A 55566-nucleotide genomic window follows, 5' to 3' on the forward strand; every position below is an offset into this window, starting at 1 on the left:
GCCCGCGGCAATGTCCAGGACGCCCACGAGAGCGCACGCCCTGCCGACCAGTGCTGGGACGGCCTCGGGGCGCGGGCCGCGGACTATGCGCCGCATCGCGCTTGATCGGCTCGGAACCCCGCCCGACATTTCCCCATCTATCCTGACAGACATCGCATCCCGTAGTTCTGCGAGAGACCTTGAATCCGGTGCCGATCGGGGCATCCGGCGACATTGCGCCCTCTAGGACGGTGTCTTGGGGAGAGAGGTTCACTCCCCACCGGAAAGCCCGTCAAAAGGCAAAGGAAAGCCCGGGGCAAGCCCTCGCTACGAACGAGTGGGTGAGCCGCCGGCGGAAAGCGCAGGCAGGTTCAGCCCATGGGTCTCACTAGCAACAAAGTGCTGCTGCTGACGGTCGTGCTCGCCGTGCTTCTGTTCATCGGCACGGTGTGGCTGTGGCCACGGCTGGCGCGGCAGAACTGGCGGTCCGTCACCGGGCGGGTCGGCCTGCTGCTGGCGGTCCAGCTGGCGCTCTTCTCGTCCCTGGGGATCGCCGCCAACCAGGCCTTCGGCTTCTACGCGAGCTGGGCGGACCTGTTCGGCAGGGAGACGGCCCAGGGCGTCGTGGTCAACCACACGGCCAGTGGCGCGCCCGGCGGCCCGCTCCAGGTGCTGAGCACGCAGCAGTTGCAGGGGGTGAGCGGATCGGGGCCGCGGCAGACCGGGCAGATCCAGAAGGTCGACATCGTGGGACGTACGACTCATATCGCCACGCCTGCGTACGTCTATCTGCCGCCGGAGTACTTCCAGCCCCGGTACCGCACGCGCACGTTCCCCGCCGCCGTCATACTCACCGGCTACCCCGGTACGGCGCAGGCGCTGGTGGACAAGCTGCACTACCCGCGTACGGCACAGGAACTGGCCAAGAACGGGCGGATGCAGCCGATGATCCTGGTGATGCTGCGGCCGACGGTGGCGCCGCCGCGGGACACGGAATGCGTGGACATCCCGGGCGGCCCGCAGACGGAGACGTTCTTCGCCAAGGATCTGCCCGAGGCCGTGACGGACCACTACAGGGTGGGCAGGAAACCCGGCAGCTGGGGGATCGTCGGGGACTCCACCGGCGGATACTGCGCGCTGAAGCTCGCCATGCACCACCCGGCGTCGTACGCGGCGGCCGCGGGTCTGTCGCCCTACTACAAGGCGCCGATCGACCCCACGACCGGTGATCTCTTCCGCGGTGACCGGAATCTGCGCAATCGTGCTGATCTGTGGTGGTGCCTCAAGCACCTGCCCGCCCCGGCCACTTCGCTGCTCGTCACCAGCAGCAGGATCGGTGAGCACAACTACAAGGACACGCTCAGGTTCATCGACCAGGTGCAGGCCACGAATCTGACCGGGATCTCGTCGATCATCCTTCCGAGCGGTGGGCACAACTTCAACACCTGGCGGCGCGAGATTCCGGCGACGTTGCAGTGGCTGAGCGGGCGGCTGAGCGACCGCTGAAAGCGATCTTGCCGAAATCGGCGGCCCGCTGATCAGTCGTGTCGTTCCTGGTGTCGGGTGAAGGCATCGTTATGGCTGTGTTTTTACGGGGCGGGGCACCATGATTCGCCTACGCGCGGTAAGTTTCTGGCCATGCCACGTGGACGTCACCGCCATTCCCCGCCTTTGCACCGGCTGTTGCCGCCGTCGGCGATCGCAGGCGTCTCTCTCGTCTGCGCGTTTGGTCCCTGGTTGTTCTCCGATACGGGCGTGCTGCGCGTCGTCGCCGCCATCGCCGCGGCGACGGCGGTCGTCGGTGCGGCCGTGATGCGCCGCTGGGACGGCCTCGCGGGCAAGCAGGTGGCCGACCTCACGCGCGCGCGGGCGAGTGACGAGTGGCGCTTCGAGGAACGGGTCGCCGAGCTGGAGACCGACCTGGAGGAGTCGCGCGAGCTGCGCACCAAGCTGGAGCAGCGGCTGCGCGCGAAGCGGACCGAGCTGGCCGGGCTGCGCAACGAGCACGCCGCGCTGCTGCGGCGGTACGCCACGGCGGAGACCGAGCGGGCGAGTGCCCTGGAGGGGCGTCGGCTGCTGGAGATAGAGACGGCCGTGCCCTCGCGCGCGCTGCTGCCCGCGCCTTCGCCGGCGCCGGAGGCCGAGCGGGAGACCGACGCCGAGCGGGAGACCGGGGCCGAGCAGGCCGCCGAGGGTGCCGGGACGGCCGAGGACGAGAAGCCGGCGGTTCCCGGGGTGTTCTCGCCCGAGGGTTCCCGGCTGTTCCTGCGGGCCCAGGCGGCGCTGTCCCGCTTCGAGGAGGGCGAGGAGCCTTCCGAGGCGGTATCAGCCGCCAAAGGGGACGGCGTCGCGGACGAGGTGAAGCAGCCCGCCGCCGAAACGCCGTCGGCCGAAGCGGCGGCCGGTGACGGTGCCGGGGCGGAATCCGTCCGGGAGACGGTCCGGGAGGCCGCCCAGGAGGACGAGGCGCAGGGGCAGCCCGAGGCGGCCGACGGGCACGAGCACGCGGCCGCCTCCACCACGACGCTGCCCGCCGAGACCGGCAGGAACGTGCAGCAGCCCGCGGGACACTTCACGGTGCCGACCGCGGTGGCCGTACTGCCGGCCGCGCCCATGCCGCGTCCGCTGGTCACGGGCGGGTTCGACTTCTTCGGTACGCAGAAGGAGTCCACGGAGCTGGCTGCCGTGCAGAACGAGGACCTCGCCGACGTGGTGGGCCAGGAGGCGCTCGCCCTCCACAAGGCCGAGTCCGAGGCCGCGTTCAAGCCGGCCCACGAGGGCTCGCGCGTCGTCGGCCAGGTCATCGACCTGACGGCCCACGACGAGACGGAACAGATCGACATGCAGAACCTGCGCACCGCGGCTTCCTGACCCAACCGCACACGGCCGACATCCGGGGAACCGACGTCGGCCGTTCGCTGTGCCGGCGCCTTGCCGCCGGCTCAGGTCATCCATCTGTCCGGGCGGGCGTCGCGGCGGCCCGTTCGGGATCTTTCCGCCTGGCTCTGGAGCAGTGCTGCGGCTTGCTGGGCGTCTCTCAGGCGGGCTGTCACCGTCTTGTCAGCTCCCGTGTCCACATGGACGTCGGCAAGCCGCCAGAGGCGCTCCCAGGGGCCCTGGGTGAGCCGTACGCTCTGGACCTTGGCGTGCGGGACCAGGGACAGGCGCCGGCGGAGCAGGCCCTGCCGCGCGGCGAAGACGGTGTCCGTGACCGCGATGCCGTAACCGCGCCACCACAGCGGCACGCACCGTCCGGCCCGTCGCGGGGGCCGGGCGAGGGACCGCAGCGGTGGCACCGTCACTCCGGGCAGCACGCGCGCGACGACCGACTCGGCCACCGCGCGCGGGGCGACCGGCACCAGGACGGAGTTCGAGGACCCGGCCACGTCCAGTTCCACCCGCACCCAGCCGCGCCGCCTCCAGAGCAGCGGCTCCACGATCCGTACGGTCTGCACCCGCCCCGGCGGCACCGTCTCGTGCGTGCGGTCGAGCAGCCCGTGGTCGATGCGCAGCCCGTCCGGGGACTCGCCCACCGTCCAGTCGTACTCGGCGACGAACCGTCCCACGCTGCTCGCGCCCGCCGCGCCGAGCAGCGGCAGACCGGTGGCGAGGACCGTCACCACACTGTGCGTGGCCAGCCACAGCACCGGCGGTACGACGAGCGCCGCGACCAGGGACCCCCAGGTCGCGCCCGTCAGCACCAGGGAGATCGCGAGCTCGCGCGCGGGCAGCCGCATCAGCTCGCGCGCCGGCGCCTCACCGACCTCGCGTGCCGTCTCGGGCGCGAAACCGGCCGCGCGCGCGAGCAGTTCCGCGCGCAGCGCGCGGGCCTCGCCCTCGCCCAGAAAGGCCAGTTCGTCCTTCTTGTCCGCCCCGACGACGTCGATCCTGAGCTTCGCGACACCCGCCACGCGCGCGAGGAGCGGCTGTGTCACGTCGACGGCCTGGATCCGCTCCAGCCGGATGTGCGCGGTGCGCCGGAACAACAGGCCGGTACGGATGCGCAGTTCCCTGTCGGTCACCGAGAAGTGGGTGAACCACCAGGACAGGAAGCCGTAGAGGGCGGCCACCGGGACCAGCGCGGCGAGCCCGGCCAGCAGCATGGTCGTGGTCAGCCTCGTCAGCTGCTCCTGGGCCTGGTTCGGGTCGTGCACCGCCCACCCGGCTATCACGGCGACCGGCGCCCACGCGCGCCGGAACGGCGTCACGGGGTGCAGCCGCCGCTCGGCCACGGCCGGCCCCTGTCGTACGTCGTCGAGGCCCGGAGTCGTCACAGGCCCGCCGACCGGGCCTCGCCCAGCTCGGTGAGCCGGTCGCGCAGCCGCTCCGCCTCGGCCGGGTCGAGTCCGGGGATCGTCGCGTCGGTGGCCGCGGCCGCGGTGTGCAGCTGTACGGAGGCCAGCCCGAAGTGCCGCTCGACGGGACCGGATCTCACCTCCACGAGCTGCATCCGCCCGTACGGCACGACGGTCTCCTCGCGCCACAGCACCCCGCGGCTGATCAGCAGGTCGTCGGCGCGCTCGGCGTACCGCCACGAGCGCCAGTTGCGGCCGAGGAGCACCCAGCCCCACGCCAGCAGGGCCAGCGGCAGCAGCGCGAAGGCGGCCCACCCCGGCCCGGCGAGCAGACCGAGCAGCAGCCCGACGACCAGGGCCGACGTCCCCAGCCACAGCGCCAGCAGCAGCCGCCGCATGCGCAGCAGGCCGGGCGGCAGCCCGGTCCACACCGGCTCCGCCCCCGTCGCCTCGGCATTTTCCGGGCTCCCCGTCTCCATGCGGCAAGCCTACGTAGGGGAGACTGTGTCCATGACTCCTACGACGGAGACCACGGTCGGGATCGGCGGCGCCGCGGAGAGCACCGACATGGTGCTGAACATCGGCCCCCAGCACCCCTCCACGCACGGAGTGCTGCGGCTGCGGCTCGTGCTGGACGGCGAGCGCATCGTGCACGCGGAGCCGGTCATCGGCTATATGCACCGGGGCGCGGAGAAGCTCTTCGAGGCCCGCGACTACCGGCAGATCGTGATGCTCGCCAACCGCCACGACTGGCTGTCGGCGTTCTCGAACGAGCTGGGCGTGGTGCTCGCCGTGGAGCGGATGCTCGGCATGGAGGTGCCCGAGCGCGCGGTCTGGACGCGCACGCTGCTGGCCGAGCTGAACCGGGTGCTGAACCACCTGATGTTCCTCGGGTCCTATCCGCTGGAGCTGGGCGGCATCACCCCGGTCTTCTACGCGTTCCGGGAGCGCGAGGTCCTCCAGAACGTCATGGAGGAGGTCTCCGGCGGGCGCATGCACTACATGTTCAACCGCGTCGGCGGTCTGAAGGAGGACCTGCCGGCCGGATGGGCTTCACGCGCGCGTGCGGCCGTCGCCGCCGTGCGCTCGCGCATGGACGTCTTCGACGACCTGGTGCTCGGCAACGAGATCTTCCGGGGGCGTACCCGCGGCGTGGGCGGGCTCACGCCGGAGACCGTGCACGCGTACGGCGTGAGCGGCCCCATCGCGCGCGCCTCGGGCGTCGACTTCGACCTGCGGCGCGACGAGCCCTACCTCGCGTACGGGGAACTCCAGGACACCCTGAAGGTGGTGAGCCGGAGCGAGGGCGACTGCCTGGCCCGCTTCGAGTGCCTCCTGGAGCAGACCCACAACGCGCTGGACCTGGCCGACGCCTGCCTCGACCGGCTCGCCGAGCTGCCGCCCGGCCCGATCAACCAGCGGCTCCCGAAGGTCCTGAAGGCGCCCGAGGGCCACACCTACGCATGGACCGAGAACCCGCTCGGCATCAACGGCTACTACCTGGTCAGCAAGGGTGAGAAGACCCCGTACCGGCTGAAGCTGCGCTCGGCCTCGTACAACAACATCCAGGCCCTGACCGAGCTGCTGCCGGGAACGCTGGTCGCCGACATGGTGGCGATCCTGGGGTCGATGTTCTTCGTGGTCGGGGACATCGACAAGTAGGCCGCTCTAGAGAGGCGCGTCCGGAATTCCAACCGGCTGGAGCAGCCAGCCGAAGTCGCCGAGTCCGCCCGGCGCGGTGAGCTCGGCGGCCTCGCCGGCGCTCGCGAGGGCGCGGACGTATGCCGCGGGGTCGGTGGAGGCGAGAGCGAGCGGAGGGCGTGCGCCCGCGATGCCCAGGGCGCGCAATGCCTCGCGTTGCGTGAGCAGGCGCGCGCCCGGCAGCGTGCGCGCCGTGTGGAGCGTGGCGCAGGCGTCCAGCGCCACGTGCGCCGTGATGTCGCACGAACCGTCCGGCACGGGCGCCGTCTCCCGCCCTTCCCGGAAGCCGGTGAGCGTCCCGAACGGGGGGCGTGCGTCCGCCGTGTGCGCGTAGTCCACCGCCACCGCGAGCCCCCGCGCGACGCGTGAGACGGCCGACGTCCAGGCGGTGTCCCGGGGCAGCCCGATCTCCGCGCGCAGCCCCTCCTCGGCCGGCAGCGGCCACCATCGCGCGAGCCATCGCGCCTCCGCCCCCGCCAGGGGCTCCCCGAGCCGCTCGGCCCCGTCCTGCCGTACGAGCACCAGCCGCGGGACGCCCGCCGGGTCCACCTCCGCGACCTCGACGGGTACGTTGTCCAGCCACTCGTTGGCGAAGAGCAGCCCGGTGATCCCCTCCGGGGGTTCGCTCAGCCAGATGATCCGTCCATCGAGGTCTTCGGGGCGGTCGGCGACCTCGACGGCGTACCCGCGCGCGCGGGCGGCCACGTCGGCGGGCAGCGCGGCGAGCACGCCGGAGACCAGCTCGCCCCGCCCGGCACCCATGTCGACGAAGTCCAGCGTTCCGGGCCGCCCCAGCGCCTCGTCGACCCGGCACAGCAGCCCCGCCACGGCCCCGGCGAACAGCGGCGAGGCGTGCACCGACGTACGGAAGTGCCCGGCCGGGCCCTCGGGGCGCCGGTAGAAGCCGCCGGGCCCGTACAGCGCCGCCTCGGCCGCGGCCCGCCAGCCACGCCAGTCGCCCGCTGCCCCGCCTGCCGCTTTGTCCGCCGTATCGGCCGCTGTTTCGTCCGTCACCGCAACAGACTAGGCGCACAGATGATCACGGCCTCCACCTTGCGGAGTACGCGCGTCGGGCCCGGATCGATCCTCCGGTTGACCCCTGCACGCATCTCGCTTCCATACTCTGGGTTACGTGCAGCGCCTCTATGACTTCCTCCGCAGGCACCCGACGTGGGTCGACTCCTTCTGGGCCGTCGTCCTCTTCGGGATCTCCGGCGTGAGCGTGACCAGCGTCAACGGGGCCCCTGACCACCACGGATCGGTAGCCGCGGGACTCGCGGTGTCCGCCGTGCTGTGCGTCGTCGTCGCGCTGCGCCGCCGCTTCCCGGAACCGATGCTGCTCCTGGCCGCCGCGACCGGACTGGTGCAGCTGGTCCTGGACATCGAGACGACCGTCGCCGACTTCGCCATGCTGGTGATCACTTACACGGTGGCCACCCTCGGAACGCGCTGGGCCTCCCGCTTCGCCCTGACCATCAGCCTGTGCGCGGCCACCCTGGCGCAGATCCGCTGGCCCGCCGCGGAGGCGAGCCTCCCGGGCAAGGTCGCGATAGCGGTCTTCCAGACGGTGCCCTTCGCCCTGGCCTGGGTGCTGGGCGACTCGATGCGCACCCGCCGCGCCTACTTCGAACAGCTGGAGGAGCGCGCCGCCCGGCTGGAGAAGGAGCGCGAGGCGCAGGCCAAGGTCGCGGTCGCCGCCGAGCGCGCCCGGATCGCGCGCGAGCTGCACGACGTGGTCGCGCACAACGTGTCGGTGATGGTGGTGCAGGCCGACGGCGCCGCCTACGTCCTCGAGGCCGCGCCCGACCAGGCGAAGAAGGCCCTGGAGACGATCTCCTCCACCGGCCGCCAGGCCCTCGCCGAGATGCGCCGCCTGCTGGGCGTCCTGCGCACCGGGGAGCACCAGGAGGTCGGTGAGTACGTCCCGCAGCCCGACGTCGAGCAGATCGACGACCTCGTCGAGCAGTGCCGCAGCTCCGGCCTGCCCGTCGACTTCAAGGTCGAGGGCACCGCGCGCCCACTGCCCAGCGGTGTCGAGCTCACGGCGTACCGCATCGTGCAGGAGGCGCTGACCAACACCCGCAAGCACGGCGGGCCGAACGCGGGCGCCAGCGTGCGCCTGGTCTACTTCGACGACGGGCTGGGCCTGCTCGTCGAGGACGACGGCAAGGGCGCCCCGCACGAGCTGTACGAGGAGGGCGGTGCCGACGGCCAGGGCCACGGCCTGATCGGCATGCGCGAGCGGGTCGGCATGGTGGGCGGCACCCTCGACGCGGGCCCGCGTCCCGGGGGAGGCTTCCGTATCAGCGTCCTGCTCCCGCTCAAACCGGCGCACTGACGCGGCAGCGCACCCCCTGCCGACACCTGTCACGCCCCCCAGCGGACGCACCGGCAGACCGCACGACCAGACCCACAGACATACCGGCAAGCAGTCGGAAAAGACGGAAACGGAAGAGGCCCCGATGACGATCCGCGTGATGCTCGTCGACGACCAGGTGCTGCTGCGCACCGGTTTCCGGATGGTGCTCGCCGCCCAGCCGGACATGGAGGTCGTCGCGGAGGCGGGCGACGGCGTCGAGGCCCTGCAGGTGCTGCGCTCCACCCCCGTCGACGTGGTGCTGATGGACGTCCGCATGCCGAAGCTGGACGGCGTGGAGACCACCCGCCGCGTCTGCTCGGAGCCCGACCCGCCGAAGGTGCTGATCCTGACCACCTTCGACCTCGACGAGTACGCCTTCTCCGGGCTGAAGGCGGGTGCCTCCGGCTTCATGCTCAAGGACGTGCCGCCCGGTGAACTCCTGACCGCGATCCGCGCCGTGCACAGCGGCGACGCCGTCGTCGCCCCCTCCACCACCCGCCGCCTGCTCGACCGCTTCGCGCCGATGCTGCCCGCCACAGGCCGCGAACCCCAGCACAAGGAGCTGGAGCGGCTGACCGACCGTGAGCGCGAGGTCATGGTGCTGGTGGCGCAGGGCCTGTCGAACGGCGAGATCGCGGCCCGGCTGGTGCTGTCCGAGGCGACGGTGAAGACCCACGTCGGCCGCATCCTGACCAAGCTGGGACTGCGGGACCGGGTGCAGGTGGTGGTCCTGGCGTACGAGACGGGGCTGGTACGGGCCGGCGGGCTCGGCTGAGTCCGCGCAACCGCGTCTCGGGGACGGCTCCCGGAAACGTGACTCCCGCGTGACCGGCGGGCACTAGGGTCTGCGCATGCTCCTGTGGATCAACGGCCCCTTCGGGGGCGGCAAGACACAGACCGCACACGAGATCCAGCGTCGGCTTCCGGGCAGCGTGATCTGCGACCCGGAGTACGCCGGCTTCGGCCTGCACCGCACGCTCCCGCCCGAACTGCGCGGAGACTTCCGGGACTTGACCTCCTGGCGACAGGGCGTAGTCGAGGTGCTCGACCTCGCCCTCACCAAGCGCGACGGCGCGGTGATCGCCCCCATGACCGTCACCGATCCCGTCTGCTTCGAGGAGACGGTCGGGCGGCTGCGCGAACTGGGCCACGACGTACGCCACTTCACGCTCCTCGCCCAGCGCGAGACCGTCCTCCGGCGGCTGCGCGAGCGCGGCTTCGGGCACCTCCTGCGCCACGTCGCCGGGAAGAACGCCGGTCTGCGCAGGGAGAGCTGGGCCGTGCGGCAGCTCGACCACTGCCTGGAGCGGCTGAGCGAGCCGGAGTTCGCCGAGCACCTGTGGACCGACCACTCGACCGTGCCGAAGACCGCCGACCGGATCGCCGTCCTGGCCGGGCTGACCCTCAGGCCGAACACCGAGGGAGCGTTGCGGACGCGGCTCAGACAGGTCGGGGTCGGTGTGAAGCACATCCGCTTCGACTGACGGGCGGCCCGGCCGCCCGGCTGTCTCCTGCGGCCCGGCTATCTGAGGATCCCCTCCAGGAAGTCGCTGCCGAGCCGCGCCACCACCGACACGTCCAGCTGGTGCAGGACGTACCGCCCGCGGCGCCGGGTCGTGATCAGGCCCGCCTTCTTGAGGACGCTCAGGTGCCGGGATATCTCGGGGGCGGTCATGCCGTGGACCTGGGCCAGCTCGCTCGTGGTGTATGCGCTGCGGGCGAGATTGCGGCAGATGCGCATGCGGACGGGATGGGACAGGGCGGTCATCCGCAGGGTGAGCTGCTCGACGGAGGGCGGGGCGGCGAGTTCGGGGGAGCCGACCGGATAGTGCAGGACCGGCTGCCAGTCGTACCGGTGCAGCACCATCAGGTGGGGCCAGCCCAGGCTCGTCGGTACGAGCAGGAGGCCGCCGTCCGCCGTGGCCGTACGCCCCTCGCCCAGCTTGTCGACCGTGATCCGGCCGGCCGGCTCGTCCAGGGTCACGACCGGGGACACGGACGCGAGCGCCTCCGCCAGGCCCTTGCGGCGCAGCAGCTCCGTCTTGTGCCGGGCGTCCGCCGCGAGCTGGTGGCGCAGCCGGGACCAGGTCTCCGCGAAGAACGCCTCGTCGCAGTCCTCCAGGAATTGCCGCAGCCAGCCACGGATCCGGGGCGGGTCGGCCAGCAGCCGCTCGGCGAAGCGCATCTGCTGCGGCCCCCGCGCCGCGGCCAGCTCCAAGGCGCGTCGGCGCAGCTCGGCGTCGGCGAGCGGGCCGGGGCCCGGCAGTCCGTAGGGAAGCGCGCAGGTGAACTCAAGTGCTGCGTCCACGAACTGCTCGTCCGTCAGCTTGTCCAGCAGGTCGAGGTCCTCGGCGAGCGTGGCGCCCGGGAGCCCGGACCCGCCCGGGATGCCCGCGAACGGCAGGAACAGATCGGAGAACGTCGTCCGCCACAGGAAGTCGGCCTCGCACATCCGGTCGGCCAGATGCGAGTCGAGCCGGGCACTCACGCCGGTGACCCAGCCCTGCAGCCCCGGGTGGTGCCCCGGCTCGGACAGCGCGTGCAGCGCCATGCCGAGCTCGGCCAGGGGCGAGGGCACGACGGCGACCCTCTCCGGCCGCAGCCCCGCGATGTCGATGCGCACGCTCATGCCCCCATGGTGCACGCCGCCACTGACAAGCCCGTCCCCGATTGACGGCGGCCGTCAATCGGGGACTTCCCGCCTCGGCCGGCGCGGCCCGGCCGGTGCCGTCACCCGCGGATCTTGTGGTTAGGCCTTCTCCGGCAACCTGGTCGCGAAGTCCGCGACGGCCGCCCGTACGTCGGCCGCCGTCCACTCCAGGCCCGCGGAGCGCACCGTGACCTCGGTGAGGGCAAGGCCGGGGCCGCCCGGCTGCCAGCCGTTGCCGAACAGGAGCGTCCCGGTCTCCTCGGCCTGGCGCACCGCCGCCTCCGCCACCACCTCGGGGTCGTACGGCAGCCACACCTGGAACTCGTGGGTGTGCGGCTCCTCGGGGTTCACCCGCGCCCAGGGCACCCCGGCCGCCGCGAACCCCTCGCGCAGCGCGGCGGCCACCACGCGCGCGTGGCGCACGTAGTCCGGCAGCCGGGGCAGCTCCCGCTCCAGCCCGGCGAACGCCGACAGCGCGGTGGGGAACTGCTGGAAGACCATGCCGCCGTACCGGTGCCGCCAGGTCTTGGCCTCCTCCACCAGGGTCTTCGGACCGGCGAGCGCGGCTCCGCCGAAGCCGTCGAGGGACTTGTAGAACGAGACGTAGACGCTGTCCGCGAGGCCGGCGATCTCGTCCAGGGTGCGGTCGAAGTGGACGGTGGACTCCCACAGGCGCGCCCCGTCGAAGTGCACCACCGCGTCGCGCTCCCGGGCGGCCGCGACGAGCTCGGTGAGCTCCTCCCACGAAGGCAGTACGAAACCGGCGTCCCTGAGGGGCAGTTCCAGCATCAGCGTCCCGAAGGGCTCCGGGAAGTCGCGTATCTCCTCCGCGGTGGGGAGCCGGGGCGCATCGGTCACCCGGACCGGGCGCAACCCGCTGACCTGGCTGAACGCGTTCCGCTCATGCACCTCGGGGTGGGCCAGCGCATGCAGGGCGACCGTGGGGTCGCCGGTGCGGCCCGCCCAGCAGCGCAGCGCCACCTGCTGGGCCATCGTGCCGGTCGGGAAGAACGCGGCCGCCTCCGTGCCCAGCAGCGCGGCGACCCGTTCCTCCAGGGACGCGACGATCCGGTCGCCGTACATGTCCGTCGGTTCGTCCAGGTCGTACACCTGGGGCGGAGTCTCCCGCAGCAGCGCGAGCCGTTCGCGGATCGTGCCCCGCCAGCCCGCGCGCGACAGGACGCGCTGTGCGTTCCGGTGGGCCGCCGACCGCCGCTCCCGCAACCGCTCCCGTGCCGAGCGCTCTTCGCCCTGTTCACCCGTATCAGTCATGCGCCGGATCATGCCCTGTCGGCCTCCGCGCGAGCAGCCGGATTTTCGCCGGGAGAGCCGCCGCCGGGCCCGCCGGGACCGCCGTGCGGACGTGTGGAAACCCACAGCCTGTGGACAACGCGATCGGTCCTCAAGCCGATAGCGTTAACATGACGAGAAATCGTCCGGTACCCAGAGCGGACTGGAACGGGAAGGCCACCGTGGCGTGAGTACAGACCAGCAGCCAGACCTCAAGGACCGCCCCGCGCGGCTCACCGTCGGCGTCGTCGGCGCCGGCCGCGTGGGCCCCGCGCTGGCCGCGTCCCTCCAGCTCGCCGGGCACCGCCCGGTGGCCGTCTCCGCGGTCTCCGAGGCCTCCCGGCGACGTGCCGCGCTGATGCTGCCCGACGTTCCGGTCGCCCCGCCCGCCGACGTCCTCCAGCGCTCCGACCTGGTGCTGCTCACGGTCCCCGACGACACCCTGCCCGGCCTGGTGGCGGGCCTCGCCGAGACCGGCGCGGTACGCCCGGGCCAGCTGCTCGTGCACACCTCCGGGCGGTACGGCGCGAAGGTCCTTGACCCCGCCCTGCGCGCGGGCGCGCTGCCGCTGGCCCTGCACCCCGCGATGACCTTCACCGGCACCCCGGTGGACGTCCAGCGGCTCGCCGGATGCTCCTTCGGCGTCACCGCCCCAGAGGAACTGCGGCTGGCCGCCGAGGCCCTCGTCATCGAGATGGGCGGCGAGCCCGAGTGGATCGCCGAGGAGAACCGCCCGCTCTACCACGCGGCCCTCGCCCTCGGCTCCAACCACCTGGTGACCCTGGTCGCCCAGTCCATGGAGCTGCTGCGCACCGCCGGCGTCGAGGCCCCCGACCGGATGCTCGGCCCGCTGCTCGGCGCCGCCCTGGACAACGCCCTGCGCTCCGGCGACGCGGCGCTGACCGGGCCGGTCGCGCGCGGCGACGCGGGCACGGTCGCCGCGCACGTCGCCGAACTGCGCAGGCACTCCCCGCAGACCGTCGCGGGCTATCTGGCGATGGCCCGCGCGACCGCCGACCGCGCGCTGGCGCACGGGCTGCTGAAGCCGGAACTCGCGGAGGACCTCCTCGGGGTGCTCGCCGGCCGGACCGAGGGGGACACCCGATGAGCCGGTCCGGGCCCACGACCGCGCAGGAGAGCCGTCCGACCACACGTGTGCCCCGGAACGGAGACTTCCGATGACCACCGCCCTGCTGAGCACCGCCGACGAGCTGCACGCGCGTGTGCGTCACGGTCGCCGTGCCGTGGTGATGACCATGGGCGCCCTGCACGAGGGCCACGCCACGCTCGTCCGCAGCGCGCGCGAGATCGCCGGGCCGGACGGCGAGGTCGTCGTCACCGTCTTCGTCAACCCGCTGCAGTTCGGCGCGGGCGAGGACCTCGACCGCTACCCGCGCACCCTGGAAGCCGACCTGAAGATCGCCGAACAGTCCGGCGCGGACGCCGTGTTCGCCCCCTCCGTGGACGAGGTCTACCCCGGCGGCGAACCCCAGGTGCGCATCACCGCGGGCCCCATGGGCGAGCGCCTGGAGGGCTCCTCGCGGCCCGGGCACTTCGACGGCATGCTCACCGTGGTCGCCAAGCTGCTCCACCTCACCCGCCCCGACGTGGCCCTCTTCGGCCAGAAGGACGCCCAGCAGCTGGCCCTGATCCGCCGCATGGTGCGGGACCTGAACTTCGGCGTCGACATCGTCGCCGTACCGACCGTGCGCGAGGAGGACGGCCTCGCCCTGTCTAGCCGCAACCGGTATCTCTCGCCCCAGGAGCGGCACACGGCCCTCGCCCTGTCCCAGTCCCTGTTCGCCGGCCGCGACCGGCACGCCGCGCAGGAGGCGCTGCGCGCGCGGGCCCTCGAAGTGCCCTCCACGCGCGCGCGTGCCGAGGCGCTCAGCGCCATAGGGGAGTCCCGCGCGGCCGCCGACGCGCACGCCGTCGCCAAGGCCGTGCCCGGGGCCGCCGCGGCCGTCCGCGCCGCCGCCCGCCTGGTCCTGGACGAGGCCGCCCGCCTCGACCCGCCGCTCGAACTGGACTACCTCGCCCTGGTCGACCCGTCCGACTTCACCGACATCGGTGACGACTTCACCGGCGAAGCCGTCCTCGCCGTCGCCGCCCGGGTCGGGACGACCCGGCTGATCGACAACCTCCCTCTCACCTTCGGAACCTTCGGAGCCGCCTCGTGACCAGCACAGGCATACGACTGCACGCGCCCGCCCCCGGGTGGTCCATCTCCGCGGACGTGGTGGTCGTCGGCTCCGGGGTCGCCGGCCTCACCGCGGCCCTGCGCTGCGAGGCCGCGGGCCTGAAGACCGTCGTGGTCACCAAGGCCCGGCTCGACGACGGCTCCACGCGCTGGGCGCAGGGCGGCATCGCCGCGGCCCTCGGCGAGGGCGACACCCCCGAACAGCACCTGGACGACACCCTGGTCGCGGGCGCGGGCCTGTGCGACGAGGAGGCCGTACGGATCCTCGTCACGGAGGGGCCCGACGCGGTACGGCGGCTCATCGACACCGGCGCGCACTTCGACGAGTCCTCCGAAGGGCGACTGGAGCTCACCCGCGAGGGCGGCCACCACCGCCGCCGCATCGCGCACGCCGGCGGCGACGCCACCGGCGCGGAGATCTCCCGGGCGCTCGTCGAGGCCGTACGTGCGCGTGGCCTGCGCACGATCGAGAACGCGCTGGTCCTGGACCTGCTGACGGACGCGGACGGCCGTACCGCGGGTGTCAGCCTGCACGTCATGGGCGAGGGCCAGCACGACGGCGTGGGCGCCGTGCACGCCCCCGCGGTGGTTCTCGCGACCGGCGGCATGGGGCAGGTCTTCTCGGCGACCACCAACCCGTCCGTGTCCACGGGCGACGGCGTGGCCCTCGCGCTGCGCGCCGGCGCGGAGGTATCCGACCTGGAGTTCGTGCAGTTCCACCCGACCGTGCTGTTCCTCGGCACCGACGCGGAGGGCCAGCAGCCGCTGGTCTCCGAGGCGGTGCGCGGCGAGGGCGCCCACCTGGTCGACGCCGACGGGGTGCGCTTCATGATCGGGCAGCACGAACTGGCCGAGCTCGCGCCCCGGGACATCGTCGCCAAGGGCATCATGCGGCGCATGCAGGAGCAGGACGCCGGGCACATGTTCCTCGACGCCCGGCACTTCGGCGCCGACATGTGGGAGCACCGCTTCCCGACGATCCTGGCCGCCTGCCGCGCCAACGGCATCGACCCGGTCACCGAGCCCATCCCGATCGCCCCGGCCGCCCACTACGCCTCCGGCGGCGTGCGCACCGACGCCCGGGGCCGCACGACCGTCCCGGGCCTGTACGCGTGCGGCGAGGTCGCCTGCACCGGCGTGCACGGCGCGAACCGGCTCGCCTCCAACTCCCTCCTGGAAGGGCTCGTCTACGCCGAGCGGATCGCCGCCGACATCGCGGCGAGCCACGCGGGCAACGGCCTGCACGCGCGCGTGCCCGAGCCGGTCGAGCACCCCGAGACGCCCGCCCACCCGCTCCTCGCCCCCGAGGCCCGGTTCGCGATCCAGCGGATCATGGCCGAGGGCGCGGGCGTCCTGCGCTCGGACGACTCCCTCGCCAAGGCCGCCGACCAGCTCCAGCAGCTGCACACCGAGGCCCGCGACGCCCTCGACGAGAACGGCAAGACCGCCGAGCCGGGCGTCGACACCTGGGAGGCCACCAACCTCATGTGCGTGGCCCGCGTCCTGGTCGCCGCCGCGCGGCTGCGCGAGGAGACCCGCGGCTGCCACTGGCGCGAGGACCGCGCCGACCGCGACGACGCCGGCTGGCGGCGCCACATCGTCGTACGGCTGAATCCGGACCGCACGTTGGCCGTACGCACCACCGACACCGCAGACTTCCCCCCTACCCAGCACCACCCGCGTCCCCAGGAGCAGTGACAGAAGTGAGCACCGACGACCTTCCCCTCGCCCCCACCGGCGGCTGCGCCGACGGCTGCGCCTGCGGCGCCGAGGGTGCCGAAGGAGACGACGCGTACCTGGAGTGCGGGCTCGACCCCGCGCTCGCGCAGCTCCTGGCCGACGCCGGACTCGACCCGGTGGAGGTCGAGGACATCGCCAACGTGGCCATCCAGGAGGACCTCGCCCACGGCGTGGACGTGACGAGTGTCGCGACCATCCCCGAGGACGCCGTGGCCACCGGCGACTTCACCGCACGCGAGGCGGGCGTGGTGGCCGGCCTCCGGGTCGCCGAGGCCGTGCTCTCCGTGGTCTGCACGGACGAGTTCGAGGTCGAGCGGCACGTCGAGGACGGCGACCGGGTAGAGGCCGGGCAGAAGCTCCTGTCGGTCACCACGCACACCCGAGACCTGCTGACCGGCGAGCGCAGCGCGCTCAACCTGCTGTGCCGTCTGTCGGGCATCGCGACCGCCACGCGCGCGTGGGAGGACGTCCTGGAGGGCACGAAGGCCCGGGTCCGGGACACCCGCAAGACGACGCCGGGCCTCAGGTCGCTGGAGAAGTTCGCGGTGCGCTGCGGTGGCGGTGTCAACCACCGCATGTCGCTGTCGGACGCGGCGCTGGTGAAGGACAACCACGTGGTCGCCGCGGGCGGCGTCGCCCAGGCCTTCGAGGCCGTGCGGGCGGCCTTCCCCGACGTGCCGATCGAGGTCGAGGTCGACACCCTGCACCAGCTGCGCGAGGTCGTGGACGCGGGCGCCGACCTGATCCTGCTGGACAACTTCACGCCCCTGGAGTGCGAGGAGGCGGTGGCGATCGTCGACGGACGGGCGATGCTGGAGGCCTCCGGCCGGCTCACGCTGGAGAACGCCAAGGCCTACGCGGACACCGGCGTGGACTACCTGGCCGTCGGGGCCCTGACCCACTCCTCGCCGATCCTGGACATCGGCCTGGACCTGCGCGAGGCGGAGTAACGGCCATGCTCCTCACGATCGACGTGGGCAACACCCAGACCGTTCTCGGCCTGTTCGACGGCGATGACATCGTCGAGCACTGGCGGATCTCCACGGACCCGCGCCGCACGGCGGACGAGCTGGCGGTGCTGCTGCAGGGCCTGATGGGCATGCACCCGCTCCTCGGCGACGACCTCGGGGACGGCATCGACGGCATCGCGATCTGCGCGACCGTCCCGTCGGTGCTGCACGAGCTGCGCGAGGTGACCCGGCGCTACTACGGCGACGTGCCCGCCGTGCTGGTGGAGCCCGGCGTGAAGACCGGCGTGCCGATCCTCACCGACAACCCCAAGGAGGTCGGCGCGGACCGCATCATCAACGCGGTGGCGGCCGTCGAGCTGTACGGGGGCCCCGCGATCGTCGTGGACTTCGGTACGGCGACGACGTTCGACGCGGTGTCCGCGCGCGGGGAGTACGTCGGCGGTGTCATCGCGCCCGGCATCGAGATCTCCGTCGAGGCGCTCGGCGTCCGGGGCGCGCAGCTGCGCAAGATCGAGGTCGCCCGTCCCCGGAGCGTGATCGGCAAGAACACGGTCGAGGCCATGCAGTCGGGCATCGTGTACGGGTTCGCCGGGCAGGTCGACGGCGTGGTGAGCCGGATGGCCCGGGAACTCGCCGACGACCCCGAGGACGTGACGGTGATCGCGACGGGCGGCCTGGCCCCGATGGTCCTCGGCGAGTCGTCGGTCATCGACGAACACGAGCCGTGGCTGACCCTGATCGGACTACGCCTGGTGTACGAACGCAACGTCTCGCGCATGTGACCACGGCACCGACCCACGAGGACGCCGGTGCCCGATCCACCAACCGGCCGGGCACCCTTCCACGTGCCACGCTCCGCGTCCGGGTGGATGGATGGCCAGGCCGGAGACGGCGGTGGGCAGCCCGGAGCCCGGTAGGGCGGGGCAGCGGCCAGGTGGGTGGCTTGTGGGCGCCACGCCCCGCTGCTGTGTCGGGTTTGTCTGATTAGTGCGTATCTTCGGTGCATGCCCACGCCATACGGATCCCGCGGCGGCATGGTGTTCGGTGTGGCGGAGCTGCGTGTGCTCCGCCGCGCTCTCGCCCTCGCCCTTCACCCCGGTCCCACCTCGGCAGAGGACGTCCAGGACTGTCTGAGCCTCGCCGATGCGCTCGACGAGGCGATGCGCGAGGGCGCCCGGCTGCGCGCCTTCCTGGTGGCCGACCTCGCCCGGTACCGCGCCGCCCTGCCCGGGACGGCCACCGGGTACTTCACCCTCCTGGACGAGGCGCTGGAGGCCGGTTACCGGCCCGTCGGGGACGACCTCGCCGCGCTGCGTGCGCTGAGCGGAAGTCCGGTCGCCGCGGCCCTCCTGGAGCGCTGTGAGGGGCCCGTGCGCGGCGCGGGCCGAGGCGCCGGGCTCCCGAGCGTGCCCGCCTGCCGTACGCCCGTACAGGCCCGTACACGGCTGATGGCCCTTCCCGGGGGCGTGAGGGGTGCAAGGGGCGCGAGCGAGGAGCAGGGGAAGAAGCCCACGGAGAAGCCCGCCGAGCGTCCCGCGGAGCGTCCGGGACCCGAGCCCGCCGAGCCCGCCGCCCCCAAGCCCTCCCGGCCCATTCCGACCCCGGGCGAGGTCTTCCCGCGCCGGAAGCCGTCCTCGCCGCCCGCCGATCCGCCGCAGCACCGGCTCGCGGCGGGCTGACGGACACGGCCGACGGGCGACGTGCCGAAACAGGGATGGGTCCACCCCAACCCGGCTGTTCGTCCCCCCGTGGCTACCCTGGTCGCATGGACTACGTCTCCGCGCTCGTGCCCCCGGTCGTCATGGCCGTGTTCTTCATCGGTCTGGTCCGCGTGATCGTGAAGACCCAGGGCGGTGCCGCCAAGGCCAAGGAGGACGCCGTCGTCGACGCCATCGCGCGCGCGGAGGGCGCACGGAAGGCCTCCGCCGGCACCGACGCCTGAACGTACGCCGACCGGCGTTCGACGACGCCCGCACCCCTTTTGTCCGCGTTTGGCGCTGAAAGTGCACGTCCGGCACGCCATTGCCGGGATCTCCCACTATTGTTCTGAGTTGTGCCTCGCCCATTGGGAGAACTCGAAGACGCGGTCATGACGCGGGTGTGGAAGTGGAACCGCCCGGTGACCGTTCGAGAAGTCCTTGAAGACCTTCAGCAGGAACGGTCCATCGCGTACACCACGGTGATGACCGTTTTGGACAATCTCCATCAGAAGGGCTGGGTGCGCCGCGAGGCGGAAGGCCGGGCCTATCGATATGAGGCCGTCTCCACGCGCGCCGCGTACGCCGCCGCCCTGATGAACGACGCCTGGTCGCAGAGCGACAACCCGGCCGCCGCTCTCGTCGCCTTCTTCGGGATGATGAGCGACGAACAGCGACAGGCCCTCAGGGACGCGGTACGGATCGTCCAGGGTCCGGAAACCATGGATACCCCCTCCGATACCGGCGCCGAGAACCCCGGCTCCGCACAGGGCGGCGGCGGGCGATAGCGTCCGCTCATGTCAGCAGAGCGTCCCGAAGTCACCGCTAAAGCCATCACGGTCCGACGGGCCCGGACCAGCGATGTGCCGGCTGTGCGCCGCCTCCTCGACGTGTACGTCCGAGACCGCATCCTGCTCGACAAAGCGACCGTCACGCTTTACGAGGACATCCAGGAGTTCTGGGTCGCGGAACGGGACGACAACGCCGAGGTGGTCGGCTGCGGCGCACTGCACGTGATGTGGGAAGACCTCGCGGAAGTCCGAACTCTCGCGGTGAAGCCCGGACTGAAGGGCGCGGGCGTCGGCCATCAGTTGCTGAAGAAGTTGCTGCACACCGCGCGCTGGCTCGGCGTTCGCCGTGTTTTCTGTCTGACCTTCGAAGTCGACTTCTTCGAGAAGCACGGCTTCGTGGAGATCGGCGAGACACCCGTCGACACCGATGTCTACGCGGAGCTGTTGCGTTCCTATGACGAGGGTGTCGCGGAGTTCCTCGGTCTCGAACGAGTGAAACCGAACACCTTGGGCAACAGCCGGATGCTTCTGCATCTGTGATCGCCGCGCTTGGTCCGGTATTCCGGCCCTGCGGCCATGCCCAGGTTCCCTATGTCCGAAACGCGCATGTTTCCAGGGCGGGGGCGGCCCCTGAGTCTCTCCCAGGGGTTTGTGTTTTTCCAGCAAAAGCGGTTTGCTTTCCGACGTACTGCAGTACTGCATATAACAGGGGGCGGCGAAACGGCGGACGCCGCAGACCCCCGACCCTTGAAGTTATCGATGAAAGGAAATCCGGTGGCACAGAAGGTTCAGGTCCTTCTTGTCGACGACCTCGACGGCGGCGAGGCGGACGAGACCGTGACGTTCGCGCTGGACGGCAAGACGTACGAGATCGACCTCACGACCGCCAATGCGGACAAGCTGCGTGGCCTTCTTGAGCCCTATGTGAAGGGCGGTCGGCGTACCGGTGGCCGTGCTTCGGGCGGGCGCGGAAAGGCCCGTGCCGCTTCCGGTGGCAGCCAGGACACCGCGCAGATCCGTGCCTGGGCCAAGGAGAACGGTTACGAGGTCAACGACCGTGGCCGTGTTCCGGCGTCCATCCGCGAGGCCTACGAGAAGGCCAACGGCTGAGAAACCGGCGGCCCGGCGCATACGCGTCGCAGCCGGATCCGGTGGCACTGCGTCGCCACCGTGTCCACGAGTCGTACGAGATCGGGGGCGCCCTCCACGCCCCCCATGGCCGACAGCGTCGACAGCGTCGGCAGCGAAGCCTCGGCCCCGCACCCCGGCTCGGGGGGCCGCAGCCACACGGCGGCCCCCTCCACGGAGCCGGCGGCGCGCAGGGCGGAACCGGCACCGGAGCGGCCCCGGGGCAGCGGCCGGGGCCCGGTGGAGGCCCGCTCGGGAGGCAGTGGCGCGTCCATGCGCCCGCCCGCGCCCAGCGCGACGAGATCGAGGGCCAGCGTGCCCCACTCCAGCCAGTCCAGCAGCCCCGGAAGCTCCTCCGCGCTGCCCGCGGCCACCAGCAGCCGCATCCGGTCCCCCTGAAGGGCCACGGGAGAGCCCGGCCCCAGGTGCCGCAGCGCCACGGCGCCCGCCTCGGCCGGCACGTCCAGCACATCGAAGCGCAGCCCCGTGATGAGCCGTACCGGCTCACCGGGCACTGTCGGCCACCCCAGTTCGTTCTCGTACCAGTGCCGGATCCGGGCCGCGGGGTCGCCCGGGCCGGCCGGACCGTAGGGGTCGTACGGACCGGAGGGATCATGCGTATCGAGTGGACGACGGGGGAGCGGAAGCTTGGGGACTGCGCCAGCCATGCCAAGTGCAACCGCCGAAGACCCTCGCGAGTTACGCTGAGTGTTCAATCGACAGCGGAGAGTGTCCGAAGAGGGGGCTTGAGGGGGCCCGGGCAGACGCAAGGTTGTTCGCCCATAGCGGAGGGAACCGGTGCGCACGGCATGGAGTGTCAGTCCGTACGGGTAAGACATCCCTAGTGGGAGGGGGCGACACGCAGGGCGGGCCGTCTCACGTTCGCCATCGGCGTACTGGAGACAGGGGTAACTGCCTGGCCTGCGGGAACATCGTCTCGCACCATCGGGTTGGAGCATATGTCGGCGTTCGGGGTCAGGAGGCCATCGACGGTGTCGGCAGTTGGAATGAGCGGTCCCCGCTTGCGGGACTAAGCTGCGGAAGGACAGGGAGGGGAAGTTCCCCCCACTGCCTGACCGCTCTGAGGAGCGATTAACGATGTTCGAGAGGTTCACCGACCGCGCGCGGCGGGTTGTCGTCCTGGCTCAGGAAGAAGCCCGGATGCTCAACCACAACTACATCGGCACCGAGCACATCCTCCTGGGCCTGATCCACGAGGGTGAGGGTGTCGCCGCCAAGGCCCTTGAGAGCCTCGGGATTTCGCTCGAGGCGGTCCGCCAGCAGGTGGAGGAGATCATCGGCCAGGGCCAGCAGGCCCCGTCCGGGCACATTCCCTTCACCCCCCGTGCCAAGAAGGTCCTGGAGCTGTCGCTCCGTGAGGCTCTTCAGCTGGGCCACAACTACATCGGCACGGAGCACATCCTGCTCGGCCTGATCCGTGAGGGCGAGGGCGTCGCCGCCCAGGTCCTGGTCAAGCTGGGTGCCGATCTCAACCGTGTCCGCCAGCAGGTCATCCAGCTGCTGTCGGGCTACCAGGGCAAGGAGACCGCCACCGCCGGCGGCCCGGCCGAGGGCACCCCCTCGACCTCCCTCGTCCTGGACCAGTTCGGCCGGAACCTCACCCAGGCCGCTCGTGAGTCCAAGCTCGACCCGGTCATCGGGCGCGAGAAGGAGATCGAGCGGGTCATGCAGGTGCTGTCCCGCCGTACGAAGAACAACCCGGTCCTGATCGGTGAGCCCGGCGTCGGCAAGACCGCCGTCGTCGAGGGTCTCGCCCAGGCCATCGTCAAGGGCGAGGTGCCCGAGACGCTCAAGGACAAGCACCTCTACACGCTGGACCTCGGCGCCCTGGTCGCCGGCTCCCGCTACCGCGGTGACTTCGAGGAGCGCCTGAAGAAGGTGCTCAAGGAGATCCGCACCCGTGGCGACATCATCCTGTTCATCGACGAGCTCCACACGCTGGTCGGTGCGGGTGCCGCCGAGGGCGCCATCGACGCCGCCTCGATCCTGAAGCCGATGCTGGCCCGCGGTGAGCTGCAGACCATCGGTGCGACCACGCTGGACGAGTACCGCAAGCACCTGGAGAAGGACGCGGCCCTGGAGCGCCGCTTCCAGCCCATCCAGGTCGCCGAGCCGTCCCTGCCGCACACGATCGAGATCCTCAAGGGTCTGCGCGACCGCTACGAGGCCCACCACCGTGTCTCGATCACGGACGAGGCCCTGGTCCAGGCCGCCACCCTGGCCGACCGCTACATCTCGGACCGCTTCCTGCCGGACAAGGCGATCGACCTGATCGACGAGGCCGGTTCCCGGATGCGTATCCGCCGGATGACCGCGCCGCCGGACCTGCGCGAGTTCGACGAGAAGATCGCCGCCGTCCGCCGGGACAAGGAGTCCGCGATCGACTCGCAGGACTTCGAGAAGGCCGCCTCCCTGCGCGACAAGGAGAAGCAGCTCCTGGCCGCCAAGGCCAAGCGGGAGAAGGAGTGGAAGGCCGGCGACATGGACGTCGTCGCCGAGGTCGACGGCGAGCTGATCGCCGAGGTCCTCGCCACGGCCACCGGCATCCCGGTCTTCAAGCTGACCGAGGAGGAGTCCAGCCGCCTGCTCCGCATGGAGGAGGAGCTGCACAAGCGGGTCATCGGCCAGGACGACGCCGTCAAGGCGCTGTCGAAGGCGATCCGCCGTACGCGCGCGGGCCTGAAGGACCCGAAGCGTCCGGGTGGCTCGTTCATCTTCGCCGGTCCGTCCGGTGTCGGTAAGACCGAGCTGTCCAAGGCGCTCGCCGAGTTCCTCTTCGGCGACGAGGACGCGCTGATCTCCCTCGACATGTCGGAGTTCAGCGAGAAGCACACGGTGTCGCGGCTCTTCGGTTCGCCCCCCGGCTACGTGGGCTACGAAGAGGGCGGCCAGCTGACCGAGAAGGTCCGCCGCAAGCCGTTCTCCGTCGTCCTCTTCGACGAGGTCGAGAAGGCTCACCCGGACATCTTCAACTCGCTGCTGCAGATCCTGGAGGACGGTCGTCTGACCGACTCCCAGGGCCGGGTCGTGGACTTCAAGAACACGGTCATCATCATGACGACCAACCTCGGCACCCGGGACATCTCCAAGGGCTTCAACCTGGGCTTCGCGGCCACGGGTGACACGAAGTCCAACTACGAGCGCATGAAGAACAAGGTGTCGGACGAGCTCAAGCAGCACTTCCGCCCCGAGTTCCTGAACCGCGTCGACGACGTGGTCGTCTTCCCGCAGCTGACGCAGGCGGACATCCTGCGGATCGTCGACCTGATGATCGGCAAGGTGGACGAGCGCCTGAAGGACCGGGACATGGGCATCGAGCTCTCCCAGTCCGCCAAGGAGCTGCTGTCCAAGAAGGGTTACGACCCCGTGCTGGGCGCCCGGCCGCTGCGCCGCACCATCCAGCGCGAGATCGAGGACTCGCTGTCGGAGAAGATCCTCTTCGGCGAGCTGCGCCCCGGTCACATCGTGGTCGTGGACACCGAGGGCGAGGGCGAGACGAAGACCTTCACCTTCCGGGGTGAGGAGAAGTCGGCGCTGCCCGACGTCCCGCCGATCGAGCAGGCGGCCGGCGGTGCCGGGCCGAACCTGAGCAAGGACGCCTGACCCCCCGCGGGTCGAGCCGACGAAAGGGGCCGGTGCTTTCGAGCACCGGCCCCTTTCGCATGCGCTGCGTCGCGAGGACCCGCGGTTACGACAACTGGCCGTCGTAGTCGGGCAGCTTGAACGTCTTCTCGGCGTGGCCGCCCGACAGGTCGGTGGCGCTGTTGCCGATGTTCGCGATGATCGTGTAGCCCTTGTTCTCGATCGCGACGCGCTGGGCGGTCTTGTACGTGGCGACGTCCTTGAAGAGGTCGAAGAAGCCGCGGACGTAGAGACCGGAGACGTCATAGCCGTCGTATTCGAGGTTGAACTCGGTGGGCGCGGCGATGATGCCAGGGCGGGCGGTGACGAAGAAGAGGGAGACGCCGTGCTCCTGGGCGTACTTCGCGACGTTCAGGACCGGCTTGTTGGCCGGCTGCGGGTAGCTGAAACCGAAGTCGGTCTCCAGCGTGGTGTTGTCGATGTCGAAGACGATCGCCTGCTTCTCGCCGGGCTTGGCGTCGTCGATACGGTCCTTCAGATACGGCAGGGCCTGGCCCATCACGGTCTGGCAGTCCTGCTGCCAGGTCGCGTAGTCGACCTTGGTGGCGGTCGCGGCGTCGGCCGAGGTGGCCATGGCCGCCAGCGCGGCCGCCGAGACAGCGGTCACGGTGATACGGCGAGCCCAGGGGCGTCTGGTCATCGGTGGGGGTCCTCTCACGTCCGTACAGGCCTGTCAGGGGCATGATCTTGGGTGAGGATGGCGCGAGGGGAACCGTAAGGTTACCGGGGGGTAGGCGTACAGAGATCTGCGTCACACCGTGCTGTGAATTCTGGGCGCGCCCCGACCCGAACTCGCCGTCTAGCGACGCAACTTCCACGGTGTGCGCTGCTTGTGCTCCAGGAACTGGACCTGTTTGCCCCGCAGTTGGTCGAGTCCGCGCACCGGCGCCGGCCCGGCCGGGAAGTAGACACACTTCAAGTCGGGCAGATCCAGTAGCGGTTCGAGGTCGAGGCGCTGTCTGACGTCCTCGTCGCCGAAGATGTGCAACTCGACCAGCCGGGGGAACAGCGTGGGGATCCGTTCCATGGCCAGGGGCTCGGGGCCGTCGTCCGCGAGGGCCAGATGCTGAACGGAGGGCAGGCCGAAGGAGCGCGGACACAGCCCCAGCGAGGCGCCGTTCAGGCTGAGACGGCCCAGCGCGGGCAGCGGGAGGAGATCCGCCCAGTCGGCCGCCGACGAAGGGCTGCTGCGGGCGTTCAGGCTCAGCTCGACCAGCCGGGTGAGACGCCCGAGGCCCGCCAGTCCGTCCTCCGGGGCGGTGCCGGCGTCGAGGACGAGCCGGCTCAGGGGCGCGCGCTCCGAGAGCATGCCCAGGTTCCAGATGTCGGTCGGCGCGAGTTCGAGTACGAGATCCGTCAGCCGGTCGAGCGTCGCCAGGGCCCGCAGGTCCGGGCCGGAGCCCAGCCTGCGCAGATGCAGCGTCCGCAGGCCGAGCCCGGCCAGGGGCGCCAGGTCCTTGAGGCTGGGGCAGTCGGTGATGTCGAGCTCGGTCAGCGACGGCGCGTCCTTGAGGAAGGAGAGGTCGTCGAGTCCCAGATAGCCCCTGATGGCCAGCCTGTCCGGCGGGAAGTCGGCGACGTACGACCTCAGTTCGGCCCCGCCCACGCCCCGGCCGACGAACTCCACCATGGGACGCCCGCCCAGTGCGCGCAGCGCCCGCAGCCGGGCCGTGTTGGTGACGGGGAACACGACCGCCGTGGGATCGACATGAGCGAGCACTTCCAGGGCGTAGCGCTCGGTGTCGAACTGGTCCCATGCCCACAACAGACGCGACATCACCAGTGGCGAGGCGTTCCTGGCGAATCGCGCCAGATACGGGATCGCCGCGTCCGACCGCACGCGCGTGGCCGTCATCAGCACCATCACCGCGTCCCCCGGCTCCAGTTCCTCCGGATCCGGCAGCAGATCGAGCACGAGCGGACCCACGGCCGCCAGCTGCTCCGCCGCCGTGACGCTCACCGGCGGAATCAGCGTCCCCGCCCGCTTCTCGACGGCGGCCCGGACCCCGGGATCCAGCTCCGCCGCATGCTCCAGACAGGCGGCGGCCAGCAGGAAGACCCGGTCGCGCTCCCGTCCTTCGAGCGACGCGTCGCCCTTCTCCAGCAGCCCAGTCAGGATCTCGGCCCGCTCCCGGGGGCGGGCGTGGGCCACCGCCATCCGGATCACGTCCTCCCACTGGTCGTCGGCCGCGTGCTCGACGAGCAGGCCGATGTCCCAGACCTCCACCGCGGCGCGCGCCCCCAGATAGTCCTGGAAGGTGCGGTGGATGAAGTCCAGCGCGCCCGGGGCGGGTTCACGGAGCAGCCCGCTGCGGTTGAGGAGGTGGCGGTAGACGACGGGCGCCTCACCGAGCGCGGCGGCGGCCGGTACGGCGGGCAGCGCCTCGGCGATGATCCGCTCGGCGCGCTCCCGGTCCAGCTCCGTACGGCCGTTGCGGATCAGCCAGTAGGCGAGCCGCTGCAGGAGCTGTGTCTGCGGCTCCTGCTGCAGCTCCACGCCGGCCGACACGTCCCGCTCCCGGTCCCGGCGGGTGAGCAGCATGTTGAGCGCGGCCTCGTACAACTCCTTGCGGCCGTGCGGGAGATAGCCGCGGCGGTCGCGGTGCAGGGCGCAGATCAGACCGCACATCAGGGGGTTGGTGGCGAGGCGGCCCAGGTCGGCCTTGCCGCGGATGGCGGTGAGCAGCTGGCTCTGGTACGTCCGCAGGTCGGCGTCCTCGTCCTCGTTCCCACCGCGGGCCGCCGTGTGCCAGCGGCGGACGAAGGACGCCACGTCCGCCGGGCTCATCGCGGAGAGCGTGAGCTCGGTGAAGTCGTCGTCGGCCAGCCAGTCGTCCTGTACGGCGCTCGGGCGCGAGGTCACCAGCCAGCGGTTGCCGGGGTAGGCCGCGACCAGCTCGCCGAGCCAGACGCGGGCGCGCTCGCGCTCGGTCTCGGGGACCTCGTCGATGCCGTCGACCAGGACCAGGCCCCGGCCGCGGTCGAGCACGCGGTCCGCCCAGCCCTCCGGCTGGGCGCCGGCCAGGGGACAGCCGGAGGCATTCAGGAAGCCGTCCGGGGAGGGGAGCCGCTCTCCGTGCCGGGTGAGCGAGCGCAGCGGGAGGACCAGCGGAACGCGGCCGTACAGATAGGCCATCGGGCCTTCGGGTTCGCCGCGGGTGGCCGAGACGGCCAGCCACTGCACGAGAGTGGTCTTGCCGGAGCCGGCGACGCCGCGCAGCAGGACGCGGTCGTGTTCGGCCAGGACCTGGTCGGCGGGGCGGGACTCCAGGGTCCGCAGCTCCGCCCGGAGCTCGGCGAGCACGGCTTCGGCCGTGGTGCCGTCGCCGCCCGGTAAGGCCTCCCGCGGCAGGCCGCCGGCGAAGTCCGCGAGACGGGCCTTCTCCCCGGTGGCCTCCAGGCTCAGATACGCCACGTCCAGGGGCCACTTGGCGGGAGAGTTCACCAGATCGATGCCGTAGATCGTCAGCTGCCCGTGCTTCTTGGCCACATACGCCAGATACCGCCGCTCGAACGTCGCGTCCCGGGCGAACGGCCGCGGGCTGCGGATGATCAGCTCGTCCAGCTTGGCGATGAGTTCCGCCTGGGCCCGGCTCTGCTCGATCAGCGTGTGAGCGACAAAGGTGGAGCGCCGGGTGAAGAAGTCGATGATGTGCAGGCAGGCCCACTCGGTGACCGAGTCGAGGAAGAAGGACGCGTCGGCCGTCAGGTCCCTGGTCGGTGCCCGGTGGTGCAGCTTGCGCGCCAGCTCCCGGTAGCCGAGCCGCACCGCCTGCACGTCGTCCATGTCGAGCTCGCCCAGCGCGAGGAGCTTGCCGGTGAGGGCGTGCGCGACCGCCTCTTCCTCGTCCGCCGGGAACGGCCGCGCCCCGGGCGAGTCCACGGCCTCCTTGACCAGACGGGTCGCGAGTTTTCGTACGTCCTTGTCGGTCAGGGTCCGCTTCTCGCCCCGGAAGGAGACGAGGGCCGACAGCCGCACCGGTCTGTCGACCAGCCCCGCCCCCGGCCCGTCCTGCACGAAGAGCTTCTTCACCAGCGGGCCGACCAGACCCGACGCGAGCCTGGTGCCGAGCACTGCCGGATCCATCCCCGCCCACCCCCGTAGTCGCGCGAACGCCGGCCAGCGTAGCGCCGGTCACATTCCGGTGTCCGTCGATCTTGGAAGCCGGTGACATGCCGCACAGGCGATTTGTCCGTTACTAGAGGAGATAGTGGGAATTCATGGCTGAGCAAAAGGGATTTTTACTACCCAATCCTTCGCGAACGGGCGACGTCGGAGGGGTGATGCCCGAAAAACTCCCTTCTGTCAAGAATCCGATGATTATGGGGCCGAGTACTAGCTTTCGCCGTAGACAGGGGGGTTTGAGACCGGGCGGGATGGCGGGTTACCAAGAGATGCCCCATCCGGCAGACGGTTGTGCGCCGGGTGGTTCCAAGTCCCCGACTCCACGAGGTCCAGATGTTCAAGCGCGTTACGTCCCGTTCCACCCGCACGTCCAACCTCCGTACCCGGGTGGCCGTCCTGGCCGCCGGACTGGGTGCCACGGCCGTCGTGGGAACCGGGGTCGCAAGCGCCGCCACCGCGTCCGCCACCTCCTGGGTCGACCCGGTGCAGAAGTACACGCTCTCCGCCAGCTTCATGCAGAACGGCAGCCACTGGGCGCACAAGCACAGCGGCCAGGACTTCGCCGTGCCGACGGGCACCGAGGTCGTCGCCGCGCACGGCGGCACGGTCGTCAAGGCCGGTGGCAACGGCGCCGGTGACGGTCCCGCGTACGGCAACGCCGTCGTCATCCAGCACGGCAACGGGACGTACTCGCAGTACGCCCACCTGTCCCGGATCGACGTCAAGATCGGGCAGGTCGTCAAGACCGGCCAGCACATAGCCCTGTCCGGCAGCACCGGCAACTCCACCGGTCCGCACCTGCACTTCGAGATCCGTACGACCCCGAACTACGGCTCCGCCATCGACCCGGTCGCCTTCCTGCACTCCAAGGGCGTCAAGGTCTGATCCGGGACGGGTCCTGGACCAGTCCTAGACCTCCGGTTGGGCGCCCCGGTGCGCCTGCGTGACGAGGTCCACGGCGACCTCGAGAACGGCCTCGCGCCGCTTCTCGGGGTCGCCTTCCAGGTCCTGCATCACGAACATCCCGGCATGCAGCGTAAAGATCGCGCTGACGCAGCGGACCTGCTCGACGAGCGGCGCCGTGGGGTCGATCATGATGTCCCGCAAGCAGCGCATCCGGTCCTTGAAGATGTCGCCGATGCGCAGTTCGCGGACCGTCGCCTGGTTCTCCTGCATGAAGCGGAAGAGCGGCTCCGCGCCGACCAGCGCCTGGCTGTAGCGCCGTACGATCTCCTGCTTGGTCTCCAGGGTGTGGGGCTGCTGCCGGCCCCACTCGATCAGGTCCTCCATCGGCTGCGTCAGATCCTCGAAGAGGCTGACGATGATCTCTTCCTTCGTCTTGAAGTGGTAGTAGAGCGCCGCCTTGGTCACATCGAGGCGCTCCGCGATCTCTCGCAATGACGTCTTCTCGTAGCCCTGCTCGGCGAAGAGTTCGAGCGCCACGTCCTGGATGCGCTGGCGGGTATTGCCGCGGCGCTGCTGCTTGGTGCCGTCCATGGTGACGCCCATCCTCGTACTCCTCGCGCTCCCGCGGGAAACTTACTTGTCGCCCGGCTAGGAAACTTACTTGACGCCCGGCTAGTTGCGGCGCTAACTTCCCAGTGTAGACAACTAGCCGGGCGGCAAGTAAGTGGCGGTCGCTGGGGGAGTGGGAAAGATGGCGGACACAAAGGCGGCCTCGGCGGGCCAGGAGTCACCCGAAAGGGTCTCCGGCGAGCAGCCGGACAAGAAACAGCGGAGCGTGCGGGTCGTCCTGCTCGCGCTGATGATCGCGATGATGCTCGCGATGCTCGACAACATGATCGTGGGCACGGCGATGCCGACGATCGTCGGTGAGCTGGGCGGTCTGCAGCACCTGTCCTGGGTGGTGACCGGCTACACACTGGCCACCGCGGCGTCCACCCCGATCTGGGGCAAGCTCGGCGACATGTACGGGCGCAAGGGCGCCTTCATGACCTCGATCGTGATCTTCCTGATCGGCTCCGCGCTGAGCGGCATGGCCCAGAACATGGGCGAGCTGATCGGGTTCCGGGCCGTCCAGGGTCTCGGCGCCGGCGGTCTGATGGTCGGCGTCATGGCGATCATCGGTGACCTCGTCCCGCCGCGGGAGCGCGGCAAGTACCAGGGCATGATGGCCGGCGTCATGGCGCTCGCGATGATCGGCGGCCCGCTGGTCGGCGGCACCATCACCGACAACTGGGGCTGGCGCTGGTCCTTCTACATCAACCTGCCGCTCGGCGCCGTCGCGCTGCTGCTGATCAGCGCCGTGCTGCACCTGCCGAAGAAGCGCACCAAGGCGCGGATCGACTACCTGGGCGCCGCGCTGCTGACCGTCGGCATCACCTCGATCGTGCTCGTGACCACCTGGGGCGGCACCGAGTACGCCTGGACGTCCGCGCGGATCATGGAACTGACCGCCATCGGCGTCGTCGCCCTGGTCGGCTTCGTGTTCTGGCAGACCAAGGCCGCCGAGCCGGTCCTGCCGCTGCACATCTTCCGCAGCCGCAACTTCACGCTGATGTCGGTCATCGGCTTCATCACCGGCTTCGTGATGTTCGGCGCCACGCTGTTCCTGCCGCTGTACCAGCAGTCGGTGCAGGGCGCCTCCGCCACCAACTCCGGTCTGCTGCTCCTGCCGATGCTCGGCGCGATGCTGGTGACCTCGATGGTGGCCGGGCGGGTCACCACCAACAGCGGCCGCTACAAGGTCTTCCCGATCGTCGGCGCCGCCTTGATGATCACGGGCCTGTACCTGCTGTCGCTGATGGACACCGGCACCTCCCGGTTCACCTCGGGCGTGTACATGGCCGTCCTCGGTCTCGGCATGGGCTGCCTGATGCAGATCACCATGCTGGTCGCGCAGAACAGCGTGGAGATGAAGGACATGGGCGTCGCGTCCTCGTCGACCACCCTGTTCCGTACGCTCGGCTCCTCCTTCGGTGTCGCCATCATGGGCGCGCTGTTCAACCAGCGGGTCCAGGACGTCATGGCCGAGCGGGGCGGTTCGCTGGCCGCCAAGATGACCGAGAAGTCCGCACAGCTCGACGCGGCCAGCCTGGCCAAGCTGCCCGCGCCGGTGCGGGAGGCGTACCAGCACGCGGTGTCCGCCGGTACGCACTCGGCGTTCCTGCTCGGCGCGGTGATCGCGGTGATCGTGCTGGCCGCCGCGCTGTTCGTGAAGGAGGTCCCGCTCAAGAGCGGGCCCCAGAAGACGGAGACCGCGGCCGACAGCGGTGACACGGCGCCGGCCCCGGTGATCGAGGCCGTCTGAGCCGACCCTGAACGAAGGCCCCCGGACGGTGTCCGCCCCGGGGGCCTTCTTCGTGCCCGGGACCCGGTGTCAGTGCCGCGTGCCACCATCGCCGTATGGACAAGATGCGGCAGTTGCGCCTGGCGAAGGACGCCATGGACCGCGACTGGGCCGACCCGGAGCTGGACGTGGACGCGGTGGCGGCCCACGCCGGGTACTCGCGCTATCACTTCATCCGCGCCTTCAAGGAGGCGTACGGCGAGACGCCCGGCCAGTATCTGACGCATCGTCGCATCGAGCGGGCCCAGGACCTGCTGCGCACCGCCAATCTGTCGGTGACCGAGATCTGCCATCTGGTCGGCTTCAGCAGCCTGGGCACCTTCTCCACGCGGTTCAAGGCGTGGACCGGGCTGACCCCCAGCGAGTACCGGGTCAAGCACGTGGGCCGCGGGGCCGCGCTCATACCGGGCTGCTACGCCATGCTCTGGGCGGGCGGGTTCAGAAGCGGCCCCGGCGGTACCCGGAGCAATTCTGGAGAAGCGGGCTGAGATCCCGGCTGCCTACGGTGGCGGGGCAGGCAGCCGACCCCGTGAACAGGAGCACGCCATGATCAAGGGACTCAGGATTTCCACCGTCTGGGTACTCGACCAGGACCGGGCCAAGGAGTTCTACACCGAGAAGCTGGGCCTCGAGGTCCGTACGGACATGTCGATGGGCGAGGGCGGAATGCGCTGGCTCACCGTCGGCTCCCCGGAACAGCCCGACGTCGAGCTCACGCTGATGGTGCCCGGGCCGCCGGCGATGGACCCCGAGTCCGCCGAGATGGTCAAGAAGCTCGTGGCCAAGGGGGCGCTGGGTGCGGGCGTACTGACCACCGACGACATCCACGGCGACTACAAGCGGCTCAAGGACCGCGGCGTGGAGTTCCTCCAGGAGCCGCAGGAGCGCCCGTACGGCACGGAGGCCCTCTTCCGCGACGACTCGGGCAACTGGTTCTCCTTCACCCAGCCCCACTATGGCGGCCTCGACATGGACAAGGACTGGGCCAGCTGATCCGTTGCGGATCGGTGCTACGGCAGTATCGGATAGCTGCCCGTGTTCGTCGGGGCGTGTTCCGGGAGCCACAGGACTGCCACCGCGCCCTCGGCCGGTACATGGGGCGGTGCGCCCGCGGGGCGTACGTTGCGGAACGTCAGGCGGGCGCCCAGGACCCGAGCCTGGCCCGCCGCGATGGTCAGGCCCAGGCCGTGGCCCTGCCCGGCGCGGTCCTTGCTGCCGGTGCGGAAGCGGCTCGGGCCCTCGGCGAGGAGTTCCTCGGGGAAGCCGGGGCCGTGGTCGCGGACCCGGATGACCCGGCCCTCCACGATGACCTCGATGGGTGGCCTGCCGTGCCGGGCGGCGTTGGCGAGCAGGTTGAACAGCACCCGCTCCAGCCGCCGTGGGTCGGTCGTGACCTCCGACTCGTGCACCACGTGTACGGCGACCGCCGGGTCCTTGGCGGCCACGCGGCGACTCACGAACTCGCCCAGCATGATGTCCTGCAGCTCGGCCCGCTCGGAGGCGCCGTCGAGCCGGGCCACCTCCAGCACGTCCTCGACGAGCGTGCGCATCGCCTTGGCCCGGTCCAGCACCAGCTCGGTCGGCCGCCCCGGCGGCAGCAGCTCGGCGGCCGTCAGCAGCCCGGTCACCGGCGTGCGCAGCTCGTGCGCGATGTCGGCGGTGACCCGGCGCTCGGCCTCCAGCCGCTGCTGCAGCGCGTCCGCCATGGCGTCCACCGCCCGGGCGAGGTCGTCGGTCTCGTCCCGTACGACACCGCCGATGGCGTCCCGCACCCGGACGTCCGGCTCGCCCTTGGCGACCTGGTTCGCGGCGGACGCCGCCTTGCGCAGCCGGCCCGACAACTGCCCGCCGATGAGCACACCGAGCGCGCTGCCGCCGAGCACGACCGCGATGGAGCCGATGACCAGGGCCTGGTCGAGGTCCTTCATCACGTTCGTGCTGCGGTCGGTGAAGCGGGTGTGCAGCGACAGAATGTGTCCGCCCTTCACCGGCACCGCCGCCCAGATGTCCGGCACGCCGCCGTGGTCGGTGACGTAGGTGGCCCGGCGGCCCTCCTCGGCCTTCTCCCGCAGCGCGGGCGGCAGCCCGGGGTCGTCGACGTCGATGCTGGGGAAGTTCGGCCGCCCGAACAGGTCGTAGTTGCGCTGGGCGATCTGCAGCCGCTCGTCGGCGAGGTCGCGCGCGTTGTCCAGCATCGACACCCGCGCGGCGTTGTGCACGACCAGGCTCAGCGCGATCGCCACCAGCGCGCCGACCAGCGCGATGGCCGCGCTCAGCTTCCATCTGAGTCCCGTACGGATGCCGGCGCGCCGCATGTGCCGCCTCATCGGCCGCCGCTTGCTCCCCCGCATGCCCGCCCCGCTCAGGCCTTCAGCTTGTAGCCGAAGCCACGGACCGTCTCGATGCGGTCCTGGCCGATCTTCGTGCGCAGCCGCTGCACATGGACGTCGACGACCCGGGTGTCCCCGCCCCAGCCGTAGTCCCACACACGTTCGAGCAACTTGTCGCGCGAGAGCACCGTGCCCGGCGACGAGGAGAACTCCAGCAGCAGCCGCATCTCGGTGGGCGTCAGCGCCACCGGCTGTCCGGCCCGGCGCACCTCCATGCCCTCGGTGTCGATCTCCAGCTCGCCGAACGTCAGCACCGCTCCGTCCATCGCCGAGGGGTCGGGGTCCGCGTGGACGCCCCCGCCCGCGTGGCCGAAGCGGCGCAGCACCGCGCGGATCCGGGCGACCAGGACGGCGCCGTCGAAGGGCTTGGTCACATAGTCGTCGGCGCCCGCCTCCAGACCGAGGACGACGTCGATGGAGTCGGCCCGCGCCGACAGCATGATCACCGGCACCGTCGACTCGTCCCGGATGCGCCGGCACAGGCTCACCCCGTCCAGGCCCGGGACCATGACGTCCAGCAGCGCGATGTCGGGGCGGTTCGCCCGGAACGCCTCCAGGCCGGACAGCCCGTCGGGCATCGCGGTGACCGCGAAGCCGTCCCGCTCCAGGGCGAGCTGGGTGGCCTCGCGGATGACGTCGTCGTCCTCGACGAACAGGACATGGGTCTGGTCTGCCATCCCGCTGCTCTCAGTCCTCGTGATTCTCGTGCCGTGTGGTTCGGGCCGTGTGGTTCGTGCCGTGTGGCTCTCGTGCCGTCATTGACTTGACGCACGGATCGTGTGTCGGGTTCACATCAGCCGGACGGCACCGGCGACGGATCGCCACCGACCGCATTGCTGTAGTCGGTGTGGTGGTAGTCCTCCTGGACGAAGCGCCCCGCGGTCCAGCTGTACGTGTACACGTTCTCGCCGGACGGACTCGACACCGGATCGCCCTTGTCGTACACCTGCTTGGTCACCATCAGGTCGCCGCGGTCTATCTCCGCATAGACCGGGGACTCCTCGGCCTTGAACACATTCTCGTACGCGCCGCCCTCCTCGCGGTACACATACGACCCGACGCCCACCGCGTCGGCGCAGGTCAGCACGTTGACCACGATGTCCTCCACCGGGCCGCCGGTCAGATCCCCGTACGACACGTCGACCGGGTACTCGTCGCCGGCGCACGGCTTCAGATACCGCTTGACCGCGGTCGAGACCCGCGGGTCGCTCCTGACCAGCGCGACCGCGTCCACCTGCTGGTACGTGTCGGAGGGGTTGGGGGCGGGGGAGGCCACCGCCCCCGCCACCGAGTCGGAGTGTGCCGGGCCCTCGTCACGGGCACCGGTGCCGCCCGTGGCACAGGCGGCGACGAAAAGGCCGAGGGCGGCGATCACGGCCACCGCCGTGATCGCCGCCTGGTAGACCCCGCGAGCCGCTGTGGGCTCTTCGTCGGTCAGGCCGCGCACCGCTCCCGCTCCTCACGCTCCAGCGCGCGTGCGTCCAGATCGCGGGCCTCCAGCTCCTCGCGGAGCCGGGCGAGCGCCCGGTGCAGCGTGCTCTTGACCGTTCCGGCCGACATGCCGAGGGCGGCGGCCGTCTCCTCCGTGGACATCTGCTCCCAGTGTCGCAGCACGACGACGCTGCGCTGCTTCGGAGCGAGCACCTTCATGATGTCCATGAGGAGCGCGCGGTCCGCGTGCTGCTCGGTGGCGTCGTCCACACAGGCGTCCGGCAGCTGCTCGGTGGGGACCTCCTCCAGTTTCCGGGCCCGCCACCACTCGGTACGCGTGTTGATCATCACCCGGCGCAGATAGGCGTCCGCGAGCCGCTTGTCCGCGATGCCCTCCCAGCGGCCGTACGTCCGCACCAGCGCCGTCTGGAGCAGGTCCTGCGCGTCGACCGGGTCCGGGACCAGACGGCGTGCGCTGCGCAGCAGCGCGTCCTGCCGCGTGCGGACGTACTCCTCGAATTCGAGCACCTCGCCCTGCGCCATGATCAACCGCCTCCGTTCCCCGTTTTTCTCCGGCCCCGTGCCTGTGTCGCTGTGCTCCGGTTGGTCGTGCCGGGCACAGGAATGAAGTTACGGAGCGGTTGTCACGGCGCTGTCCGAAGCAGCCTGCGGGTAGCACTCGGCTGTCCGTCGGTTGTGTAACGGAAATGGGTTCGGGGTAAGGGGGGCGGTCGAATTGCCCTTGTATGGGGTGATTTGTCGGGTCAGGTGGCTGTGAAACAGCCCCCGGGCTCTGTGACTTGTCTGTGCGTCAGCTCAGCGGCAGCCGATACAGACCGCCCGGCAACGGCTCCACCAGACCGTCCGCGACGAGCCCGTCCAGCGCCCGGGCGCGCTGCACCGGCTCGTGCCACACCCGGTCCAGAGCCGGCTGCGGCACGGGGACGTGCGCCTCGCGCAGTACGGCGAGGAGCTTGCCGCGGACCTGACGGTCCGTACCGGCGTACGTCTGACCGCGCCGCGGCGGGCCCTCGTGCTCCGGCTTGCCCGCGAGCCGCCAGGCGCACCGGTCGGCGATCGGGCAGCGCGGACAGGTCTCGTTCTTCGCCGTGCACACCAGCGCGCCCAGCTCCATGGAGGCGGCGGCCCAGCGGGCGGCGGTGCCCTCGTCCTCGGGCAGCAGCTCACGGGCGAGCCTGCGCTCCGCGGCGGTCGTGGCGTTCGGCGGGTACTGCACACCGGTGACCGCGCGGGCGAAGACCCGGCGGACGTTGGTGTCCAGCACGGCGTGCCGCTGCCCGTAGGCGAACGAAGCCACCGCCGCGGCCGTGTACTCGCCGATGCCGGGCAGCGCGAGCAGCTGTGCGTGGTCCGTCGGTACGTCGCCGCCGTGCCGTTCCGTTATGGCGACCGCGGCGCCGTGCAGACGCAGCGCTCGGCGCGGGTAGCCGAGCCGGCCCCAGGCGCGGACGGCCTCACCGGGCGCTTCCTCGGCCAGGTCCGCGGGGCGGGGCCAGCGGGCCAGCCACTGCTCGTAGACGGGCAGGACCCGGCTGACCGGGGTCTGCTGGAGCATGAACTCGCTGACCATCACGCCCCACGGGCCCGCCGCCGGGCGGCGCCAGGGGAGGTCGCGGGCGTGGGTGTCGAACCAGGCGATCACGGGGGCGTGGAGCATCTCAGTCATGGCCCTTCCGATCCTGCCACGCGTTGGCCGGACACGGTCCGCGGCGGCGCCGGGGAGGGGCGCGCGGAGCGTGAAGCGAAGCCCCTTCGTGGGAAGTTGCCGGGATGATGATCCGGAAAAGTTGGTTCCGGGCGGCGGGTGGCGCCAGCAAGCGCGCGGATCTCTCGTAAAGTTTGCGCCGTGGGATCTCTGCGCAATCCGGTCGGGCCGCTTCCCTCCTCCATCTACTGGCGACGGAGGGTCGTCATGCTGTCGGTGGTCGCCGTCCTGGCGCTGCTGATCGCCTGGATCGCCACGGCGGGTGGCGGGGGCGGCAAGAAGAACACCGGCACGCCCGACGGCAAGAATCCCGCGTCCACGATCACGGCGGGTCCGTCCGGGAGCGGGCCGGCGTACAGCCAACACCCCGGCGGGCGTGACGAGTCGGGGGGCGGGGGCACCGGCGGGAGCGACACCGGGTCCGGCGACGGCGGGTCCGGTGACGGCGGGTCGGGCGACGGCGGTGGCTCCGGCTCCACGGACGGGGGCGGTTCGGGCGACGGCTCCGGATCTGGTTCCGGCTCCTCCTCCGACGGCAGCGTCAATGCGGCGGCCACGCTGCCCGCCTCCTCGGGGCTGCCCAACTGCTCCTCCGGAGCGGTCACGTTGAGCCTGCGCAGCCGGCACAACTCCTACTCGCCGGATCAGACCCCGACCTTCGAACTCACCGCGAAGAACTCGTCGTCCGGCGACTGCAAGGTGGATCTCGGTCCGAAGAGCGCCGTGTTGACGATCACGCAGGCCCACGGCAGCGACTCGTACTGGTCGTCGGCCGACTGCCCGAAGGGCGCCGGAAGCATGGCCTACCGGGTGCCGGCGGGCAGCAGCATCACCTACACGGTGAAGTGGGACCGCAAGCCGAGCGCTCCGCAGTGCGCCACGCCTCCGGCGGGGTCGGCCGCGGCCGGTACGTATCTGCTGGAGGCGAAGGCCTCGGGGTTCAGCATCGCGCCGACGTCGTTCGTGCTGTCGGCGGACTAGTTCCCGCCCCGGCGGACCGGTTGCTGCCTCGACCCGGCGGACCGGTTCCTGCCCTGGCTCAGACGTACCGCTCCAGGATCGACGACTCCGCCAGCCGCGACAGACCCTCGCGCACGCTGCGGGCCCGGGCCTCGCCCACGCCGTCCACGGTCTGGAGGTCGTCCACGCTCGCCGCGAGGAGCTTCTGCAGGCCGCCGAAGTGCTCCACGAGACGGTCGATGATCGCGCCCGGCAGCCTCGGCACCTTGGCCAGGAGGCGGAAGCCCCGCGGGGACACCGCCGAGTCCAGGGCCTCGGGGGAGCCGGTGTAGCCGAGGGCACGGGCCACCGTGGGCAGTTCGAGGAGCTCGGCGTGGCTGAGCGCGTCGAGCTCGGACAGGGCCTCGTCGACCGTGCGGGAACGCTTGGCGGTCGGCTCGGGCACATAGTCCCGGACCACCAGTTCGCGCTCCGGCTCCACGCCCGCGATCAGCTCGTCCAGCTGGAGCGCCAGGAGCCGCCCGTCCGTGCCCAGCTCGACCACGTATTCGGCGATCTCGGTGGCGATACGGCGCACCATCTCCAGGCGCTGTGCGACGGCGGACACGTCGCGGACCGTCACCAGGTCCTCGATCTCCAGCGCCGACAGCGTGCCCGCGACCTCGTCCAGGCGGAGCTTGTAGCGCTCCAGGGTGGCCAGGGCCTGATTGGCGCGGGACAGGATCGCCGCCGAGTCCTCCAGCACCCTGCGCTGCCCGTCGACGTACAGGGCGATCAGGCGCATCGACTGGGAGACGGAGACCACGGGGAAGCCGACCTGCTTGGAGACGCGGTCCGCCGTGCGGTGCCGGGTGCCCGTCTCCTCCGTGGGGATCGTGGGGTCCGGGACCAGCTGGACACCCGCCCGCAGGATCTTCGACAGGTCCGAGGAGACCACGATGCCGCCGTCGAGCTTGCACAGCTCGCGCAGCCGCGTCGCCGTGAACTCCACGTCCAGGACGAAACCGCCGGTGCACATCGCCTCGACGGTCTTGTCGGAGCCGAGCACGATGAGTCCGCCCGTGTTGCCCCTCAGTACGCGTTCGAGCCCGTCACGCAGGGCCGTACCGGGTGCCACGGCACTCAGCGAGGCGCGCATCAGGCCATCGGAACCGGCACTCCCACCGGACTTTCCGGGAGCTGCTGCCCGGTCGTTGGCTGCCACTGCACTCCTCCGGTCGCAGGTTCTGGGGCGCTGCCGTTCGCGCACTCGGTTCGCACGGACGGGCGAGACCAGGGCAAAGTCTACCGGCGGTCCTCCGCCTCCCGTGGGGCCTCTCGGCGACGGGACCGGGGAAGGACCCTGAGCGCGTCCCCTATGTCGGCGACTTCCAGGACCTTCATACCGGGAGGGATCTTGCCCGGATCGCCCGGCACGAGCGCGTGCGTGAAGCCCAGACGGTGGGCCTCCGTGAGCCTGCGCTGCACGCCGGTGACCCGTCTGACCTCGCCCGCGAGGCCGACCTCGCCGATGGCGACGAGGTTCTTCGGCAGCGGGGTGTCGCTGGCCGCGGAGGCGAGGGCCAGGGCGATGGCGAGGTCCGCGGCGGGCTCCGAGAGCTTCACCCCGCCCACCGTCGCCGAGTAGATGTCCCGCTTGCCGAGCGCGCTGATCCTGCCCCGCTGCTCCAGCACGGCGAGCATCATCGAGACGCGGGAGGTCTCCAGGCCGGAGGTGGTGCGGCGGGGGGAGGGGATCTGGGAGTCGACGGTCAGCGCCTGTACCTCCGCCACCAGCGGGCGGCGGCCCTCCAGGGTCACCGTGAGGCAGGTGCCGGGGACGGGTTCGTCACGGCGGGTGAGGAAGAGTCCACTCGGGTCGGCGAGGCCGGTGATGCCCTCGTCGTGCAGTTCGAAGCAGCCGACCTCGTCCGTGGCGCCGTACCGGTTCTTGACGCCCCGCACGAGCCGGAGGCGCGCGTGGCGGTCGCCCTCGAAGTGCAGCACGACGTCCACGAGGTGTTCGAGCAGGCGGGGTCCGGCGATGGCCCCGTCCTTGGTGACATGGCCCACAAGGAGCGTGGACATGCCCCTCTCCTTCGAGGCGCGGATCAGCGCCCCCGCCACCTCCCGCACCTGGGCCATGCCGCCGGGCGCCCCGTCGATCTCCGGCGAGGCGATCGTCTGCACGGAGTCGAGGATCAGCAGCGACGGCTTCACCGCGTCCAAGTGGCCGAGGACGGCCGCCAGATCGGTCTCGGCCGCGAGATACAGATGGTCGTCGATGGCCTTGATGCGGTCGGCGCGCAGCCGCACCTGGCTCGCCGACTCCTCGCCGGTCACATAGAGCGTGCGGTGCTCGTCGCTCGCGGACTTGGCCGCCACGTCGAGCAGGAGCGTCGACTTGCCCACGCCGGGCTCGCCCGCCAGCAGCACCACAGCTCCGGGCACGAGTCCGCCGCCGAGCACCCGGTCCAGCTCGGGCACACCGGTCGGGCGGGCGGTGGCCTGGCGCCCGTCGACCTGCCCGATGGGGAGCGCGGACGTGGTGACGCGCCCCGGCGTCGTCGTCCGCACCGCGGGCGCGCCGTACTCCTCGACCGTCCCCCAGGCCTGGCACTCGGGGCACCGGCCGAGCCACTTGGCCGTCTGCCAGCCGCACTCCGTGCAGCGGTAGGACGGGCGGTCCTTGGTGGTCTTGGTACGGGCAGCCATGCGGAAACCGTAGCCGTCCGCACTGACAGCGCGGCACCGGCCACCGGGCGGCACGGGACCGGACCGGCTACTCACCGTCGTGAACGAGCCGCGGAATGAGGGGTTCCTGTCCCCTTATGAGGGATCGTTTCACCCGTACGGATTAAAAGTGCTCAAGTGGGAAGAAGGGGCCATCCACTGCCGCCTACGGTCGCACAGGTGATGAGCAGCAGCCCGGAGACCTCGACCCGCACCACCGGCGCGCACCGGGCGCACCGGGAGGCGCGTGACCGTGCCGCGGCGCGCACGCTGGCGCACCGGACGCCGGCGCGCTACGAGCCGTATCTGGACGGTCTGTTCACCTACTGCCTGTCGGTGCTGTGCGACCACGACACGGCGACCGCCGCGCTCGGCGACGTCCTCGCGCTGGCCGAGCGGCGCGGGCAGCGCGTCCCGGACGAGGCGGACCGCCGGGCCTGGCTGTACGCGCTGGCCCGCTGGGCGTGCCTGCGCAAGCTGGCCGAGGCCAAGCAGAAACGTCAGGGCACGCACGCGGCGGGCCGCGCCGGAGCCCAGCGGCAGGGCCCGCAGCCCGCCGACCCGCCCGCGGCCGGGGAGGTCCAGGAGCAGCGGCGGCGCGAACTCGCGCTGCTCGCCTGGCCGGAGGCCGCCGGGACCACCCCGGAGCAGCGCGAGGCGCTCGAACTCGCAGTCCGGCACCACCTCGCCGCCCACGAGGTCGCCGCCGTCCTCGGCATGGACCGGACCGTCGCCCGTGAGCTGCTGGCCTCCGCCGCCTGCGAGGTGGAGCGCACCCGCGCCGCCCTCGCCGTCGTCGAGACCGGCGGCTGTCCCGGCGTGGCCCTCCTCACCGGCGACGACCAGCTCGTCCTCAGCACGGCCGTACGGCGTGAGCTGATCCGGCACGTCGACGACTGCCCGCGCTGCCGCCGGACCGCCGAACGCGCGGTCCCGGGCCGCTGGCCCGGCGCCAGCGTCACGCCCGCCGAGCTGCCCGTCCTGGAGGCGCCCCGCGCCGCCCTGAACGGAGCACCGGCGCGCCACCCGCGCGCGCGGGGCGCGGCGCTTCCGCGTTTCGACCGGCGCGGCTTCCCGATGGACCCGAAGGACCGTGCCGCCCGCCGCGACCGGCTACGCGCGCGTGCCGTCACGACGACCGTCGTCGCCACCGTCGTCGCCGCCCCCGTGATCGCCCTGTGGGCCGCCTACCGCGCCTCCCCCGCCGGGGACGACCCGGAGAGCAACACGGCCACCGCCAGCGAGGCACACGGACCCGACAGCCTGGGCGGCCACCCGGCCGGCGACTACGAGAACGCGGGCGACGCGAACCCCGGACCCGGCGCCCACGCGGGCAGGAACGGGAAGTCCGACGTCTCCGTACAGGTGATCAGTGTCTCCGGGGCCGGCAAGAAGGGGGCCGGGCAGCTCGCGGTGTCGGCGGGCAACAGCGGCGACACCACCCTGATCACGCTCACCGCCTCCGGTTCCTCGCCGGTCCGCTGGTCCGCCGCCACCCCGGCCCGCTGGCTCTACCTCAGCCGGTCCTCGGGAACCCTCCGGCCCGGCGAGTCGTTGACGATCAAGGTGTACGTCGACCATCTGCGCGAGCCGTCCGGCCACTGGAGCGCCCAGGTGGCGGTGTCACCGGCGGGCGCCGTCGTCTCCATCGACGGCTACGGCACCGCGCCCACCGGCCCCACGAACCCCTCGGGCCCGCCCCCGACCTCCGCCCCGGACCCGACGCCCACGACCTCGGCCCCCACCGACCCCTCGCCCAGCGACCCGCCGTCACCCGACCCGACCCCGACACCGACCGACCCGTCCCCGACCCCCTCCGGTGGCTCGACCCCACCGCCGACCGACAGCGGCGCGCCGGTCCCCTCGGGCGGCCAGAACCCGTGATCGGGGGCGCCCGAGCGGTGACCGGCAGCCGGTCAGGCCGTCGGGTCCGCCGGGTGCGGTGCCAGCAGCGGCAGCCCGGACGCCAGCCGCTCCTCGCACAGCTCGACCAGCCGGTCGTAGCCGGCCTTGCCCATCAGCTCGGTCAGCTCGGCCCGGTAGGAGACGTACACCGGGTCGCCCGCGCCGTGCGCCGACGTCGCCGACGTGCACCACCAGTGCAGGTCGTGGCCGCCCGGACCCCAGCCCCGGCGGTCGTACTCGCCGATGGAGACCTGCAGGACACGCGTCTCGTCGGGACGGTCGATCCAGTCGAAGGTCCGCCGGATCGGCAGCTGCCAGCAGACGTCCGGCTTGGTCTCCAGCGGCTCGCGGCCCTCCTTGAGCGCCAGGATGTGCAGCGAACACCCCGCGCCGCCCGCGAACCCGGGGCGGTTCTGGAAGATGCACGAGCCCTTGTAGGGGCGCGTCTGGCGGGAGCCCTCGTCGTCCTCCGAGACCCAGCCGTGCTTCATGCCCTCGTCGTGGTGCTGCCAGACGTCCGGGGTGAGCCGCGCCACGTGCTCGGCGACCCGCTTCTCGTCGTCCTCGTCCGAGAAGTGCGCGCCCAGCGTGCAGCACCCGTCGTCCGCGCGGCCCGCCTGGATGCCCTGGCAGCCGCTGCCGAAGATGCAGTTCCAGCGAGAGGTCAGCCATGTCAGATCACACCGGAAGACCTGCTCGTCGTCCGCCGGATCCGGGAATTCCACCCATGCGCGTGCGAAGTCGAGCCCCTTCTCGTCGGCCGCCAAGTCCTTCTCCGGCTTCCTCGGTGGCGTCACCCGAGAAGAATCGCCGGCGGATTTGGCGGCCTTGCGGTCTTTCGCCTTTTTCGTCTTTGGCACCCGTCCAGGGTAAGTCGCCCGAGACGGCTCCGGGGACGGCCGAGCGCCCAGGTGGCAGTAGCGTTTCGTACATGAGACTCGGTGTCCTCGACGTGGGATCCAATACGGTGCATCTGCTGGTGGTGGATGCGCATCCAGGCGCGCGCCCGCTGCCCGCGCACTCGCACAAGGCGGAGTTGCGGCTGGCCCAACTCCTCGACGGGGACGGGGCCATCGGCCTCGACGGGGTCGACAAACTGATCGGTGTCGTCCACGAGGCACTCCAGGCGGCCGAGGACAAGGGTGTCGAGGAGCTGCTGCCGTTCGCCACCTCCGCCGTGCGCGAGGCCAGCAACGCCGACGAGGTCCTGGAGCGCGTGCAGGCCGAAACGGGCGTCGAGCTGCAGGTACTCACCGGCGCCGAGGAGGCCCGGCTCACCTTCCTCGCCGCCCGCCGCTGGTTCGGCTGGTCGGCCGGAAAGCTGCTCGTCCTGGACATCGGCGGCGGCTCCCTGGAGATCGCGTACGGCATCGACGAGGAGCCGGACGCGGCGGTCTCGCTGCCGCTCGGCGCCGGCCGGCTGACCGCGTCCTGGCTGCCCGGCGACCCGCCCGGCACCGAGGCGATAAGGACACTGCGCCGTCATGTACGGGCCGAGATCGCACGCACGGTGGGAGAGTTCAGCCGCTTCGGCTCCCCCGACCACGTGGTCGCGACCTCCAAGACCTTCAAGCAGCTGGCCCGTATCGCCGGCGCCGCCCGCACCGCCGACGGCCTCTACATCCAGCGCGAGCTCAAGCGGGAGTCCCTGGAGGCGTGGGTGCCCCGCCTGGCCGGCATGACCACCGCCCAGCGCACGGAACTGCCCGGCGTCTCCGAGGGCCGCTCCGGCCAGCTGCTGGCGGGGGCGCTGGTGGCCGAGGGGGCGATGGACCTGTTCGGGGTGGAGAACCTGGAGATCTGCCCCTGGGCGCTGCGGGAGGGCGTGATCCTGCGACGGCTCGACCACATGGGCCCGGCCTGATACCGACGCCGGCGACCGCGCCCCCGAAGGGGCGCGGGGCGGTGACGTCCCAGGCTCCGCCGCACGGACACGACCGGCCGCGGACGACCCGCCCGCGGTTATGGCAAAGCCCACAACGGCCAACGGGCACCCCGCGCCGCGCCAACCTCACCCCGTAATCTGTCTCCGTGGCAGAACCGAGGGACGTTGTCCGCATCCCGGATGCGAAGGTCGCCCTGTCGACGGCCTCCGTCTATCCGGAGTCGACGGCGACGGCCTTCGAGATCGCCGCACGCCTCGGGTACGACGGGGTCGAGGTCATGGTGTGGACCGACCCGGTCAGCCAGGACATCGAGGCGCTGCGCCGGCTCAGCGACTACCACCGCATCCCGATCCTGGCCGTCCACGCCCCCTGCCTGCTGATCACCCAGCGCGTCTGGTCCACGGACCCCTGGGTCAAGCTCCAGCGCGCCCGGGCGGCCGCCGAGAAGCTCGACGCCAGTACGGTCGTCGTCCACCCGCCGTTCCGCTGGCAGCGGCAGTACGCCCGGGACTTCGTCGCCGGGATCTGGCGGATGGCGAACGAGACGGACGTACGGTTCGCCGTCGAGAACATGTACCCGTGGCGCTACCGCGACCGCGAGATGCTGGCGTACGCCCCCGACTGGGACGTGACCAACGACGACTACCGCCACTTCACGATCGACCTCAGCCACACGGCGACGGCCCGTACGGACGCCCTGCGGATGATCGACCGCATGGGCGACCGCCTGGGCCATGTCCACCTCGCCGACGGCAACGGGTCGGCCAAGGACGAGCACCTGGTGCCCGGGCGCGGCAGCCAGCCCTGTGCCGAGCTGCTGGAGCGGCTCGCGCTCACCGGCTTCGACGGCCATGTCGTCATCGAGGTCAACACCAGGCGCGCCATGTCCAGCGCCGAACGCGAGGCCGACCTGGCCGAGGCTCTGGCGTACACGCGCCTGCACCTGGCCTCCGCGGTGAAGGTGCCCCGACGATGACCGGCCTCACCCCGCGCCGCACCGGGGCGAACTCCCGGCGCCGCGGCCGTCCCCCGCGCACCGAGTCCGCCGACACCCGCGACCGCATCCTGGCCGCGGCCCGCGAGGAGTTCTCCGAGCGCGGCTACGAGAAGACCTCGGTACGCGGCATCGCCAAGGCCGCCGGTGTCGACTCCGCGCTGGTCCACCACTACTTCGGCACCAAGGAGCAGATGTTCGAGGCGGCCATCGAGGTCGCCTTCGCGCCCGCGCTCAACGCGCCGAACGCGGTCGCCGACGGCCCCCTCGACCAGGTCGGCGAGCGGCTCACCCGCTTCATCTTCGGCGTCTGGGAGAACCCCACCACCCGCGCGCCCCTGCTGGCGATCGTCCGCTCCGCGGTCAACAACGAGACCGCGGCCGCCGTCTTCCGCCACCTGGTCGCCTCCCAGCTGCTGCGCCGTATCGCCTCCCAGCTGGAGCTGCCCGACGCCGAGCTGCGCGCCGAGCTGGCGGCGGCCCAGCTGGTGGGGTGCGCGATGCTGCGGTACGTGATCAAGGTGGAGCCGCTGGCCTCGGCGGACCTGGAGCAGATCGTGGCGCGGGTGGCACCCGTGGTCCAGGGACATCTGACGGCTCCCTGACCGTCGGAGGAGTCCCGTCGGTCCCGTCGGTCCCGTCGGACCCCGAGATGCGCATCCCGTATTCCGGACGCCTCGTCCCGAACCCTGGATGACCGGCGTACGCTCGTTGGCAATCAGAAGTCTCTCTGATCGCAGTCTCTGAAGGAGCGAGCGCGATGCCCGAGCTGAGGTCCCGCACAGTCACCCACGGCCGCAACATGGCGGGCGCCCGCGCCCTTATGCGCGCCTCCGGTGTACCCGGTGCGGACATCGGCCGGAAGCCGATCATCGCGGTCGCCAACAGCTTCACGGAGTTCGTGCCGGGCCACACCCACCTCCAGCCGGTCGGCCGGATCGTCAGCGAGGCGATCACCGAGGCGGGCGGCATCCCGCGTGAGTTCAACACGATCGCGGTGGACGACGGCATCGCGATGGGCCACGGCGGCATGCTGTACTCCCTGCCCTCCCGCGACCTGATCGCGGACTCGGTCGAGTACATGGTCGAGGCGCACTGCGCCGACGCGCTGATCTGCATCTCCAACTGCGACAAGATCACCCCGGGCATGCTGCTGGCGGCCCTGCGCCTGAACATCCCCACGGTCTTCGTCTCCGGCGGACCCATGGAGTCCGGCCGCGCGACGCTCGTCGACGGCACGGTCCGCACCCTCGACCTGGTCGACGCGATCTCCGACGCCGTCAACGACAGGATCTCGGACGAGGACATCGTCCGTATCGAGGAGAACGCCTGCCCGACCTGCGGCAGCTGTTCCGGCATGTTCACCGCCAACTCGATGAACTGCCTCACCGAGGCGATCGGCCTGTCCCTGCCCGGCAACGGCTCGGTCCTCGCCACCCACACGGCCCGCAAGCAGCTGTACGTCGACGCGGCCCGGACCGTCATGGACATCACCCGCCGCTACTACGAGCAGGACGACGAGACGGTCCTCCCGCTCAACGTCGCCACCTTCGCGGCCTTCGAGAACGCCATGGCCCTCGACATCGCGATGGGCGGCTCCACGAACACGATCCTGCACCTGCTGGCGGCGGCCCAGGAGGCGGGCGTGCCCTTCGGCCTGGAGCAGATCGACGCGGTCTCGCGCCGGGTGCCCTGCCTGGCGAAGGTCGCCCCGAACGTCGCCAAGAACCGCACGTACTACATGGAGGACGTGCACCGGGCCGGCGGCATCCCCGCCCTGCTCGGCGAGCTGCACCGCGCGGGCCTGCTCAACGAGGACGTGCACGCGGTCCACAGCCCGTCCCTGGCGGACTGGCTGAAGACCTGGGACGTGCGCGGCGGCTCCCCGTCCCCCGAGGCCGTGGAACTGTGGCACGCGGCCCCCGGCTGCGTCCGCTCCGCCGAGGCCTTCTCCCAGTCCGAGCGCTGGGAGGCGCTGGACGACGACGCCGAGGGCGGCTGCATCCGCTCGGCCGAGCACGCGTACTCCAAGGACGGCGGCCTGGCCGTCCTCAAGGGCAACCTGGCCGTCGACGGCTGCGTGGTGAAGACAGCGGGCGTCGACGAGTCGATCTGGACCTTCGAGGGTCCGGCGGTGGTCTGCGAGTCGCAGGAGGAGGCCGTCGAGAAGATCCTCAACAAGCAGGTCACCGACGGCGACGTGGTGGTCATCCGCTACGAGGGACCCAAGGGCGGCCCGGGTATGCAGGAGATGCTCTACCCGACGTCCTTCCTCAAGGGCCGCGGCCTGGGCAAGACCTGCGCCCTGATCACCGACGGCCGTTTCTCCGGCGGCACCTCCGGTCTCTCCATCGGCCACGCGTCCCCCGAGGCGGCCTCGGGCGGCACGATCGCCCTGGTCGAGGACGGCGACCGCATCCGCATCGACATCCCGGCCCGCACGATCGAGCTCCTGGTCGACGAGGCCGAGCTGGCCCGCCGAGAGCAGGCGCTGGGCGGGGCGTACGCACCGAAGAACCGCGACCGCAAGGTCTCGGCCGCGCTGCGCGCCTACGCGGCGATGGCGACCAGCGCGGACAAGGGCGCCGTCCGTGACGTGACCAAGCTGGGCTGACACTCCGGCCGCCGCAAGGGGCCGCCTCCCTCCGCGGGGGCGGCCCCTTCGCATGTCACCAGGCCGAGGGGTCTCGCGCGTCCAGGGCGAAGACGGTGCCGTCGGGGGCGGTGGCGCAGACGCGCCCGTTCTTGATCACGGGGGCGGGCAGCGCTGCCACGACCTGCCCCGAGTTCGCGCCCAGCCGTGCCGGGGTCTGCCCGACGAGTCTGCCCTTGCGGGCGTCGACGGCGAGCAGCCGCCCGTCGCCCGCGGTGAAGAAGACGTGGTCGCCGTCGGTGACCGGCACCGAGCCGCGGGTCACCGAGGTCTCCAGATGCCACAGCGACTTGCCCGCCGCCATGTCCACGGCCTCCAGGGAGCCGCCGGTGGCCAGCAGATAGACCACGCTTCCCCGCACGGTGCCGTGGGCGCCCGCCGCCTTGACGGGCAGCGCCACACGACGCGCCGTCCCGGAGCCGGGGGAGTAGCGGACGACCGCCGACGTCTCCCCGTAGACAGGGTCGACGGAGAGGAAGAAGAGCGAGCCGTCCTCGGCGCCGAACGGCGTCAGCGTCCCCTTCAGCCGGGCATCCCACCGCACGTCACCCGTCAGCGGATCCACGGCCGTCACCCGTGTGCCAGAGCCGTCGGCGGACGTGCTCGTCGCGTACGCCAGCGGGTCACCGGGGAACGAGACGAACACCGGGCGGCTCTGGCCCGCGATCCGGCCGCTCCACCTGGTGCCGCCCGACGCGGCGTCCAGCCCCGTGACCGTCCCGTCGGCAGCCGTGAGCAGGGCCGTGCCGCCGACGTAGCGCACCGTCGTGGACTCCGGCAGACGCCGCTTCCAGACCTCCTTGCCGGTAGCGGGGTCCAGCGCCGCCAGACGCGAGCCGCCGTCGGTGTAGGGCTGGATCAGACCGGCCGCCAGGACCGGCGGGCTGCTGGTGGTCCTCGTGGCCACCGAGTGCCGCCACAGCAGCTTCCCGTCGACGGGGGAGAGCGCGAAGATCACGCCGGGCTGCGCGCAGAGCAGCTTCTTCGCGCCGTACGCACAATGCGGCATCCCCGCCGCCTCGGGCGCCGGCTTGGTGTGCCAGGCGCTGAAGGCGGCCGCGCCGGTACGGGGACTCGTGCTCGTCGGCGCGGGTTCGCTGCCGCCGAATGCCTGGACCGAGGCCAGCGCGGCAGCCACAGCGAGTCCGAGCGCGCTGATGCCCAGCGCCGCCTTCCGGCCCGCGCGACGCCTGGACGGCCGTCCGGCTTCCGCGGCCTTCTTCGCTTCCTCGGCCGCCGCGGTTTCCCCGCTCTCCTCAGCGTGCCCGGCCGACTCGGCCGACCCGGCAGGGGGCTTCGGAGCAGGTCCTTCCGTGGTGCGCTGAGTGGGTATGAACGCCTGGGTGTCGTACGACGCGGCCACCGACCGCAGTTCGCGCATGAGCTCGTCCGGAGTGGGCCGGTCCTCCGGCTCCTTGGCGAGACAGCGCATGACCAGCGGCGCGAGACTCTCCGGCACCCCGGTCAGGTCGGGCTCGTCGTGCACGACCTGGTAGGCGACGATGTACGGGCTGTCGGAGTCGAACGGCCCGCGCCCGGTCGCCGCGTGCACCAGCACCGAACCGAGCGCGAAGATGTCGGCGGCCGGCCCGACCTCGCGCGGCCGCCGGAACTGCTCCGGCGCCATGAAGGGCGGAGTGCCGATCAACTTGCCGGTCTCGGTGCGCAGTTCGCTGTCCTTGGGCCGGGAGATGCCGAAGTCGATGACCTTCGGCCCGTCCTCGGCGAGCAGCACGTTGCTCGGCTTCAGGTCCCGGTGCACGACCCCGACCCGGTGGATGTCGCGCAGCGCCTCCGCGAGCCCGGCCATCAGCCGCCGCAGCTGCGCGGCGGGCATCGGACCGTTCCGCTTGACGTGATCGGACAGTGTGGGGCCGGGGATGAACAGCGTGGCCATCCAGGGCCGTTCGGCCTCCGGGTCGGCGTCGACCACGGGCGCGGTGAAGGCACCGCTGACCTTGCGGGCCGCGGCCACCTCCTGCCGGAAACGGCCCCTGAACTCGCGATCCCTGGCGAACTGGGCGTGTACCACCTTCACCGCGAGCTTCAGCCCGGAGGTGCTCCGGGCCAGGTGCACCACACCCATGCCGCCCGAGCCCAGGCATGACTCCAGACGGTAGTGACCGGCGTACTCGGGAAGTTCCGCTTCCGCGCCCGCTCCGGTGTTGCGCTGTGGCGCCATGGGACCACCCCCGTGCTGTTCGTCCGCGCGCGCGACGCAGGGAGCCTAGTCGATGATTCGTACGAGTCCGAGGCGGCTTGCTAGCCTCCGCGTGCGTGTTGCACAAGGTTGTTTCGTGACGCGCAAGAGGGGAATGAACGGGACCCCATGACAGTCATGGGGCCAACGGGGGAGGAATCGTATGTCTGTTGACCGTGTCGAAGAGGTCGAGGGAGCCGGCGAGGGGGAGGCCGTGGCGACGACGGCCGCGGCGGCGTCGCTGCGCTACTACTCGGTCGCCCCGGGCCTCAGGCTCAATGTCCGCAGCGGCCCGGGCACCAGCTACAACATCGTCCGCGTCCTGCCCGAGGGCGCCAAGGTCGCGATCTACTGCCAGTCGCCGGGCACGTGGGTGTCGGGCTACTACGGCACCACGAACATCTGGGACAACATCGACAACGGCGAATACGTCTCCGACGCCTACGTGAACACGGGCAGCGACGGCTACGTCGCCCCGCGCTGCGGCTGACCCCGTACGGAGCCCGCGGCGACCGCGGAGCCATAATCGTCCCGTGAGCGACGAACCCGGCACCACGGACACCCCCGCGGGCTCCCCCGACACCGGCGGCACCCCCGGCGGGCCCCGCCCCGAGCCCCTGCGCTTCTTCGGCACGTCCTGGGTGAACCACGACAGTGGTTACGCGGGCCGGCGTGCCGCGGTGGCCGCGGGCTCGCTGGCCGCGGCCGTCGCCTCCGCGTTCGTGCTCCGCTTCGCCTACCAGGGCCTGCAGATCGCCGGCACCGGCTCCTTTGTGAACGTGCTGGTCGTGGCGATGTTCGCGATCTGCAGCGCGCTCGCGTTCCGCAACACCTGGGACGGGTTCGGCAAGCGCCTCGACCCCGACCGTCAGGCCTCCCTGCGCGGGCTCCTGGCCGTCGGCTTCATCGGCTCGCTCCTCGCCTACTTCTTCCGCTCCCTCACCGAGGCCCCGGGCGAGAAGCTCCACCGCGAGGAGTACGACAAGGCGCGCGCGGAGTACGAACGCCGCTCCTCGCGCCGTACCGGGAACCCCTCGAAGAAGCGCCGGAGGATGTAGCGCGCCGAAGGGCCGGAGGAAGCAGCCCGTCGGCGTCGGCCGCGGAAACTCCCTGTCGTCGCGTGCCCCTTCCCGACCACCATGGCCGTATGACCACGTCGCCGCAGCCCTCCCACACCGACCGGGCCCATTCCTTCAACGCCGCCGCGGCCCAGTACGCGGCGAACCGCCCCTCCTATCCGCCCGCCCTCTTCGACGCCGTCGAGGAACTCGCCGCCCGCCCCGTCGCCGGTGCCCGGGTCGTGGACGTGGGCGCCGGTACCGGTATCGCGACGGTGCTGCTGCGGGCCCGGGGTGCCGATGTGGTCGCGGTGGAGCCCGGTGAGGGCATGGCCGCCCAGTTCCGGCACGCCCTGCCCGGCATCCCGATCGTCCGGGGCAGCGGCGACGCGCTTCCCCTGGCCGACGCGAGCGCCGACTTCCTCACCTACGCCCAGGCCTGGCATTGGACGGACCCGGCCCGGTCGGTGCCGGAGGCGCTGCGCGTGCTGCGGCCGGGCGGCGCGCTGGCGCTGTGGTGGAACACCCACGCCCTGGACGTCGAGTGGATCGCCGAGGCCGCCGGGCGCGCCGGCCGTTTCTTCGGTATCGACGTCGCCGCCGAGAGGGAGCGGGCCGCCCGGACCGAACTCGCCGACCCCAGCGGCCGCCTGCACTTCACGCGCCGTGAGGTCCGCTGGAGCCGCCGTGTCCCCCTCGCCACCCATCTCGCCAACGTAGGCAGCCACTCCGCCTTCCTCGTCACCCCGCGGGAGCCCCGGACCGCCTTCCTCGACGAGGAGCGCGCCCATCTGCTGAAGGTCTTCCCGGACGGCGTCGTCGAGGAGACCTACGACGTCCTGCTACTGGTGGCCACCCACACCTGACCCGAGGGCTGTCCGCTCGGCGGCCCACCCCTCCAGGGCCGCCGCGCACGCCCGGTCCACATACCGCAGCCCGCCCAGCTCCAGCCTCACCTCCCGGTCGCGCGGCACCGCCTCCAGCGCGTCCAGCAGCTTGGGCAGCCGCAGGAACGTCGCGTGCCCCAGCACCCGCACGACGATCCCCGCCTCTCCCCGGTCCTCGCTCTCCACATGCACATGGCCGACCTCCCACGCGGTCTTCGCCACCGCCAGTACGAGGCCGACCAGCACCCCCTCGAACAGGTTCCCGACGACGATCACGATCGCCGTCACCGCGAGCACCACCACCTCTCCCCGATGTCCGCGCCACAGTCCGCGCAGTTCCCGCACCGGCACGAGCCGGCACCCCGCGTGCACGAGCAGCCCGGCCAGCGCCGCCACCGGAACCACCCCGAGCGCACCGGGCAGCAGCGCCGTGAACAGCAGCAGCCACGCCCCGTGCAGCACGCGCGACGCCTTCGTGCGGGCCCCCGCCTGCACGTTGGCCGCGCTGCGCACGATCACCGCGGTCATCGGGAGCGCACCCAGCACCCCGCACACCGCGTTCCCCGCTCCCTGTGCGATCAGCTCCTTGTCGTACTCCGTGCGCGGTCCCTGGTGCAGCGGGTCCACCGCCGCCGCGCTGAACAGGGACTCGGCGGACGCGATCAGCGCGAAGGCGACGACGGTTCCGAGCGCGCCCACTTCCGTCAGCCGGCCGAAGTCCGCCGCCTCCGGGAGCCGTACGGCATCCAGCACACCGCGCACCTCGACGCGCTGTACATCCAGATCGAACAGCCAGGTCACCGCCGTCGCCCCGGCAACCGCCACCAGTGGCGCGGGCAGCAGCCGGGCGCCCCGCCGCCAGCGCGGCCACAGCAGCAGTACGGCAATGGTGGCACCGCCCACTGACAACGCCACCGGTCCCGCCCGCCCGGGCAGCGCCACCAGTCCGGCGATCTTCGCGAGCCCGCCCGCCGGAGCGGCCGCGTCCCCGAGCGCATAGACCTGCCCGGCCACCAGCACGAGCCCGATCCCGGCGAGCATCCCGTGCACGACCCCCACCGACACCGCCCGGAACCACCGCCCGAGCCGCAGCAGTCCCAGGCTGATCTGCACCAGCCCGGCCGCGAGCACCAGCACCCCGAGCGCCTCGATCCCGTACTCCTGCACGACCTCGTACACCAACACCGTCAGCCCCGCCGCCGGGCCGCTCACCTGCAGGCTGCTGCCCGGCAGCGCCCCGGCGACCAGCCCGCCCACTATTCCGGTGACCAGCCCCAGTTCGGCTGGGACACCGGAGGCCATGGCCACACCCACACACAGTGGCAGTGCGACGAGGAACACAACGAGGGACGAGAACAGATCGGCCTTGCCTACGACACGGCGCATGACGGCAGTACCTCCGATGACGAGGGACGCGAAGCCTGTGAGGGCGCGAATGGCAGTGAAAGCCATTGTCGGTAAAGGGAGTTGGCGATCCGCCCGGTTTGTGTGCCCACCTGGTGAAGACGGGTGCGCACGAACGGACCGCACTCCTCCGGCCCACCCCGCAGCGCCCGCGTGCCACCGAACGCACCCCACTTGACGGCACCCCGCCCCACGAGCACTATTCATCGCATGATGAATTACTCGTCCGGGCCACCGGAGACCCCGGCCGTCGAGGCCACCGCCCTCACGGTCGTCCGTGGTCCCCGCACCGTCCTGCGCGACCTCGACTTCACCGTCCCCCGCGGACAGATCACCGGCCTGCTGGGCCCCTCGGGATGTGGCAAGTCGACGCTCATGCGCTCGATCGTGGGCACCCAGGCCAAGGTCACGGGCACCCTCCAGGTCCTCGGTCGCCCCGCCGGCGACCCCTACCTGCGCACCCGCATCGGCTACGTCACCCAGGCCCCCTCCGTCTACGACGACCTGACGGTCCGCCAGAACCTCGCCTACTTCGCGGCGATCCTCGACCCCGGCCGCGCCGCCGCCGAACGCCGCCGCGAGCACGTCACCCGGGTCATCACCGACGTCGACCTCACCAGCCACGCCGACGCCCTCGCCGGCAACCTCTCCGGCGGCCAGCGCAGCCGCGTCTCCCTCGCGGTGGCCCTGCTGGGTACCCCCGAACTCCTGGTCCTCGACGAACCCACCGTCGGCCTCGACCCGGTCCTGCGCCGCGACCTGTGGAACCTCTTCCACGAGATAGCCACCACCCGCGGCGCCACCCTCCTCATCTCCTCCCACGTCATGGACGAGGCCGAACGCTGCCACCGGCTCCTGCTCATGCGCGAGGGCGAGATCCTCGCCGACGACACCCCCGACGCCCTGCGCACCCGCACCGGAGCGGACACCGTCGAAGGGGCGTTCCTGCACCTGGTGGACGAGGCGGTCGCCGCAGGCCGCACCAAGGAGACAGCCCGATGAGCACCACCACAGCGCCCGCCCCCACCAGCGCCCTGAACCTCTCCCGGACCACCGCCACCGCGGCCCGGGTGCTGCGCCAGCTCCGCCACGACCCGCGCACGATCGCGCTGATGATCCTCGTCCCCTGCCTGATGCTGTTCCTGCTCCGCTACGTCTTCGACGGCAGCCCCCGCATCTTCGACAACATCGGCGCGTCACTGCTCGGGATCTTCCCGCTGATCACGATGTTCCTGGTCACGTCCATCGCCACCCTGCGCGAACGCACCTCGGGCACCCTCGAACGGCTCTTCGCCATGCCCCTCGGCAAGGGCGACCTCATCGCCGGCTACGCCCTCGCCTTCGGCGGCCTCGCCATCGTCCAGTCGGCACTGGCCACCGGCCTGGCCGTGTGGTTCCTGGGCCTGGACGTCACGGGCTCGGCATGGCTGCTGCTCCTGGTCGCCCTGCTCGACGCGCTG

At 71.5% G+C, this 55566-nt stretch carries 52 protein-coding genes (2 of these 52 only partly in view); 32 read left to right on the forward strand and 20 right to left on the reverse strand.

Annotated elements, in window-relative coordinates; genetic code table 11:
- Positions 1 to 129 carry the start of a phosphatidylglycerol lysyltransferase domain-containing protein gene (locus tag AB0I54_RS15395; protein ID WP_363296459.1) on the reverse strand. It extends 1683 nt beyond the left edge of the window, so only the first 129 of its 1812 coding nucleotides appear in the window; it begins with the start codon at positions 127 to 129; the stop codon falls past the left edge of the window.
- A 228-nt stretch (positions 130 to 357) separates the two neighbouring features.
- Here AB0I54_RS15395 and AB0I54_RS15400 point away from each other — a divergent pair, with 228 nt between their 5' ends.
- Positions 358 to 1485: an alpha/beta hydrolase-fold protein gene (locus AB0I54_RS15400; RefSeq protein WP_363296460.1), complete on the forward strand. Its 1128-nt coding sequence runs from the start codon at positions 358 to 360 to the stop codon at positions 1483 to 1485.
- 132 nt (positions 1486 to 1617) lie between these two features.
- Positions 1618 to 2850 carry a hypothetical protein gene (locus tag AB0I54_RS15405; RefSeq protein WP_363296461.1) on the forward strand — a complete coding sequence of 411 codons (1233 nt, stop codon included), beginning with the start codon at positions 1618 to 1620 and terminating at the stop codon, positions 2848 to 2850.
- Positions 2851 to 2921: 71 nt separating this feature from the next.
- Here AB0I54_RS15405 and AB0I54_RS15410 read toward each other — a convergent pair whose 3' ends face one another.
- Together AB0I54_RS15410 and AB0I54_RS15415 are read right to left on the reverse strand one after the other, a co-directional pair.
- Positions 2922 to 4253, reverse strand: coding sequence for a PH domain-containing protein (locus AB0I54_RS15410; protein ID WP_363296462.1), 1332 nt, complete (start codon positions 4251 to 4253; stop codon positions 2922 to 2924).
- On the reverse strand, positions 4250 to 4753 hold the full coding sequence (locus AB0I54_RS15415; RefSeq protein ID WP_363296463.1) for a PH domain-containing protein: 504 nt from the start codon (positions 4751 to 4753) through the stop codon (positions 4250 to 4252). The genes AB0I54_RS15410 and AB0I54_RS15415 overlap by 4 nt, the downstream gene beginning before the upstream one ends.
- Positions 4754 to 4784: 31 nt before the next feature.
- On the opposite strand from AB0I54_RS15415, the gene AB0I54_RS15420 reads away from it, so the two are divergent.
- Positions 4785 to 5936: an NADH-quinone oxidoreductase subunit D gene (locus AB0I54_RS15420; RefSeq protein ID WP_363296464.1), complete on the forward strand. Its 1152-nt coding sequence runs from the start codon at positions 4785 to 4787 to the stop codon at positions 5934 to 5936.
- Between the two features lie 6 nt (positions 5937 to 5942).
- On the opposite strand, the gene AB0I54_RS15425 is transcribed toward AB0I54_RS15420, so the two are convergent.
- Positions 5943 to 6989, reverse strand: coding sequence for an SAM-dependent methyltransferase (locus tag AB0I54_RS15425; RefSeq protein ID WP_363296465.1), 1047 nt, complete (start codon positions 6987 to 6989; stop codon positions 5943 to 5945).
- Between the two features lie 118 nt (positions 6990 to 7107).
- On the opposite strand from AB0I54_RS15425, the gene AB0I54_RS15430 reads away from it, so the two are divergent.
- From AB0I54_RS15430 to AB0I54_RS15440, 3 genes are all read left to right on the forward strand, one after another.
- Positions 7108 to 8313 carry a sensor histidine kinase gene (locus AB0I54_RS15430; RefSeq protein WP_363296466.1) on the forward strand — a complete coding sequence of 402 codons (1206 nt, stop codon included), beginning with the start codon at positions 7108 to 7110 and terminating at the stop codon, positions 8311 to 8313.
- 124 nt (positions 8314 to 8437) lie between these two features.
- Positions 8438 to 9109 (forward strand): response regulator transcription factor, encoded by a 672-nt coding sequence (locus tag AB0I54_RS15435; RefSeq protein ID WP_363296467.1) that lies wholly within the window; start codon positions 8438 to 8440, stop codon positions 9107 to 9109.
- Between the two features lie 76 nt (positions 9110 to 9185).
- A complete protein-coding gene (locus AB0I54_RS15440; protein ID WP_363296468.1) occupies positions 9186 to 9818 on the forward strand; it encodes an AAA family ATPase in 633 nt (210 codons plus the stop codon).
- A 38-nt stretch (positions 9819 to 9856) separates the two neighbouring features.
- Here the strand turns inward: AB0I54_RS15440 and AB0I54_RS15445 are convergent, their stop codons facing one another.
- Entirely contained in the window at positions 9857 to 10963 is a 1107-nt protein-coding gene (locus tag AB0I54_RS15445; RefSeq protein ID WP_363296469.1) for a DUF5937 family protein, read from the reverse strand.
- A 120-nt stretch (positions 10964 to 11083) separates the two neighbouring features.
- Positions 11084 to 12256: a beta-eliminating lyase-related protein gene (locus AB0I54_RS15450; protein WP_363296470.1), complete on the reverse strand. Its 1173-nt coding sequence runs from the start codon at positions 12254 to 12256 to the stop codon at positions 11084 to 11086.
- 205 nt (positions 12257 to 12461) lie between these two features.
- Between AB0I54_RS15450 and AB0I54_RS15455 the strand changes: the two genes are divergently transcribed.
- The 10 genes from AB0I54_RS15455 to AB0I54_RS15500 all read left to right on the forward strand — a co-directional run bounded on the left by AB0I54_RS15455 (position 12462) and on the right by AB0I54_RS15500 (position 20783).
- Positions 12462 to 13382: a DUF2520 domain-containing protein gene (locus tag AB0I54_RS15455; RefSeq protein ID WP_363296471.1), complete on the forward strand. Its 921-nt coding sequence runs from the start codon at positions 12462 to 12464 to the stop codon at positions 13380 to 13382.
- A 70-nt stretch (positions 13383 to 13452) separates the two neighbouring features.
- Positions 13453 to 14454: a pantoate--beta-alanine ligase gene (gene panC, locus AB0I54_RS15460; protein WP_363296472.1), complete on the forward strand. Its 1002-nt coding sequence runs from the start codon at positions 13453 to 13455 to the stop codon at positions 14452 to 14454.
- Entirely contained in the window at positions 14451 to 16172 is a 1722-nt protein-coding gene (locus tag AB0I54_RS15465; protein ID WP_363296473.1) for an L-aspartate oxidase, read from the forward strand. The genes panC and AB0I54_RS15465 overlap by 4 nt, the downstream gene beginning before the upstream one ends.
- Positions 16173 to 16177: 5 nt before the next feature.
- On the forward strand, positions 16178 to 17164 hold the full coding sequence (gene nadC / locus AB0I54_RS15470) for a carboxylating nicotinate-nucleotide diphosphorylase (RefSeq protein WP_363296474.1): 987 nt from the start codon (positions 16178 to 16180) through the stop codon (positions 17162 to 17164).
- A gap of 5 nt (positions 17165 to 17169) precedes the next feature.
- Positions 17170 to 17967: a type III pantothenate kinase gene (locus AB0I54_RS15475; protein WP_363296475.1), complete on the forward strand. Its 798-nt coding sequence runs from the start codon at positions 17170 to 17172 to the stop codon at positions 17965 to 17967.
- Between the two features lie 252 nt (positions 17968 to 18219).
- On the forward strand, positions 18220 to 18864 hold the full coding sequence (locus tag AB0I54_RS15480) for a hypothetical protein (protein ID WP_363296533.1): 645 nt from the start codon (positions 18220 to 18222) through the stop codon (positions 18862 to 18864).
- Between the two features lie 86 nt (positions 18865 to 18950).
- The gene (locus AB0I54_RS15485) at positions 18951 to 19127 is read left to right on the forward strand and encodes a hypothetical protein (RefSeq protein WP_361619734.1); all 177 of its coding nucleotides are present in this window, start codon (positions 18951 to 18953) and stop codon (positions 19125 to 19127) included.
- Between the two features lie 123 nt (positions 19128 to 19250).
- Complete coding sequence (locus AB0I54_RS15490; protein ID WP_363296476.1) at positions 19251 to 19670, forward strand: BlaI/MecI/CopY family transcriptional regulator; 420 nt, start codon at positions 19251 to 19253, stop codon at positions 19668 to 19670.
- Positions 19671 to 19679: 9 nt separating this feature from the next.
- Positions 19680 to 20213 (forward strand): amino-acid N-acetyltransferase, encoded by a 534-nt coding sequence (locus AB0I54_RS15495; RefSeq protein ID WP_363296477.1) that lies wholly within the window; start codon positions 19680 to 19682, stop codon positions 20211 to 20213.
- A 234-nt stretch (positions 20214 to 20447) separates the two neighbouring features.
- Positions 20448 to 20783: an Lsr2 family protein gene (locus AB0I54_RS15500; RefSeq protein ID WP_030573823.1), complete on the forward strand. Its 336-nt coding sequence runs from the start codon at positions 20448 to 20450 to the stop codon at positions 20781 to 20783.
- Here AB0I54_RS15500 and AB0I54_RS15505 read toward each other — a convergent pair.
- Positions 20762 to 21469 carry an SCO3374 family protein gene (locus AB0I54_RS15505; RefSeq protein ID WP_363296478.1) on the reverse strand — a complete coding sequence of 236 codons (708 nt, stop codon included), beginning with the start codon at positions 21467 to 21469 and terminating at the stop codon, positions 20762 to 20764. The two genes, AB0I54_RS15500 and AB0I54_RS15505, sit on opposite strands and share 22 nt — an antisense overlap.
- Positions 21470 to 21899: 430 nt before the next feature.
- Between AB0I54_RS15505 and AB0I54_RS15510 the strand changes: the two genes are divergently transcribed.
- Positions 21900 to 24425, forward strand: coding sequence for an ATP-dependent Clp protease ATP-binding subunit (locus AB0I54_RS15510; RefSeq protein WP_263211115.1), 2526 nt, complete (start codon positions 21900 to 21902; stop codon positions 24423 to 24425).
- A gap of 85 nt (positions 24426 to 24510) precedes the next feature.
- Here AB0I54_RS15510 and AB0I54_RS15515 read toward each other — a convergent pair whose 3' ends face one another.
- Together AB0I54_RS15515 and AB0I54_RS15520 are read right to left on the reverse strand one after the other, a co-directional pair.
- Positions 24511 to 25104, reverse strand: a complete 594-nt coding sequence (locus AB0I54_RS15515) for an HAD family acid phosphatase (protein ID WP_363296479.1) — start codon at positions 25102 to 25104, stop codon at positions 24511 to 24513.
- Between the two features lie 159 nt (positions 25105 to 25263).
- A complete protein-coding gene (locus AB0I54_RS15520) occupies positions 25264 to 28551 on the reverse strand; it encodes an NACHT domain-containing protein (protein WP_363296480.1) in 3288 nt (1095 codons plus the stop codon).
- Between the two features lie 372 nt (positions 28552 to 28923).
- Between AB0I54_RS15520 and AB0I54_RS15525 the strand changes: the two genes are divergently transcribed.
- Positions 28924 to 29475, forward strand: coding sequence for a M23 family metallopeptidase (locus AB0I54_RS15525; protein WP_363296481.1), 552 nt, complete (start codon positions 28924 to 28926; stop codon positions 29473 to 29475).
- A gap of 24 nt (positions 29476 to 29499) precedes the next feature.
- Here AB0I54_RS15525 and AB0I54_RS15530 read toward each other — a convergent pair whose 3' ends face one another.
- The gene (locus AB0I54_RS15530) at positions 29500 to 30099 is read right to left on the reverse strand and encodes a TetR/AcrR family transcriptional regulator (protein ID WP_363296482.1); all 600 of its coding nucleotides are present in this window, start codon (positions 30097 to 30099) and stop codon (positions 29500 to 29502) included.
- Positions 30100 to 30247: 148 nt separating this feature from the next.
- Here AB0I54_RS15530 and AB0I54_RS15535 point away from each other — a divergent pair, with 148 nt between their 5' ends.
- The 3 genes from AB0I54_RS15535 (at position 30248) to AB0I54_RS15545 (ending at position 32893) form a co-directional block, all read left to right on the forward strand.
- The gene (locus AB0I54_RS15535) at positions 30248 to 31861 is read left to right on the forward strand and encodes an MDR family MFS transporter (protein ID WP_363296483.1); all 1614 of its coding nucleotides are present in this window, start codon (positions 30248 to 30250) and stop codon (positions 31859 to 31861) included.
- Between the two features lie 104 nt (positions 31862 to 31965).
- Positions 31966 to 32388 (forward strand): helix-turn-helix transcriptional regulator, encoded by a 423-nt coding sequence (locus tag AB0I54_RS15540; RefSeq protein ID WP_363296534.1) that lies wholly within the window; start codon positions 31966 to 31968, stop codon positions 32386 to 32388.
- Positions 32389 to 32446: 58 nt separating this feature from the next.
- Positions 32447 to 32893: a VOC family protein gene (locus AB0I54_RS15545; protein WP_363296484.1), complete on the forward strand. Its 447-nt coding sequence runs from the start codon at positions 32447 to 32449 to the stop codon at positions 32891 to 32893.
- A gap of 17 nt (positions 32894 to 32910) precedes the next feature.
- Here the strand turns inward: AB0I54_RS15545 and cseC are convergent, their stop codons facing one another.
- The 5 genes from cseC to AB0I54_RS15570 form a co-directional block, all read right to left on the reverse strand.
- The gene (cseC, locus tag AB0I54_RS15550; protein WP_363296485.1) at positions 32911 to 34251 is read right to left on the reverse strand and encodes a two-component system sensor histidine kinase CseC; all 1341 of its coding nucleotides are present in this window, start codon (positions 34249 to 34251) and stop codon (positions 32911 to 32913) included.
- 11 nt (positions 34252 to 34262) lie between these two features.
- Positions 34263 to 34967: a two-component system response regulator CseB gene (gene cseB, locus AB0I54_RS15555; protein ID WP_363296486.1), complete on the reverse strand. Its 705-nt coding sequence runs from the start codon at positions 34965 to 34967 to the stop codon at positions 34263 to 34265.
- Between the two features lie 116 nt (positions 34968 to 35083).
- Positions 35084 to 35737: a hypothetical protein gene (locus AB0I54_RS15560; protein WP_363296487.1), complete on the reverse strand. Its 654-nt coding sequence runs from the start codon at positions 35735 to 35737 to the stop codon at positions 35084 to 35086.
- Positions 35725 to 36264, reverse strand: coding sequence for a SigE family RNA polymerase sigma factor (locus AB0I54_RS15565; RefSeq protein WP_263211134.1), 540 nt, complete (start codon positions 36262 to 36264; stop codon positions 35725 to 35727). Before AB0I54_RS15565 ends, AB0I54_RS15560 begins: the two co-directional genes overlap by 13 nt.
- A gap of 268 nt (positions 36265 to 36532) precedes the next feature.
- On the reverse strand, positions 36533 to 37408 hold the full coding sequence (locus AB0I54_RS15570) for an A/G-specific adenine glycosylase (RefSeq protein ID WP_363296488.1): 876 nt from the start codon (positions 37406 to 37408) through the stop codon (positions 36533 to 36535).
- Between the two features lie 180 nt (positions 37409 to 37588).
- On the opposite strand from AB0I54_RS15570, the gene AB0I54_RS15575 reads away from it, so the two are divergent.
- The gene (locus AB0I54_RS15575) at positions 37589 to 38428 is read left to right on the forward strand and encodes a hypothetical protein (RefSeq protein WP_363296489.1); all 840 of its coding nucleotides are present in this window, start codon (positions 37589 to 37591) and stop codon (positions 38426 to 38428) included.
- Positions 38429 to 38486: 58 nt separating this feature from the next.
- Here the strand turns inward: AB0I54_RS15575 and disA are convergent, their stop codons facing one another.
- Both disA and radA read right to left on the reverse strand, forming a co-directional pair.
- The gene (gene disA / locus AB0I54_RS15580; protein ID WP_263211139.1) at positions 38487 to 39611 is read right to left on the reverse strand and encodes a DNA integrity scanning diadenylate cyclase DisA; all 1125 of its coding nucleotides are present in this window, start codon (positions 39609 to 39611) and stop codon (positions 38487 to 38489) included.
- 80 nt (positions 39612 to 39691) lie between these two features.
- Positions 39692 to 41101, reverse strand: coding sequence for a DNA repair protein RadA (gene radA / locus AB0I54_RS15585; protein WP_363296490.1), 1410 nt, complete (start codon positions 41099 to 41101; stop codon positions 39692 to 39694).
- A 198-nt stretch (positions 41102 to 41299) separates the two neighbouring features.
- Between radA and AB0I54_RS15590 the strand changes: the two genes are divergently transcribed.
- A complete protein-coding gene (locus AB0I54_RS15590; protein WP_363296491.1) occupies positions 41300 to 43003 on the forward strand; it encodes a hypothetical protein in 1704 nt (567 codons plus the stop codon).
- Positions 43004 to 43035: 32 nt separating this feature from the next.
- Here the strand turns inward: AB0I54_RS15590 and AB0I54_RS15595 are convergent, their stop codons facing one another.
- Positions 43036 to 43884 carry a hypothetical protein gene (locus tag AB0I54_RS15595; RefSeq protein ID WP_363296492.1) on the reverse strand — a complete coding sequence of 283 codons (849 nt, stop codon included), beginning with the start codon at positions 43882 to 43884 and terminating at the stop codon, positions 43036 to 43038.
- A 71-nt stretch (positions 43885 to 43955) separates the two neighbouring features.
- On the opposite strand from AB0I54_RS15595, the gene AB0I54_RS15600 reads away from it, so the two are divergent.
- From AB0I54_RS15600 to ilvD, 4 genes are all read left to right on the forward strand, one after another.
- Positions 43956 to 44888 carry a Ppx/GppA phosphatase family protein gene (locus tag AB0I54_RS15600; protein ID WP_363296493.1) on the forward strand — a complete coding sequence of 311 codons (933 nt, stop codon included), beginning with the start codon at positions 43956 to 43958 and terminating at the stop codon, positions 44886 to 44888.
- A gap of 167 nt (positions 44889 to 45055) precedes the next feature.
- The gene (locus tag AB0I54_RS15605; RefSeq protein ID WP_363296494.1) at positions 45056 to 45886 is read left to right on the forward strand and encodes a sugar phosphate isomerase/epimerase; all 831 of its coding nucleotides are present in this window, start codon (positions 45056 to 45058) and stop codon (positions 45884 to 45886) included.
- Complete coding sequence (locus tag AB0I54_RS15610) at positions 45883 to 46509, forward strand: TetR family transcriptional regulator (RefSeq protein ID WP_363296495.1); 627 nt, start codon at positions 45883 to 45885, stop codon at positions 46507 to 46509. The genes AB0I54_RS15605 and AB0I54_RS15610 overlap by 4 nt, the downstream gene beginning before the upstream one ends.
- A gap of 155 nt (positions 46510 to 46664) precedes the next feature.
- The gene (gene ilvD / locus AB0I54_RS15615; RefSeq protein WP_363296496.1) at positions 46665 to 48518 is read left to right on the forward strand and encodes a dihydroxy-acid dehydratase; all 1854 of its coding nucleotides are present in this window, start codon (positions 46665 to 46667) and stop codon (positions 48516 to 48518) included.
- Positions 48519 to 48573: 55 nt separating this feature from the next.
- Here the strand turns inward: ilvD and AB0I54_RS15620 are convergent, their stop codons facing one another.
- A complete protein-coding gene (locus AB0I54_RS15620) occupies positions 48574 to 50739 on the reverse strand; it encodes a serine/threonine-protein kinase (RefSeq protein WP_363296497.1) in 2166 nt (721 codons plus the stop codon).
- Between the two features lie 181 nt (positions 50740 to 50920).
- Here AB0I54_RS15620 and AB0I54_RS15625 point away from each other — a divergent pair, with 181 nt between their 5' ends.
- From AB0I54_RS15625 to AB0I54_RS15635, 3 genes are all read left to right on the forward strand, one after another.
- On the forward strand, positions 50921 to 51247 hold the full coding sequence (locus tag AB0I54_RS15625; RefSeq protein WP_363296498.1) for an SH3 domain-containing protein: 327 nt from the start codon (positions 50921 to 50923) through the stop codon (positions 51245 to 51247).
- A 43-nt stretch (positions 51248 to 51290) separates the two neighbouring features.
- The gene (locus tag AB0I54_RS15630) at positions 51291 to 51815 is read left to right on the forward strand and encodes an EamA/RhaT family transporter (protein ID WP_363296499.1); all 525 of its coding nucleotides are present in this window, start codon (positions 51291 to 51293) and stop codon (positions 51813 to 51815) included.
- Between the two features lie 89 nt (positions 51816 to 51904).
- Positions 51905 to 52681, forward strand: coding sequence for a class I SAM-dependent methyltransferase (locus AB0I54_RS15635; protein ID WP_363296500.1), 777 nt, complete (start codon positions 51905 to 51907; stop codon positions 52679 to 52681).
- Here AB0I54_RS15635 and AB0I54_RS15640 read toward each other — a convergent pair.
- Positions 52658 to 54088, reverse strand: coding sequence for a SulP family inorganic anion transporter (locus AB0I54_RS15640; protein WP_363296501.1), 1431 nt, complete (start codon positions 54086 to 54088; stop codon positions 52658 to 52660). The two genes, AB0I54_RS15635 and AB0I54_RS15640, sit on opposite strands and share 24 nt — an antisense overlap.
- A 228-nt stretch (positions 54089 to 54316) precedes the next feature.
- Here AB0I54_RS15640 and AB0I54_RS15645 point away from each other — a divergent pair, with 228 nt between their 5' ends.
- Positions 54317 to 55108, forward strand: coding sequence for an ABC transporter ATP-binding protein (locus AB0I54_RS15645; RefSeq protein WP_363296502.1), 792 nt, complete (start codon positions 54317 to 54319; stop codon positions 55106 to 55108).
- Positions 55105 to 55566: the 5' portion of an ABC transporter permease gene (locus AB0I54_RS15650; RefSeq protein ID WP_363296504.1), read on the forward strand. It continues 312 nt past the right edge of the window; the window shows 462 of its 774 coding nt (coding positions 1-462); the start codon lies at positions 55105 to 55107; its stop codon lies beyond the right edge, outside the window. Before AB0I54_RS15645 ends, AB0I54_RS15650 begins: the two co-directional genes overlap by 4 nt.

Source organism: Streptomyces sp. NPDC050625 (genome assembly GCF_040654755.1).
Taxonomy (GTDB): domain Bacteria; phylum Actinomycetota; class Actinomycetes; order Streptomycetales; family Streptomycetaceae; genus Streptomyces.

What these genes read in the sequence shown, in the direction of transcription:
- cseB (WP_363296486.1), bottom strand. Translation starts at nt 34,967, where the DNA reads ATGGCAGACCAGACCCATGTCCTGTTCGTCGAGGACGACGACGTCATC.
- AB0I54_RS15545 (WP_363296484.1), top strand. Translation starts at nt 32,447, where the DNA reads ATGATCAAGGGACTCAGGATTTCCACCGTCTGGGTACTCGACCAGGAC.
- AB0I54_RS15435 (WP_363296467.1), top strand. Translation starts at nt 8,438, where the DNA reads ATGACGATCCGCGTGATGCTCGTCGACGACCAGGTGCTGCTGCGCACC.
- panC (WP_363296472.1), top strand. Translation starts at nt 13,453, where the DNA reads ATGACCACCGCCCTGCTGAGCACCGCCGACGAGCTGCACGCGCGTGTG.
- AB0I54_RS15640 (WP_363296501.1), bottom strand. Translation starts at nt 54,088, where the DNA reads ATGCGCCGTGTCGTAGGCAAGGCCGATCTGTTCTCGTCCCTCGTTGTG.
- radA (WP_363296490.1), bottom strand. Translation starts at nt 41,101, where the DNA reads ATGGCTGCCCGTACCAAGACCACCAAGGACCGCCCGTCCTACCGCTGC.
- AB0I54_RS15485 (WP_361619734.1), top strand. Translation starts at nt 18,951, where the DNA reads ATGGACTACGTCTCCGCGCTCGTGCCCCCGGTCGTCATGGCCGTGTTC.
- AB0I54_RS15565 (WP_263211134.1), bottom strand. Translation starts at nt 36,264, where the DNA reads ATGGCGCAGGGCGAGGTGCTCGAATTCGAGGAGTACGTCCGCACGCGG.
- AB0I54_RS15625 (WP_363296498.1), top strand. Translation starts at nt 50,921, where the DNA reads ATGTCTGTTGACCGTGTCGAAGAGGTCGAGGGAGCCGGCGAGGGGGAG.
- cseC (WP_363296485.1), bottom strand. Translation starts at nt 34,251, where the DNA reads ATGCGGGGGAGCAAGCGGCGGCCGATGAGGCGGCACATGCGGCGCGCC.
- AB0I54_RS15515 (WP_363296479.1), bottom strand. Translation starts at nt 25,104, where the DNA reads ATGACCAGACGCCCCTGGGCTCGCCGTATCACCGTGACCGCTGTCTCG.
- AB0I54_RS15445 (WP_363296469.1), bottom strand. Translation starts at nt 10,963, where the DNA reads ATGAGCGTGCGCATCGACATCGCGGGGCTGCGGCCGGAGAGGGTCGCC.
- AB0I54_RS15400 (WP_363296460.1), top strand. Translation starts at nt 358, where the DNA reads ATGGGTCTCACTAGCAACAAAGTGCTGCTGCTGACGGTCGTGCTCGCC.
- AB0I54_RS15480 (WP_363296533.1), top strand. Translation starts at nt 18,220, where the DNA reads ATGGTGTTCGGTGTGGCGGAGCTGCGTGTGCTCCGCCGCGCTCTCGCC.
- AB0I54_RS15525 (WP_363296481.1), top strand. Translation starts at nt 28,924, where the DNA reads ATGTTCAAGCGCGTTACGTCCCGTTCCACCCGCACGTCCAACCTCCGT.
- AB0I54_RS15510 (WP_263211115.1), top strand. Translation starts at nt 21,900, where the DNA reads ATGTTCGAGAGGTTCACCGACCGCGCGCGGCGGGTTGTCGTCCTGGCT.
- AB0I54_RS15620 (WP_363296497.1), bottom strand. Translation starts at nt 50,739, where the DNA reads ATGGCGCCACAGCGCAACACCGGAGCGGGCGCGGAAGCGGAACTTCCC.
- AB0I54_RS15450 (WP_363296470.1), bottom strand. Translation starts at nt 12,256, where the DNA reads ATGACTGATACGGGTGAACAGGGCGAAGAGCGCTCGGCACGGGAGCGG.
- AB0I54_RS15540 (WP_363296534.1), top strand. Translation starts at nt 31,966, where the DNA reads ATGCGGCAGTTGCGCCTGGCGAAGGACGCCATGGACCGCGACTGGGCC.
- AB0I54_RS15505 (WP_363296478.1), bottom strand. Translation starts at nt 21,469, where the DNA reads ATGGCTGGCGCAGTCCCCAAGCTTCCGCTCCCCCGTCGTCCACTCGAT.
- AB0I54_RS15600 (WP_363296493.1), top strand. Translation starts at nt 43,956, where the DNA reads ATGAGACTCGGTGTCCTCGACGTGGGATCCAATACGGTGCATCTGCTG.
- AB0I54_RS15420 (WP_363296464.1), top strand. Translation starts at nt 4,785, where the DNA reads ATGACTCCTACGACGGAGACCACGGTCGGGATCGGCGGCGCCGCGGAG.
- ilvD (WP_363296496.1), top strand. Translation starts at nt 46,665, where the DNA reads ATGCCCGAGCTGAGGTCCCGCACAGTCACCCACGGCCGCAACATGGCG.
- AB0I54_RS15635 (WP_363296500.1), top strand. Translation starts at nt 51,905, where the DNA reads ATGACCACGTCGCCGCAGCCCTCCCACACCGACCGGGCCCATTCCTTC.
- AB0I54_RS15415 (WP_363296463.1), bottom strand. Translation starts at nt 4,753, where the DNA reads ATGGAGACGGGGAGCCCGGAAAATGCCGAGGCGACGGGGGCGGAGCCG.
- AB0I54_RS15535 (WP_363296483.1), top strand. Translation starts at nt 30,248, where the DNA reads ATGGCGGACACAAAGGCGGCCTCGGCGGGCCAGGAGTCACCCGAAAGG.
- AB0I54_RS15530 (WP_363296482.1), bottom strand. Translation starts at nt 30,099, where the DNA reads ATGGGCGTCACCATGGACGGCACCAAGCAGCAGCGCCGCGGCAATACC.
- AB0I54_RS15475 (WP_363296475.1), top strand. Translation starts at nt 17,170, where the DNA reads ATGCTCCTCACGATCGACGTGGGCAACACCCAGACCGTTCTCGGCCTG.
- AB0I54_RS15570 (WP_363296488.1), bottom strand. Translation starts at nt 37,408, where the DNA reads ATGACTGAGATGCTCCACGCCCCCGTGATCGCCTGGTTCGACACCCAC.
- AB0I54_RS15405 (WP_363296461.1), top strand. Translation starts at nt 1,618, where the DNA reads ATGCCACGTGGACGTCACCGCCATTCCCCGCCTTTGCACCGGCTGTTG.
- AB0I54_RS15520 (WP_363296480.1), bottom strand. Translation starts at nt 28,551, where the DNA reads ATGGATCCGGCAGTGCTCGGCACCAGGCTCGCGTCGGGTCTGGTCGGC.
- AB0I54_RS15495 (WP_363296477.1), top strand. Translation starts at nt 19,680, where the DNA reads ATGTCAGCAGAGCGTCCCGAAGTCACCGCTAAAGCCATCACGGTCCGA.
- AB0I54_RS15610 (WP_363296495.1), top strand. Translation starts at nt 45,883, where the DNA reads ATGACCGGCCTCACCCCGCGCCGCACCGGGGCGAACTCCCGGCGCCGC.
- AB0I54_RS15440 (WP_363296468.1), top strand. Translation starts at nt 9,186, where the DNA reads ATGCTCCTGTGGATCAACGGCCCCTTCGGGGGCGGCAAGACACAGACC.
- AB0I54_RS15645 (WP_363296502.1), top strand. Translation starts at nt 54,317, where the DNA reads ATGATGAATTACTCGTCCGGGCCACCGGAGACCCCGGCCGTCGAGGCC.